We start from the raw sequence: 55070 nt of genomic DNA on the forward strand, positions 1-55070 counted from the left end.
AGGCGAGGAACAGCTGCGTGCGCCGGCGCGGCGCGGGCGCCGGCATCAGGCGGCCGCCTTCGCGGCGAGCGGGCGGCGGCGCAGCCGGCGCAGCGCAGTGGCGCGGTCCACGTCCATGGCGTCCAGCGCGCCGTCCACCAGCGGCCGGGGCAGGCGCCCCAGGGCAGCCGCGCTGCGCGTGCGCAGTTTCCGGGCGACCGCGGGTTCGAATCGCTCGATGTTCCCGAGGTGGTGGGAAATGATCGCGCAATAGGTGCGCACGGCTTTCGGCAGGAGTTCTCCCGCGTCCGGGTCGGCGGCCGTTTCCTCGATTACCCGATCGAATGCGCGAAGGAAATCGAGTTGGCGTTCGTCACCGATCTGGGTGAGCGAGGTGGCGACGCCGCGGCGGTAGAAAATCCCCAGCAGTCCGCTGACGGCGAAGGATTGCGCCTCGCGGTGCAGACGCCAGATCCACGGCCGGTCCTCGGCGGTGCGCAGCCCGGGCACGAAATGCAGCAGCCCCGCCTCCAGCAGCCGCCGGTGGTAGATGCCGGCCCAGGCGTACGGATAGTCGACGCAGGTCGAGCGGTCGGCCGGCAGGATCGCCTCCCGCGGCGCCAGCGCCACCCCGCGCGGGCCCACGGGCACCCGCTGGACGGTCCGGGCGCGGCCGGTGCACTGCACGTGGTCGGTGCGCACGAAGTCCACGCCCAGCTCCTCGATCACCGCCAGCAGCCGCCCGTAGTGGCCGGGGGCCAGCCAGTCGTCGCCGTCGAGGAAGGTGACGTACTGCCCGCGCGCCGCTTCCAGCCCGGTGTTGCGGGCCGTGGCCAGCCCCTCGTTGCGCGCGTGCCGCAGCAGCCGGGCCCCCGGCAGCCGGCGGGCGGCCCGCTCCAGCAGGGCCGCCGTGCCGTCCGTCGAACAGTCGTCGACGAGCAGGAATTCGACACCCTCGAAACTGTTCGCCTCCAGGCTCCTCAGTGTGTCGGAAGCGTATGTCTGCACGTTGAAGAACGGCACGATGACCGAGAGCTTGACCACTCACCGCACGTTAAGCGCTGCCCCGGCATTCGCTCTGACAGCGGGCGGAATCCGAAGTGAACGAAGCACGGCGGATCGATGAACCGCCTTGTCCTGCGAGCCGATTCGCCGTCCGTCGACGTGCTGTTCACCGCTTGTTGAAGTGGCGTTGGGCAGTGAAACGGAATGCATTCCTATCGTCGGCGACGTGCCATCACGTACCGAATTCCCGCGGCGCGTCGCCGTGCTCGCGGACTCCGACACCCGGTGGAAATGGGGCGCGCTGACCGCGCGCCGCCTCGCCCCCGACGGTCGGCTGCACGGCCACCTGCTGCGGGGCCGGGCCACACCGACCGTACGGCAACTGAGCGAGGTCGGCGTCCGCGCGGACAGCCTGGGCGAGGTCACCGGCGGCGCCTTCGCCGCCGCGGCCGGCCGGGACCGGTACGACGTCGTGGTGCTCGCCTGCGTCGGCGGCGCCGTCCAGGCCCTCCTGCACGGGCTGCGGCACGCCTGGCGGGACGCGCCGCACCGGCCCGTCGTCGTCACCGGCTACGTCGGCGTCGTCTACGAGAAGCTCGCCGACGGCCTGCTGCTGCGGCACGGCGCGGACGTCGTCCTCGCCAACTCCCGCCACGACGCGGAGCGCTTCCGCGCCGTGTACGAGGGGGTGGGCGCCGATGCCGGCGCGGTCACCGAGTGCGCGCTGCCGTTCCTCGGCGGCACCCCGTACGCGCCGGACGCCCGGCGCCCCTTCACCGTCGTCTTCGCCGCCCAGCCCTCCGTACCGGACAACCGCGCCGACCGCCGCCACCTCCTGGAACGCGCCGTCCGCCACGCACGCGCCCACCCCGGCCGCGAGGTGCTCATCAAACTGCGCAGCCGCCCCGGCGAACACACCACGCACATCGAAGAACTCCCGTACCAGAAGCTCGCGGCCCGTCTCCCGGGTGGGCTCCCGCCCAACTGCCGCCTCGTCTACGGACACATGAGCGACGTCCTCGACCGCACCGACCTCCTGGTCACCGTCAGCTCCACCGCCGCCCTCGAATCCCTCCACCGCGGCATCCCGACCGCCGTCCTGACCGACCTCGGCATCCGCGAAACCCTCGGCAACCACCACTTCCTCGGCTCCGGCTGCCTCGCCTCCTGGGACGACCTCGACGCCGGCCACCTGCCCAAGGCCGACACCGCCTGGGCCGACCGGCAGGGCGTGGCACCGGACGGCTCCTACGCCCGGGCCTTCGACACGGCCCGCACCCGCGTCGCCGAACTCGCCGCCCGCCCGGCCCTCCCGCCCCTGGACCCCTACTACTCCGCGCACACGGCCCCCGGCTACCTCCCCGGCATCCTCGCCCGCCACGGCTTCGACCCCCAGGGCCGCCCCCTGCGCGAACCCCCGCCGTCGCGGGGAGCCGTCCGGGAGGCCGTCCGCGGCGTCCTGCGGGAGGCGGCCCGCGGGGCGTACCGGCACGGAGTGCAGCGCGTGGCGCCGGTCGTGCGCCGGTTGGGAGAACTGTGATGGCTGTGGTCCTGGCGGTCATCCCCGCCCGCGGCGGCTCCAAGGGCGTCCCCGCCAAGAACCTCGCCCCCGTGGGGGGCGTGCCACTCGTGGCACGGGCGGTACGGGAGTGCCGGGCGGCGCAGCTCGTGACCGACGTCGTCGTCTCGACGGACGACCCCGCGATCGCTGCCGCGGCCGAAGCCGCGGGAGCGGAGATCGTCCACCGCCCGGCGGAGCTGTCGGGGGACACGGCGAGCAGTGAGGGGGCGGTGCTGCATGCGATGGAGACGTACGAGGGGGCGCACGGGTGCCGCGTGGACGTCGTCCTGCTGGTGCAGTGCACGAGCCCGTTCCTGACGGCGACCGACATCGACGGCGTCGCGGCCGCCGTCCTCGACGCCGGCGCGGACACGGCCCTGACGGTGGCCCCGTTCCACGGCTTCGTGTGGCGGACCGGCGAACCGGGGGCGGTGCGGTCCGGCGGGCTGGTTTGTGCCCACCCGTTCCTCCCCCAGCTACCGCTGGGGGGACCCCCAGCGGAACGCCTGCCCACAAACAGGCAGGTACCACCCCCAGCCCGTCCGGCGTTTGAGGACCGGGGGTCCGGGGGCGGAGCCCCCGGGAGACGGGGAGAGGGCGGGACCGGGGCACAGCCCGCCGCAGGCGCACCCGCCCCCGGCACCGGCGTAAACCACGACCCCGCCCACCGCCCCCGCCGCCAGGACCGGACCCCCGAGTTCCTGGAGACCGGCGCCGCCTACGCCATGCGCGCCCACCCCTTCCGCACCACCCGCCACCGCTTCTTCGGCCGTACCGACCTCGTCGTCACCGATCCCTCCCGCGTGCTGGAGATAGACGACCCGCACGACCTGGAGCGGGCCCGCGCCCTGGCCCCTTTGCTGGAGACGCAGGCCCGGCCCGCCCCGGGCGCCGTCGACGCGGTCGTCCTGGACTTCGACGGCACGCAGACGGACGACCGCGTCCTGATCGATGCCGACGGTCGCGAGCTCGTCGCCGTGCACCGCGGCGACGGCCTGGGCGTGGCGGCGCTGCGCCGGGCCGGGCTGGCGGTGCTGGTCCTGTCGTCGGAGACGAATCCCGTGGTGGCCGCGCGTGCCCGCAAGCTCGGGGTGCCCGTGATCCACGGCAGTGAGCGCAAGGACGTCGCGCTCAAGCAGTGGTGTGCCGAGCAGGGCGTCGATCCGGATCGCGTGCTGTATGCCGGCAACGACGTCAACGACCTGCCGTGCATGGCGCTCGCCGGCTGGCCGGTCGCGGTGGCCGACGCGCATCCGGTCGTGCGGGCCGCGGCCCGGGCCGTGACCGCGGCCCGTGGCGGGCGCGGCGCGGTGCGCGAGATCGCGGCCTGGCTCCTCGGACCTTCTCTGCAGCAGCAGTCCTCACTTCCCCAGCCCTAAGCCCTGAGCCCTAAGGAAGAACCCCCGTGATGACCTCCGCTCCGCGTACCCGGACCCGGATGCTCGGCGACCGCCCCGTGGGCCCCGGCCACCCCGTCTACGTCACCGGTGAGATCGGCATCAACCACAACGGCGATCTCACCACCGCCCTCGCGCTGATCGACGCGGCGGCCGCCGCCGGTTGCGACGCGGTGAAGTTCCAGAAGCGCACGCCCGAGGTGTGCACGCCGCGTGACCAGTGGCAGCTGGAGCGCGACACGCCGTGGGGCCGCATGACGTACATCGACTACCGGCACCGCGTCGAGTTCGGCGAGGAGGAGTACCGCGCGATCGACGAGCACTGCCGCATGCGCGGCGTGGCGTGGTTCGCCTCGCCGTGGGACGTCGAGTCGGTGGCCTTCCTGGAGAAGTTCGACGTGCCGGCGCACAAGGTGGCCTCGGCCTCGCTCACGGACGACGAGCTGCTGCGCGCCCTGCGCGCGACGGGCCGTACCGTCGTGCTGTCGACGGGCATGTCGACGCCGCAGCAGATCCGGCACGCCGTGGAGGTGCTGGGCAGCGAGAACATCGTGCTCTGCCACGCCACGTCCACGTATCCCGCGAAGGCGGCCGAGCTCAATCTGCGGGTGATCGGCACTCTGATGGCCGAGTACCCCAATGTGCCCATCGGTTACTCCGGTCACGAGACGGGCCTGCAGACCACGCTCGCCGCGGTCGCGCTCGGCGCGGTGTTCGTCGAGCGGCACATCACCCTCGACCGCGCGATGTGGGGCTCGGACCAGGCCGCCTCCGTCGAACCGGGCGGTCTGCAGCGCCTGGTGCGCGACATCCGGGTGGTCGAGGAGGCCCTGGGCGACGGGGTCAAGCGGGTGTACGACAGTGAGCTGGGCCCGATGCGCAAACTCCGCCGCGTGGCGGGGACGGTCGAACTCGCCGGCACCGCAGCGGTCTGAGCGGGCGTTCCCGGTGACCTCGGCAGACGGCACCCCGGCCGGCCCCCCGGAACCCCCTCCGGACGCGGCTGCCCCGGCGTCCACGCTGGCCTTCGTGGAGAGCCCGGTGCAGTTGCTGAACGTCCTGGAGTGGGCGTACCACACCGCCCGCCGCAGTGGCCCGCACCCGGCTCCGCCACCGGGCGCCCAGCCACCGGGCGCTCCACCACCGGGTGCTCAGCCACCGGGCGCTCAGCCACCGGGCGCTCCGCGCCCGTGGTGCGACGGCGTGCCCCGGCAGCCCGGCGCCCGGGACATCACCCCTTTGGCCGGCGACCTGCTGGTGGTCGTGCTCGCCCCGCACGACCCGATGACGCGCGGTCAGCTGCGCCGGATGGCGGAGCTGGCGCGGGATCAGGGGCACCGGCTGCGCTGGGAGGAGGCCCGGGGCGGGCCGATGGCCCCGGTGGGCACGATCGGGGGGCTCGCCGGGCCGCTGCGGGCGGCGCGGCGGGTGGTGATCGGCGACCCGTTCTCGCGGTACGTGCAGCTGCTGCTGACGATCACGCGGGCCCGGGAGCTGGTGGTGGTGGACGACGGCACGGCGACGATGGAGTTCGCCGGTCAACTCGCCCGTGGTGAGCGCCTGGTGCGCTGGCACCGCAGTGGCACGCGGGGGGCGCGCGATCTGATGTTCGCGCCGGTATCTGCTTCCATGCGCCGGAAGCTCACGCCCGACGACCGTCGTACGGTGGAGATCTTCACCGCGATGCCCCTCGACGCGCCACCGGGAGTGACCGTCACGGCCAACGACTTCGCCTGGACCCGGGCCGCGCACGGGCCGCCCTCCCTCACCCGGGGGACGGATCTGGTGGGCACCTCCCTGGTGGAGACCGGCGTCGTCGACCCCGAGCGCTACCTGGAGGCGGTGGCCGCCCTGGCCCGCGCCCACGGCGCCACCCGCTACTTCGCCCACCGCCGCGAGGCCCCGGACAAGCTGCGCCGCATTGCCGAGCGGCTGGGCGTGGAGATCGTCCGGCCGACGCTGCCCCTGGAGCTGGTGGCCCGGCGGGGCCCCATAGGCCGCACCGTCCTCAGCTTCCCCTCCACCGTCGTGCACACCCTGCCGCTGGCCCTGGCCGGCACCGGGGTGACCGTCGCCGTCTGCGACGTCGACCCCGCCTGGCTCACCGCCCATGCCTCGCCCCGTGCCGAGGGCTTCCTCGCGGGGGTCACGGGGAGCGCACGCGAAGTGCGCCGGCTTCCGTACGCGCCCGTTCCGCAGCCGCGTGTCGCCGAAGGTACGCCGTAAATACGGGTCATACCCCCCGTGCGACCCATCCATGCGGCTGAACTTTTTGTGATCAAGGGGCAGTTGCCCCATTCGGGGCTCTAATCTTCGCAGGGTGAATCACCTGATGCCCTGCGAAGCCGATCCCCAAACCACCGACAGCCGACTTCCCGGCGCGCTTCCGCCCGGGCTCCGCAGCGAACTCATCGCCTTCCGCCGTGACTTGCACATGCACCCCGAGCTGGGCAACCGCGAGTTCCGCACCACCGCCGCGGTGCGGGCCCGGCTCGAGAAGGCAGGGCTCAGACCGCGTACGCTCGCCGCCGGCACCGGCCTGATCTGCGACATCGGCCGCGACAGCGCCTCGTTCCGGGCGGCCGGCCGGCCGGTGCTCGCCCTGCGCGCCGACCTGGACGCGCTGCCCATCCCCGACACCAAGACCGTCCCGTACCGCTCGACGGTCCCCAAGATGGCCCACGCCTGCGGCCACGACGTGCACACCACCGTCGTGCTGGGCGCCGGCCTGGTCCTGGCCGACCTCGCCGAGCAGGGCCTGCTGCCCCACCCCGTGCGGCTGATCTTCCAGCCCGCCGAGGAGGTGCTGCCCGGCGGCGCCCTCGACGCGATCGAGTGCGGCGCGCTGGACGGCGTGGGCCGCATCCTGGCCGTGCACTGCGACCCCAAGGTCGAGGTCGGCCGGCTCGGCCTGCGCACCGGCGCGATCACCTCGGCCTGCGACCGGGTGGAGGTCACTCTCTCGGGCCCCGGCGGCCACACCGCCCGCCCGCACCTGACCACCGACCTGGTGACCGCCGCCGCCCGGGTGGCCACCGACGTGCCCGCCGTGCTCTCCCGGCGCGCCGACGCCCGCTCGGGGCTGTCGGTGACCTGGGGCCGGCTGGAGACGGGCCACGCCTGCAACGTCATCCCGCAGCGCGCCGAGCTCGCCGGCACCGTCCGCTGCCTGGACGTGCACACCTGGCGCCAGGCGCCGGACCTGGTGCACGCCGCGGTGGACGAGGTCGCCGCCCTGCACAACGCCAAGTCGGAGATCAGCTACCTGCGCGGGGTGCCGCCGGTGGTCAACGACGCCGAGGTCACCTCCCTGCTGCGGCGCGCCATGACCGCCCGCCGGGGCCGCTACGCCGTGGAGGACACTGAGCAGAGCCTGGGCGGGGAGGACTTCTCCTGGTACCTGGAGCACGTCCCGGGCGCCATGGCCCGGCTCGGAGTGCGGCCGGTGGGGGATACGACCCGTCGTGACCTGCACTGTGGTGATTTCGACGTGGACGAGAGCGCGATCGAGGTCGGAGTGGAGCTGTTTACGGCCGCTGCCTTGCTGGACGGCAACCGAATGTAGGCATTCGGGTCAAGAAGGGTTGACGACGAAACGATAACGGCTTCCTTGCACCCCTTTTATCTCCATCTACGCGCGTTACGATTCCCGGCGAAAGACAGCGCCAATGGAGGCGCTTCGAGTGAAGGGGCCCCTCGTGCGCCGGGTATCCACGATCACTGTCGCGGGCATTGCCACCGCGGCTCTCGCATTCACTCTCACCGCCTGCGGTGAGTCCTCGACCGAGTCCGGAGGCGGCGGCAAGGGCAAGGGCATCGGCCTTGCCTTCGACGTCGGCGGCCGTGACGACCACTCCTTCAACGAGTCCGCTGCTCGTGGCATGGACAAGGCCGACAAGGAGTTCGGCTACACCAGCAAGGCCATGACCGCCAAGAACGGCGAGACCGAGGCCGACCGCGAGCAGCGGCTGAGCTCCCTGGCCGAGGCGGGCTACAACCCGGTCATCGGCGTGGGCTTCAACTACTCCAAGTCGGTGGAGAAGGTCGCCAAGGACTTCCCGAAGACCACCTTCGCGGTCGTGGACTCGGTTGCCCCCGGCAACAACATCGACAGCATCACCTTCGGTGAGCACGAGGGCTCCTACCTCGCCGGTGTCGCCGCCGCGCTGAAGTCGAAGAACCACAAGGTCGGCTTCATCGGCGGTGTGAACAACGCGCTGATCCAGAAGTTCCAGGCGGGCTTCGAGCAGGGTGCCAAGGCCACCGACTCCGGTGTCGAGGTCACCTCGGAGTACCTGTACGCCAACAACGACAAGGGCTTCAACGACCCGGCCGCCGCCAAGGAGAAGGCCAAGGGCATGCTCGACCGCGGCATCGACGTGATCTACACGGCCGCCGGTCTGTCGGGCAACGGTTCCATCGAGGCCGTCGCCGCCCAGAAGGGCGCCTGGGCGATCGGCGTCGACTCCGACCAGTACCAGCAGCCGGGCCTGGACAAGTACAAGGGCTCCATCCTCACCTCCGTGGTGAAGAACGTGGACGTCTCCGTCTACGACCTCGCCAAGAGCGTCAAGGACGGCAAGCCGCTGACGGGTCCGCACCAGTACCTGCTGAAGGACGGCGGCGTGTCGCTGGCCACCTCCGGCGGCTTCATCGACGACATCAAGGACAAGATCGAGGCCGCGAAGAAGCAGATCGTCGAGGGCCAGGTCAAGGTCAAGACCTCCCCGTGATCCTGCCCGGTCCGGGCCGGCGGTGAGCCGGATCCGGACCGGTCTCGGAAGACCTGCGGGCCCGGCAGTGGGGGAGTACCCTCACGGCCGGGCCCGTACATACGACCCAACGCTACGCGCGTAGCACCGTATTGACGCGTGTAGCGTCGTCCCCCGCCCCGTCGTACCGCCGACCCCCGCACGGCCGGTCCGGCCCCCCGCTCCCTTCCCCTCGAGGAGAGTGCGCCATCAAAGCGTCCAGCCCCGAGTCCGGCGCAGCCACCGCTAACGCGGTGGAGCTCGCCGGCATCACCAAGCGCTTCCCCGGTGTCGTGGCCAACCACGACATCCGCCTCACGGTCCGCCGCGGCACCGTCCACGCCCTGTGCGGCGAGAACGGCGCCGGCAAGTCGACCCTGATGAAGATCCTCTACGGCATGCAGAAGCCGGACGAGGGCACCATCACCCTGGACGGCGAGCAGGTCACCCTGAACAGCCCGGCCGACGCCATCGCGCGTGGCATCGGCATGGTGCACCAGCACTTCATGCTCGCCGACAACCTCACCGTCCTGGAGAACGTCGTCCTCGGCGCCGAGAAGCTCCACGGCATCGGCAACAAGGCCCGCAAGAAGATCAAGGAGATCTCCGACGCGTACGGCCTGGGCGTGCGCCCCGACGTCCTCGTCGAGGACCTCGGCGTCGCCGACCGCCAGCGCGTGGAGATCCTCAAGGTCCTCTACCGGGGTGCGCGCACGCTCATCCTCGACGAGCCGACCGCCGTCCTGGTCCCCCAGGAGGTCGACGCGCTCTTCGACAACCTGCGCGAGCTCAAGTCCGAGGGTCTGACGGTCATCTTCATCTCGCACAAGCTGGGCGAGGTGCTCTCCGTCGCCGACGACATCACCGTCATCCGGCGCGGCACCACCGTCGGCACCGCGATCCCCAGCGAGACCACGCCCAAGCAGCTGGCCGAGCTGATGGTCGGCGAGGAGCTGCCCTCGCCGGAGACCCGTGAGTCCACGGTCACCGACGTGCCCATGCTCACCGTCGACGGCCTGCACCTGTCGGCCACCGACTCCGACGGCGTCGTGCGCGCCGTCCTCGACGGCATCACCTTCACCATCCACAAGGGCGAGGTCCTCGGCCTCGCGGGCGTGGAGGGCAACGGCCAGGCCGAGCTCGTCGAGGCCATCATGGGCATGCGCACCCCCGACGGCGGCGTCGTCACCCTCGACGGGACGGACATCACCACCGCCCCGACGCGCAAGCGCCGCGAGGGCGGCATCGGCTACATCCCCGAGGACCGCCACCGCCACGGCCTGCTGCTCGAAGCGCCGCTGTGGGAGAACCGCATCCTCGGCCACGTCACCGAGAAGCCCAACACCAGGGGCCCCCTCCTCGACAACAAGGCCGCCCGCGCCGACACCGAGCGCATCGTGCGCGAGTACGACGTGCGCACCCCCGGCATCGAGGTCACCGCGGCCTCACTGTCCGGCGGCAACCAGCAGAAGCTGATCGTCGGCCGCGAGATGAGCCACAACCCCAAGCTCCTCATCGCCGCCCACCCCACCCGCGGCGTGGACGTCGGTGCGCAGGCGCAGATCTGGGACCAGATCCGCGAGGCGCGCCGCGAGGGCCTGGCGGTCCTGCTGATCTCCGCCGACCTGGACGAGCTGATCGGCCTCTCCGACACGCTGCGGGTGATGTTCCGCGGCCGTCTCGTCGCGGACGCCGACCCCGCGACGATCACCCCGGAGGAGCTGGGCTCGGCCATGACGGGCGCGGCCTCGGGCCACCTCGAGCACGAGGAGGCGCCGGAGCCGGAGCAGGAGCAGGAGCAGGCGGAGGAGACCCCGGAGGAGACCTCCGGCGAGACCTCCACCGATGACAACGAGAGCGACGACACCCAGGAAGGCGGTGACTCGAAGTGAAGAAGTTCGACAAGAACAAGCTGATCCTGGGCCTCGCCGCCCCGGTGCTGGCGATCGTCACCGCCCTGGTGATCACCTCGGTCATCATCATGGCCACCGGCAAGGACCCGTTCCACGCCTACCAGGTCATGCTGGACTTCGGATCCAAGGCCGACAGCCAGGTCTGGATCATCAACAAGGCGACGCCGTACTACCTGTCCGCGCTGGCGGTGGCCATCGGCTTCCGGATGAACCTGTTCAACATCGGTGTGGACGGCCAGTACCGCATCGCGGCGTTCTTCGCCGCGGTCGTCGGCGGCGCGCTGACGCTGCCGGGCATCATCGAGATCCCGGTGATCATCCTGGTCGCGATGGCGGTGGGCGCCGTGTGGGCCGGCATCGCCGGTCTGCTGAAGGTGACCCGCAACGTCAACGAGGTCATCAGCACGATCATGCTGAACGCCATCGGCGCCTCGATCATCGGTTACCTCCTGCAGGACGGGCGGCTGGCGAAGAAGGAGGGCAACCTGATCCACACGCCCTACCTGCCGGACTCCGCCCACTTCTTCGAGTTCCCCACCGCCACCAAGCCGGTCCTCGGCTTCGTGGTGGTCGCGGCCCTGGCCGGTGTGGCGTACTGGTTCGTCCTCAACCGCACCCGCTTCGGCTTCGACCTGCGCACCGTCGGCCAGTCCGAGTCGGCCGCGCAGGCCAGCGGTGTGAGCGTCAAGCGCATGGTGATCACCTCCATGCTGCTCTCCGGTGCGGTCGCCGGCCTCGTCGGCATGCCGACCCTGCTCGGCGTCTCGTACAACTACGGCACCGACTTCCCCACCGGCATCGGCTTCACCGGCATTGCCATCGCCCTCCTCGGTCGCAACAACCCCGTCGGCATGGCGCTGGCCGCCCTGCTGTGGGGCTTCCTGGAGCGCACCGGCACCCAGCTGGAGTTCGAGGGCTACGCCCAGGAGATCGTCGGCGTGATCCAGGGCGTCATCGTCCTGTGCGTCGTCATCGCCTACGAGATCGTGCGCCGCTACGGCCTGAAGGTCCAGCAGCGCAAGGTCGGCGAGGAGCTCGCCGCCCAGGCCCGTAAGAGCGACAAGGCGGAGGCCGCCGCATGAGTACGACCTTCACGGCCGCTCTGACCGAGAAGCTGAGCGGCAAGAACAAGCCCGAGGGCCGCAAGCTCTCCTACCCCGTCGTCCTGCTGATGCTCGCCGGCGCCCTGGTGCTGCTGTCCGCGCTGCGGGCCGTCACCGGTGCCGAGGACCTCACCTCCTCCGGCCAGTGGTCCGGCGCGCTCGGCGCGGCCGTGCCCATCGGCCTCGCCGGCCTCGGCGGCCTGTGGGCCGAGCGCTCCGGCATCGTCAACATCGGCCTCGAAGGCATGATGATGCTCGGCACCTTCTGTGCCGGTGCCGTGGGCTGGCAGTACGGCCCCTGGGCGGCCGCCGCGGCCGGCATCGTCGGCGGTGCCCTCGGCGGTCTCATCCACGCGATCGCCACGGTCACCTTCAACGTCGACCACATCATCTCCGGCGTCGCGATCAACATCCTGTCGCTGGGCGTGACCCAGTACCTCGCCAAGCTGTGGTTCGGTGCCGCGGGCAGCGCGGCCCAGCAGGCGGGCGGCAACGACAAGCAGTCGCCGGTCATGGCCAACATGCCCAACTTCTCCGTGCCCGGCCTGTCCGACTGGCTGCACTCGATCGAGAAGCACCACTGGTTCCTGGTCTCCGACCTCGCCGGCATCCTCGACGGCCTGGTCTCCGACGTCTCCTGGCTGACGATCGTCGCCGTCCTGCTCTTCGCCGGCACGTTCTTCGTGCTGTGGCGCTCGGCCTTCGGCCTGCGCCTGCGCTCCTGCGGCGAGAGCCCGGTGGCCGCCGAGTCCCTCGGCGTGAACGTCTACACGTACAAGTACGCGGCCGTCGTCGTCTCCGGCGCACTCGCCGGCCTCGGCGGTGCCTTCCTGGCCATCGGCACGCACATGTACTCCGACGGTCAGACCGGTGGCCGCGGCTACATCGGTCTCGCCACGATGATCTTCGGCAACTGGCGGCCGGGCGGCGTGGCCATGGGCGCCGGCCTGTTCGGCTTCATGGACAGCCTCCAGCTGCGCTCCGGCGGCCCGACCGTCCACGCGCTGCTGCTGCTCGTCGCCGTTCTGCTGGTGGGCCTGGCCCTGTGGCGCCTGAAGGGCGGCAAGGCCAAGGCGGCCGTCGTCAGCGGCATCGTCGCGGTGCTGCTCTTCGTCTGGTACGCGCTGACCAAGACGGTGCCGCTGGAGTTCGTCGACGCCACCCCGTACGTCGCCACCCTGCTGGTGCTGTCGCTGTCCGCGACGCGCCTGCGGCCGCCCAAGGCGGACGGCAAGCCGTACCGGAAGGGCCAGGGCAAGTGACGTCCGCACCTTCCGTGGGCTGGGACGACCTGCGCGCGCGGGCCCGGGACGCGATGTCCCGGGCCTACGCCCCCTACTCCGGCTTCCCCGTCGGCTCGGCGGCCCTGGTCGACGACGGCCGCGTCGTCACCGGCTGCAACGTGGAGAACGCCGCCTACGGCGTCGCCCTGTGCGCCGAGTGCGGCATGGTCTCCGAGCTCGTCGCCACCGGCGGCGGCCGCCTGACCCACTTCACCTGCTGCGACCGCCACGGCAACGTCCTGATGCCGTGCGGGCGCTGCCGCCAGCTGCTGTGGGAGCACGGCGGCCCGGAGCTGGCCGTGGACACGACGACGGGCGTACGCCCGCTCGCCGAGCTCCTGCCGGACGCGTTTGGGCCTGCTGACCTGAATCGTTGAAGATGTCCCCAAGCTCCCCCAGCTAACGCTGGGAGGGGCCCCCAGGACGGGCTGATCTCTCAGCCCGTCCGGGTCACTTTCCGGCCCCGGGAAGACCTGAGGACTACGAACCTAAGGAAAATGTGCTGATGGACGCCATTTCCGTTATCCGCACCAAGCGTGACCGCGGCCGTCTGAGCGACGAGCAGATCGACTGGGTCATCGACGCCTACACGCGCGGCGTCGTCGCCGACGAGCAGATGTCCTCGCTCGCCATGGCGATCCTGCTCAACGGCATGGACCGCGCGGAGATCGCCCGCTGGACCGCGGCGATGATCAAGTCCGGCGAGCGCATGGACTTCTCCTCCCTGCCCGTCCCGACCGCCGACAAGCACTCCACCGGCGGCGTCGGCGACAAGATCACCCTGCCGCTGGCCCCGCTCGTCGCCGCCTGCGGCGCAGCCGTCCCGCAGCTCTCCGGCCGCGGCCTCGGCCACACCGGCGGCACCCTGGACAAGCTGGAGTCCATCCCCGGCTGGCGCGCCCTGCTCTCCAACGACGAGATGATGGACGTCCTGCGCAACGTCGGCTCCGTCATCTGCGCCGCCGGCGACGGCCTGGCCCCGGCCGACAAGAAGCTCTACGCGCTGCGCGACGTCACCGGCACCGTCGAGGCCATCCCGCTGATCGCCTCCTCGATCATGTCCAAGAAGATCGCCGAGGGCACGGGCTCGCTCGTGCTCGACGTCAAGGTCGGCTCCGGCGCCTTCATGAAGAACATCGACGACGCGCGCGAGCTCGCCTCCACGATGGTCGGCCTCGGCACCGACCACGGCGTCAAGACCGTCGCCCTGCTCACCGACATGTCCACCCCGCTCGGCCTCACCGCCGGCAACGCCCTCGAGGTCCGCGAGTCGGTCGAGGTCCTCGCCGGCGGCGGCCCCGCCGACGTCGTCGAGCTGACCATCGCCCTGGCCCGCGAGATGCTCGACGCGGCCGGCATCAAGGACGCCGACCCCGCCAAGGCCCTCGCCGACGGCTCCGCCATGGACGTCTGGCGCCGCATGATCATCGCCCAGGGCGGCGACCCCGACGCGACCCTCCCCGTCGCCCGCGAGCAGCACGTCGTGACGGCGTCCGCCTCCGGCGTCCTCACCAAGCTCGACGCCTACGCCGTCGGCGTCTCCGCCTGGCGCCTGGGCGCCGGCCGCGCCCGCAAGGAGGACCCGGTCCAGGCCGGCGCGGGCATCGAGATGCACGCCAAGCCGGGCGACACCGTCGTGGCCGGCCAGCCGCTGATGACGCTGCACACGGACACCCCCGAGAAGTTCGACTACGCCCTGGCCGCGCTGGACGGCGGCGTCGAGATCTCCCCGGCGGGCACGTCGTTCGTCCCGAACCCGATCGTGCTGGACCGCATTGCGTAAGCGCTGCTGCTGCGCCTGACGGCACACTCGTACGGGCGAAGGGGCCGGTGGATCTCCACCGGCCCCTTCGCCGTCGTGCGAGCCGGTGCCTGATGTCATCGCCGCGCCTGTGGAGGCGCGTGACCGCCGGCGCGGCGTCGCGTGGGCGGGATCAGCTCGGCGTCCGACGGCCCTCGACGGGGGCATCCGTGGCGGGCCCCATGCGGGACTGCGCCGGGGCCGTCGAACGGAGGAAGTCCACGAGGTCATCGAGCGAGAGGCCGCAGTACGGGGCCCGGTGCGCGGCCATCAGGAGCAGATGCGCGGTGATCCGCTGGTTCCAGTCGTCCCCGCACCACTCCTGGGGCTTCTCCACCCCGGCGTCGTTGAGCAGCACCCCGTGCTTCTGCGCCACCTCGGCCACGACACTGGCGATCGCGTGGAACCGTGTCGGCGCCTCACGACTGCCGGTGACACCCGGGTAGTGGCCCCAGGTATTGGGGGAGAACGTGAACCCGTCGGGCGGATCCGCAGCCAGCGCGGCGAAGTAGCCGGGCTGCTTCTCTGGCCAGTTGTCGTGAATCAGCGTCACGTCGAACGTCGTTGTCTCGGTCATACGGCAACGGTGGCAGCAGGGTCCGACACCCGCCTGGCGCGCAGGGGCGCGTGCGACGTGAGGTGGGGGCGTGCGCCCCCGAGGCGAGCGCGTTTCCGGGGCCGCACTGTCGGCTCGAACGGGCGAATACGCCAGGAGTGGCCCAGTCGACCCCTTCACCGTCGTGCCACACTTCGCGGTATGGCCCGCGACATCCGCCTCGCCGCAGCTGTCACGCAGGAGGACGACCGGTACGTCGCGCGCTGCCTCGACGTGGAGGTGGCGAGCCAGGGCTCGACCATCGAGGAGGCCCTGAGCAGCCTGTGCGAGGCGCTGGAGCTGTACTTCGAGGACGAGCCGGGACCCACCGTCCCCGCCTGACCGCGCGTCAAGCGCGCCGTTCCCACTCCTCCTTCGTCAGCTCGTACTCCACGTCCCCGTGCTCCGAGCCCTCGACCACGTCCGGCCAGTCGCCGAAGAACGTGCGGGTGAACGTGAGGCCCGCCTTCTCCATCACGCGGCGCGACGCCGCGTGCACCGTCATCGCGTTGGCCGTCACCCGGCGGACGCCCAGCTCCGTGAAGCCCTTGTGGATCAGGGCACGGCAGCCCTCCACCGCGTAGCCCTTGCCCCACGCCGCCCGGCGCAAGCGGTAGCCGAGTTCGACGACGTCCGGGCTGTCGTCCTGCAGGGGGCGGAACTCGAACCAGCCCAGGAACTCGCCCGTCCCCTTGGCCTCCGCGGCCCAGTAGCCGTACGTCCCCAGGCCCGGGTGGCGGTGCATGAAGCGCGGCAGACGCTCGTCGCGCATCTCCTCGCGCGGCGTCGCGCGGCCCCCGTTGATGTACCGCATCACCTCCGGGTCGCCGTCGAGCTCGACCAGCGCGTCCAGGTCCTGCTCGCTCGTCGTGAACGGCCGCAGCGTCATCCGCTCGGTCTCCAGGAAAAGGGTCATGCAGGGATCCTGCGCGCCGGTGGTCTGCGACGCCAGCGCATTTGCACCGGTGGGATTCGGATTCGGATTCGGATTCGGGAAACACTCCGCCCCCGGGTGTACGGCCCTTCCCCCGCGCGGCCGAAGCGGCTCGGCCCGCCGAGGGACGCCCGGGGCGGTGGCGGTCGGCGAGGCTCGGAGGTGCCCCGGAAGTGCCGCAAGGGATCGGAGAAGTACCGTGCGCAGATCGTTTCGTACAGCAGGAGTCGTCGCCCTCGTCGCGCTCGCTGCTCCGGCACCGGCAGCCATGACCCTTCCGGCCGCCGCCGCGGAACCGGTCGCACCGGCGGAACCGGTCGCACCGACCGTCGGCGTCCAGGGGTGGGGGCGCATGGGGTACTCCCAGCCCGGCAACGACATCCAGGTGTCCGTCGACGCCCAGGGCCTCTACGCGAAGGACCGCCAGAACCGGCCCGCCAAGTCCTGGGGCACCTTCCGCATCCAGCACCGCTGGACCGAGCCGGGCAAGGGCCCGCAGTTCAACTGGGGTGACTTCGCCGTCGATTGCGTCACCGTCGGCGGACCGGTCGCGACCGTGACCGGCACGCTCGTCGATGCCGGACCGGTATGGAAGCCCTTCCTGCACTGGGGAAAGGACCACAAGCAGCCCATTCGCATGGGCGTGAGCTTCTACGTCGCAGGAACAGGAAAGGGCAGGAACGGCGGCGGCCCCAGCCGCATCGGTCTCTCCGGCGCCACACAAGAGGACGAGCCCCTGCTGACCCCGTGCATGGCCCCGGCCCCCGATGCGGCAGTCATTGCAGGCGGCTATCGGATACACGACAACAGGGGGGTAAAGTAACGTGCGTTGGCCTTCGGAAGTCGCCCGCGTGCGGCCCCCGGAGGCTTTTTTCATGCCTTCGGAAATCCGTCATCACCGTCACAACCGTTACCGCTCCCTCCTCTCCCACCCCGAATTCGCCGGAATGTACGCCGGTTTCGTCCTCACGGCCGCCGCCGGCGGCTTGTCGGGCTACGCGCTCGGCGCGCTGGTCGACCGCCGGACCGGATCGCCGCTCCTGACGGCGATGAGCATGTACGGCGCCACGTTCGCGGCGGTGATCGGCACGCTGACGCTGATGTCCGTCGCGGACGGCGGCCGCCCGCGGCGGACCCTCGTCGCCCTGCAGGCCGTCTCCCTGGCGAGCCAGGCCGCACAGGCGATACCGGGCCTGCCGCTGGCCGCCCGGTTCGGGCTGCTGGTGGTGGGCTTCTTCCAGGCCCTGGGCACCGGTACGCGCATGGGGCTGCTCGCCGAGCTCGTACCGGACTCCGCGTACGCCCTCGCCCGCTCCCTGATGAACCTCACCGCCGGCGGCACGGCGATCATCGGCTACGCCGCTGCCGACCCCCTGCTGCGACACCTGGGCACGCGGGGCGTCTTCGTCCTCGCCGCCGCCCTGACCGCGGCCGGACTCGTCGCCGTGGCGGGCACCGTGCGCGAGCGCTCGATCCGCCTCGCGCGCCGCCCGGGTCTGCGGCAGACGTGGCAGGCGAACGTGGCGCTCTTCTCCCGGCCCGGCCGGCGCGCCCTGCTGCTGAACCTCTGGGTGCCCAACGGTCTGATCGTCGGCTGCGAGGCCCTGTTCATCCTGTACGACCCCCGGCACGCCGGCGCCCTGCTGGCCGCCGCTTCCGCGGGCATGCTGGCCGGCGATCTGGCCGTCGGCCGGCTGCTCGGTGCCGCGCAGCGCCGCCGCGGGGCGTTCGCCCTGCGGCTGCTGCTGGCCGCCCCGTACGCGCTGTTCGCCGTCCATCCGCCGCTGCCGGTGGCGCTGGTCGCGGTGTTCGCCGCCAGCGTGGGATTCGCCGCCACCTTGCCACTGCAGGAGCAGCTCCTCGCGCTGACGCCGGATTCCGTGCGCGGTCAGGTGCAGGGCGTCGAGTCCGCGGGGCGCATCACGTGGCAGGGCATCGGCGCCACGGTGGCGGGCGGCCTGGCCCTGCACCTCACCCCGGCCGCGACGATGACCGCCCTGGCCCTGGTGTCGCTGACCCTCACGATCGCCTCCCGGCCGTACGTGGTCCGGGCCGGCGGCTGACGCACGCTCACAGCGAGTGTCGCGCCTGCAGCCACCACCGCGCGACCTCCCCGGCCACGGCCGCCACGACGGCGACCAGCAGCCGGAACGCCCAGCCGAGGCCGCGCTCGACGAGCTTCTTGTTCTTCTCGGTGCGCTTGCTGTTTCGCCGGTGATATCCCATCGACGACACCTCCTCGCATCGAAAGGGTATAAACGTTCGATTTGAGGAGGTGTCGTCGACGCGCCGCCCGTCAGAGTGAATGCTCTCCCCGGCGGATGATGCAGCGCCCCGTAAGGGGCGCGGGGAACTGCGCGATCGGCCACCGACGGCCCGCAGCCGACACGCCACCTCGGCGCCCGGGCGCAGCACGGCACTCCATCCGCGGGCGCATCGTGGCTTGTCGCGCCCACGCGGCGGCAGCCGCAGATCGACACCGCCCCGCGGCCCCTGGCGCCGAGGCCCTCGGCTCAGGCCAGCCGGGCCTCGGCGTACGCCGTGATGGCGTCGCGCTGGTAGGCCGCCAGGCCGGGCGCGACGGCCTCGTACGCGGCACGCCAGGCGGCGTTGTCCACGCAGGCGCGGCCGATGGCCCGGTACTCGTCGGAGGTCACGGCCCGCAGCGCGGTCAGGGCCCGGTACTGGACGTCGATCTCGGCCTGCACGGGCGCGGCCCCGGCCGCGTGGCCGGCGGTCATGAGCTCGGCCAGCCGGATCATCTGCGCCGTGCGCTCGCGCTGCCCGGCCTCGACGTCCTGCGGGCTCATCCCGGCGACCGCGCGGGCGACCTCCTCCGCGTGCTCGGGGAAGTCGCGCAGGCTCTCCAGGTACTGGGGGGCTCCACGCCCTCGAACAGGTTCTCCGGTCGGTTGATGGCGGTCATCGCTGTGCCGTCCTTCCTGGACCGTTCCAGATCGGCGATGGTGCGGGAGACGGTGCCGGCCAGGGTGTCGAGCCGGTCGCGTTCGGCGAGCAGCCGCCGGTGGTGGCCGCCGCGCAGGGCCTCCACCTCGTCGACCTGCTCGGCCAGGACCCGGCCGATCTCGGGCAGACCCAGGCCCAGCGCCCGCAGGACCAGGATCTGCTGCAGGCGCAGCAACTGGCCCTGCTCGTAGTAGCGGTGACCGTTGGCACCGATCCGCGCGGGCGGGAGCAGGCCGATCTCGTCGTAGTGCCGCAGGGTCCGGGCGGTCACGCCGGACATCCGGGCGACTTCCGCGATCGGCCAGTCCATCACTGTCTCCCTCACATGCATCCGTCTGTCGTCCGTTTTTGTCGCCGGGCCGGTCCCTCCGGCCCTGTTCAGGACGGTAGGAGCTGCCGCAGCGACAACTTCAACCCCCGGCGCCGGACCTGTCCCCGTCGTCCGTCGTCCGTCGTTCGTTTGAGCGAGCCGGCCAACGGTGCCGTGAGATGCTGCAGTTGTGGACCCGGAAGTTGTGGCAACCCTCAGCGCAGCCGTCGCCAGCGGCGCCCTCGCCACCGGCGCGACGTCGCTCTACGACCGTCTCACCAGCAAGGGCGTCGACAGGGAGAGAAACCGGCTGCGGGCCGCCGTCCTGGGCGGCCCCGCCCCGGCGGAGGGCGGGGACGAACAGGAGGCTCCCGACGACGACACCCACCGCTTCGCCGCACTGCTCATCGAGTACTACGCCTACGGCCTCATCCAGGCCCGCCGCACCTTCGGGGTGAGCCTGGCGTGCTCGGTGCTGGGCGGGCTCGTCCTCATGGCCGGCGTGGCGTTGGCGATATTCAAGGCCGGCGGCAGTGACGGACAGCAGTACGCCTCCGTCGTGGCCAGCGTCGCGGGCGTGCTGACCACCGCCATCGGCACCCTCTTCCACCGGCGCGCCGACCGGGCCCTGAAGCACATGGAGTCCCAGACCCAGCTGTTGCGCCAGGACATGAAAGTCGAGCGCGACGCGGGGGAGGCGGTACGCCTGCTCGGCGAGGTCGACGACCCCGCGCTCAAGGCACAGCTCCAGGCGGCGCTGATCCTGAAGTTCTCCGCTGCCAAGCTGCCGCCCGTGCCGGACGCCGCCGTCCCGCCGCAGCCGCTGCCCCAGCCGCAGCCGGAGTCCCAGCCGCAGGCTCAGCCGCGCCTCAACGGGGCCGGGGCCGTTGTGTTCGACGGTCGCTCGGCAGGGTGATTTCGACTCGAATCGCTCTTCATGCCCCATGTCCCTGCCTTTAGCCTCCCGCCATGTTCCGGCCGTGTATCGCTGAGGGGCCGGTGCGACTCGGGTGCTTCGGGAGGATTCCTTGACCAACGACGGCGACGCCCCCGACCGATCGCCCGACCGATCCGCCGACCGGCAGGGGTCGTGGCTCGGGCGCCACGGACCGCAGACCTTAGTGGGCGCGCTGATCATCGCCGTCGTCGGCTCGGTGGCCGGCGCCCTGGCGACCTCGCTGACCGGCGGCGACGGCGGCGACGGGGACACCAGGGCCCGGGCGGCGGAGGTGTCCGCCGCCCCCGCCTCGGCCGCCGCCCCGTCCTGCTTCAACGCCACCTGCACGGGCGTGGACCCGAAGGACGCCGGATGCGGGGACGGGGCCGTGACGATCGCGGACGACTGGGTCTCCACGATGCACCTGGAGATCCGGTACAGCAGCCGCTGCCAGGTCGTCTGGGGCAAGCTCACCGGAGCTCAGGTCGGCGACACGATGGAGATCGCGACGTCGCCCACGCAACGGCAGCGGGCGGTCGTCGTCTCCGGACACACCAAGTACACGCCGATGCTGCCGGTCGGCCGGCAGTTCTCGACCCAGGTGTCCGCCGTATCGGTCAAGGGCGACCCGGAGCACGACATCCCGGCCGGCTACACCCTCCGCGTCGGGGCGGACCACAACGACCGCGACGGTGCGAGCGCGAAGCCCACGCACTGATCCGCCCCCGCCGAGCGGGCCGAGAAGGCTCAGGCAGGCGCCAGCCCCGTACGGCAGTCGGGGTGGCCCCAGCCGCGGGGGCCCTTGGCGATCGGGTCCTTCGCTGCGTAGGACTCGCCGCACTGGTGGCAGCGGCCCGCGAACTTCGCCTTGATCACCGCACCCGACGACGAACGCTTCGCCCCGGCGGGCCGGGACGGCTTCGACGAGGACGGGCGGACCGACGCGGCCCGCAGGTCGACGACGGGCAGGTCCACGTCGCCGTGGACCGTGCCGGCCGCCCGCTGCGCCGTCGCCGCGTCGCTGGCGGCCTGGTCGGCGAGGGCGTTGAGGGGGTCGCCGTCCACGCGGTGCGCCGCGACGTACACGAAGTCCACCTCACGGCCGGTCAGGAGGGCGTCGATGCGCACGACCAGCTCCTGGTTGGCCACGGGCTTGCCCGCCGCCGTCTTCCAGCCGTTGCGCTTCCACCCGGGCAGCCACTTGGTGACCGCGTTCATGGCGTACTGCGAGTCCATCCGCACTTCCAGCGGCACGGCGGGGTCGGTGGCCTCCAGGAGCCGTTGCAGGGCGGTCAGCTCGGCGACGTTGTTCGTGGCCCGGCCCAGCGGGCCGGCCTCCCAGCGCTGCGGGACGCCCCGGGCGTCGGCAACCACGTACGCCCAGGCAGCGGGCCCGGGATTCCCCTTGCAGGCGCCGTCACAGGCGGCGATGAAGCGATCGGACATCCCCCGATCATGCCAGCGCCGCGGCCGAGCCCGCGCCCTGTAGGGGCGCGGGGCCGTGCCGATATGCGGCTGCCGCGGGGGCCTGCGGCCGGCGTGCGGTACGTCGTCTGCGGGTGCGTCGTGGCTTGTCGCGCCCACGCGGCGGAGCCGCAGGTCGACACTGCCCCGCGCCCCTACGGGGCGCTACGTGATCCACCGTGCCCCGTAGGGGCGCGGGGAACTGCGCGATCGGCCACCGACGGCCCGCAGCCGACGTACCACCCACGGGGCCCGGGGATCCGCCGGGCACGCCCTAGTTCCTGCTGATCGTGGGGATCGGGTGCGGGGAGGCGACCGGGTCGAAGTGGAAGACCTGCCCCGCGTCGCCGGCGGCACACGGCAGCTGCAGCACCGGCGTCCACTGCTGCTTCGAGCCGCCGGGCACCGACACGCACGCCCCCGTGTGCAGCGGCATGACGCGGTACCCGCCCGCCGGCGCTCCCTCCCGCCGCAGGCGGAAGTTCTCGGCCGTGCCGCGGTGACCGCAGTAGTCGTCCATCATCTGCGCGCCCCCCTTCGCGCTGCCGTTCCCCACGCCCAGGCACCCGTACCCGAAGACGGGGTGGAGGCTGCGGATCCGGTACGCCCCGCCGTCCGCCTCCTCCAGGGCGTACGTGGGGACGCTGCTGCGGCAGTCCGCCTGGTAGACGTTCCCGGCGCCCTGACCGTCCCGCTCGGACAGGCAGAGGGACGAGACGGCGGAACGGATGCGGTACGTGCCGGGGGCGGGGGCGAGGGCGGTGGCAGCGGGCGGGGCGCTGGAGGCGACGGTGCGCTTCGGCTGGTCACGGTCGCCGCCACCCGTCCTGTCCATCGCGAGGTACGCGCCGCCGCCCACCAGTGCCAGCAGCACCACCACGACGCCCAGGACCCGGCCGTACCGGCCGATGCGCCGCCGTCCGGGCGGTGGCGGCGGTGGCGGCGGCGGGGACCCCTGCTGCCGGGAAGCGAGCCGCTCCCGCGCCGCCAGCCACTCCTGTACGTGACCCCCGTGCCCGCACGCCCGGACGAACGCCGCCAGCAGCTCGGCCCTCGGCAGCGCGTCCTGCCGCAGCACATCGGCGAGCGTGCTGCGCGGCAGCACGTCACCGCCGTCGGCGGCACGGGCCTCCAACTGCCGGTAGGTCAGTCCTGATGCGTCCTTCAACTGCCTGAGCAGCGCCATGAACTCAGCGGCATCCCGCGCATCCTGCGGGGCCCGCTCCCCCTGGCTCCCCATGCCCACATGGTTGCCGCGGGCATGCCATAGGGCAACGGTTCTGTCCGGATCGGCCCCGGACGGCAGTCCGACCAGGCCGGACAGCGGCGATCGGTCCGGGACACCGCCCGGCCGTTGCCGTTGCCCGGGGTCGTCAACAGGCTGCTGTCACGCAGCAAGACCGTCACCTATGGAGAGGAAGCAAGCGATGTCCCGTCTGGTAACCATCGGCAGGACGGCCGCGGTCGCGGCCACCATCGGCGCCCTCGCCCTGACCGCCACCGGCACTGCCCACGCGGTCGGCGTCAACGCCTCCAGCGCGGACGCCCGGTTCATCGGCTCCTACTACGTCACGAACGAGAAGGTGAAGATCTACGGCACGCTGAAGGACTCCGGCGCGCACCGGGGGCAGTCACAGGCGTTCGTGGCCATCAAGAGTACGGAGGGCCACTACAACCACAAACTCAACCCCGCCGTGGACAACCGCAGGTCGCACACCTACACCGAGGCCGTCCCCTACGGCGGCAACTTCATCTCCGGCACGCTCACCGTCTGCTCCTGGGTCAACTACCACGGCGGCTCGGTGTGGAAGTGCGGTACGCCGGTGGGAATCTACAAGTAACCGGCCGGCGGTCGGTCGAGGTCCTTCCGGGCAGGCCGTCACTACGCTGCGCCGCATGCTGACGTATGAGGAGCTGACGCCGCCCGAACGGGAGCTGTGGAACGCCTTCCCCGAAGGGCGCCCGGTGGACCTGTGGGCCGGGACGGCCGACGCCGACCGTGCCGACGACCGCGCCGACGACCGCGCCGACGGGGGAGCGCGGTGGGGGCCGGAGCGCACGGTGCGCGCGGCCGTCGTGGCCGCCCTGCTGCTGGGGGCTAACACCGAGGGCTCCGGAGGCGCCGTACCCGCAGTGCGGCTGTCCGGTGCGCGCATCACCGGACAGCTGTACCTGGCCGGCGCGCAGATCGACCACCTCCTGAGCCTCGACGGCTGCTGGCTCGAACGCGAAGTGGACCTCTTCGGAGCGTCGACAGCAGTCGTGGCCATGAGGGGGTGCCGGATCCCCGGCCTCATGGCCGGGTCCGCGCGCATCCAAGGCCGTCTCGACCTGCAGCGCTCGTTACTCGACGGCGGACCCCTCTCGCGCCTGCGCGGCCGGGTGACCTCGCTGCAGCTCAACCACGCCCACGTGCACGGTGAAGTGCTGCTCAACGGCACGCACATCGACGCGCCCGGAGGACTGGCCGTGGCGGCCGGCGGTCTCGTCGCCGAAGGCGGCGTCTTCTGCAGGAACGGATTCACGGCACACGGCGAGGTCCGCCTGCTGGGCGCCCGGCTCTCCGGTGGCCTCTTCCTGCAGGGCGCCCACCTCGCCAACGCGGGCGGCAACTCCCTCACCGCCGACATGATGACGACCACGACGCTCGACTGCTCCCAGGGCTTTACCGCTCTGGGAGCGATGAGCCTGCGCGGCGCCCGCGTCACCGACCTCGTCACCTTCGACGGCGCGACGCTCGACGCCGTCGACACCGTCGTGTGCGCCCGGATGCAGGCCGAAGACCTCACCTTCACGCCCACGACCCCGCCTGCAGGGGCCGTGGACCTGCGCGGCGCTCACGTGACCACGCTGCGGGACGGCGAACACAGCTGGCCGCGGAACGTACGACTGGACGGCCTGGTCTACGGCTCCCTCCACGCCGAATCCGGAAGGCGACCGGACGACGTCCGGCGCCGCCTCGCCTGGATCCGGCGCAACCCCGGCTACGTCCCGCAGGTGTACGAGCAACTCGCCCGCTGGTACCGGCAGATAGGGCACGACGACCACGCCCGCCGCGTCCTCGTCGCCAAGCAGCGACACCGCCGCCGCACCCTGCACCCGGGCGGAAGGGCGTGGAGCCGGCTCCTCGACGTCACCGTGGGCTACGGCTACCGCCCGTGGAAGGCCGGCCTGTGGCTCGCCGCGCTCACCCTCCTCGGCACGATCGTCTTCGGAACGCACACGCCGGCTCCCGTGAAGCCAGGGGAGGGCGGCCCGTTCCACGCCGTCGTCTACACCGTCGACCTGCTCGTCCCCATCGGCGGCCTGGGACAGCGCAATGCCTGGTACTGGACGGACGGCACCTGCCGGTGGCTGGCCAATGCGCTGGTCGCCGCGGGCTGGGTCCTGACCACGGCGGTGGTGTCGGGGGTGACCCGGACCCTCAACAGGGCCTGAGAGCTGAGAGTTGAGGGCTGAGGGATGAGACGCTACGAGGGTCCCTGGGACGCGTCCGGCGGATCGTGTAGCCCCGCCCCGTCAGGGGCGCGGGGAACTGCGCGATCAGCCATCGACGGCCCGCAGTCGACGCGCCACCGGCGGGCTCCGCCTAGGCCTGGCGGGTCGGGAGGACCATCACCTGGCGCAGGTTCACGTGTCGGGGGCGGCTCGTGACGAAGGCGATGACGTCGGCGATCTCGTCGGACGACAGCGAGCCGACCGCCTCCTGCAGGCCCCGCAGTTCCTCGGCGAGGGCCGCGTTGTCCATGTGGCCGCCCAGCTCCGTGTCGGTCATGCCCGGCTCGATGTTGGTGATGCGGACGTCGCGCGGGCCGAGCTCGGTGCGGAGCATGGCCGACAGGTGGGTGAGCGCGGCCTTCGTGGCGCTGTACACCGCGTAGTTCGGGAACGTCAGGTGCGCGGCGATCGAGGAGACGTTGACCAGGTCGGCGGTACGGCCCTCCGCGGCCGCGGCGACGAGGTCGGCGGTGAAGGCGCGGATGATGCGCAGGGCACCGGTGATGTTGGTGTCGATCATCCGCGTCCACTCGTCGACGCGGCCGTCGTCGATCGGGTTCGGCAGCATGACGCCGGCGTTGTTGACGACGAGGTCGGCGGGACCGTACGCCTCGTGGACGGCGGCGACCGCCGCGTCGACGGACGCCTGGTCGGTGACGTCCACGGGGACGACGAGGGCCTGACCGCCGTCGGCGACGATCTTCGCGGCGAGGTCGTCGAGCCGGTCGCGGCGGCGGGACAGCAGCGCCACGCGAGCACCGTTGGTGGCCAGCAGGCGGGCGGTGGCCTCGCCCATGCCGCTGGCGGCTCCGGTGACGACGGCGGTACGTCCGGCGAGGGCGGCGTAGCTGCTCATGGGGTGCTCCCTGGGGTGGAGGTGGCGGTGGGGTTTGGGTGGTCTCCACTTTGGGGGGCGGGAGCTTGGGCAACCAGGATCGTGGTGGTGCTGGTGGTGTCACCACCAGGGAGGGAGGGCTGGTGCGGGTCAGAGATTTGGCCGGCTACGAGGGGAGGGGTGGGGGCGTGCCTTTGTCGCCGGGCTGCGGGTGGGCTTGGGGCTGGTCGCCGTTCTCGTGCCGTCGCGGGGTGGGGGTGCGTGAGGAGATCGCGCCGTGGGTTTGTGGCTGAGGGGGAGCTGGCTGCTGCCGCGATGTGGCTGGGGCCGGTGGAGACGCTCCGCTCGTTTCCCGTACGTGCGGGGCCGGGCGTCCGGCTGACGGTGGTCGGGGCTTTCCGTGCGGGTGACCGGCGGGGGATCGCGGAGCCGAAGGCGCGCATGCCGGCCGCCCGGGCCGGCGAGCGGCGCCCGGCTCACGCTGTGGCGTAGTCGGCGAGCGAAGGCTCCAACAGGCCGAAGGCACGGTCCGCCTCTGCGGTGACGGTGGCGGAGATCCGGGCGTTGTCCTGGCAGGTGAGGGTGAGTTCCTGGATGCGTTGGAACAGGGTGCGGTGCACGGCGCCGAGCAGGGCGGCGGCGGTGCGGGGGGTGATGTCGCCGCGGGGTGCGCCGGTGGCGTCCGCCAAGGCGTCTGCCAGGGCGGCCTCGCGCAGGTCGTGCAGGTCGCGCAGCCGGGCGGTGAGGGTGGGGCTGTCGGCGATCATCCGGGCGAAGTCGGGGCCGGAGAACCCTGCGACCGGGTCGGCGACCGCGGCCGCGTCGGCGAAGGCGCGGCGCAGGGCCGCCAGGGCCGACTCGCCGGCCCGTCGGCCGGTCACCGTACCGGCCAGGGAGGCGATGAAGGCGTCCTGGTGGTCCAGGGCCAGGTCCTCCTTGCGCGGGAAGTAGTTGGTCACCGTCTTCTTGGCCACCCGCGCGGCGGCGGCGATCTCGGCGATGGTGGTCCGCTCGAAACCCTGGGCGAGGAACAAGCCGGTGGCGACGTCGGAGATGAGCTGCCGGGTCTCCTGCTTCTTGGATTCCCGCAGGCCGGCAGGGGGAGCGGGGGAGGTGGCGTCCGTAGTCATGGGGAAATCTTACCCTCGTGGCATTTTTATGTTGACGCTGCGGAGGGGGTCGGCCTAAAGTTACGTCCGTCGTAAAATTCCTACGGAGTTAAGAACGGATGTGTCCGTGATCGAAGCCCGCCCTGTCGCCCTTCGGGTCGCACCCGTCGCGATCGGCCCGGTCCCGATCGGGGGCGGCAACCGCGCCGCGATTCCACCCCGCGGCCATCGGCGTCCGGCTCGCGTTCTCCCCGCACCTGCCCGGCGGGCCCTCCCGCGGGTCCGCAATCTGCCGCGGCGTTCCGGCTGCTGACCTGCGCTCACCCGGCCACCCGTACCTCCGGCTCCCGGAAACCACTGAGGAGAAGCACCTTGCAGATCAGCGCGTCCACCGTCTCGCTCACCGTCGACGACGTCGCCGCGTCCCAGCGGTTCTTCACCACCCACCTCGGCTACACCGAGCAGGCCGCCGCCGAGGGATTCGCCTCCCTGTCGCGCGACGATGCCGCAATGGACATCGTCCTGCTCGCACGTGGCACCGAAGTGCTGCCGGCCGACCAGCGTGACCGGCACGCCTCCGGCGTGATCCTCGCCTTCACCACCACCGGTATCGAGCTGGAGGAAAAGCGGCTGGGCGCCGAGGGCGTCGAGATCACCATGCCGCTGCGCGAGGAGCCCTGGGGCGAACGCCTCTTCCAGGTCACCGACCCCAACGGGGTGATCGTCCAGTTCGTCGAATGGGTCACCCCGGCCGGCCCCCAGAGCGCCTGACGGCCGGAACCGGCTGCAGCCTTTGCATACCGTCAGCAGGGGTCGCCCGTACGGCGACCGGAGAGGGACTTCTGTGAAATACGCGTTCGTGATCTTCGAAACGGACGAGTCGCGTCGCCGGATCCAGGCCGACCGGGCCGCGTACCGCAAGGCGTACGAAGACTGGATCGGCGGCCTGGCCGCGGCCGGAAAACTGGTCGGCGGCGAGGCCCTGGAGACCGAGCACATCACTCCCGTCACGGTGCGCACGACCGCCGACGGGACATCAGCGGTGACCGACGGGCCTGCGCACGCCGGCGAGGAGACGCTCGGCGGCTGGTTCGTCGTCGAGGTTGCCGATCGAGAGGAAGCCCTCGAACTGGCCAAGAGCCTCCCCACCCCGGAAACCATCGAACTCCGCCCGGTCCTCGAATCCGCCTGAACAGCAGGGGGGACAGGCCCGGTGGACCAATGGGATTAATCAGGCCGTATCGCGCCGCCCCTGCTGCCGGGATCGGCGATATTCGCCGGTATGGCCGGGAACCGTCATCATCAGCGCCGCTACGAGAAGGGCACCTGGGAGCTCCGCGAAGGAGCCCGCTCACGCATCGGCGAACTGCGTGCACGCGTCCAGGTCGCGAAGGTCAGGGCACTCGATGACGCCGACCCGGGGGTGCGGGCCGCGGCCCCGGCGCTGGCGGACGAGGCGTACGCCGAACTCCAGGCGGCGGAGGACGCCCTCGGCCACGGCACCCATCCCGGTCACCGGCCGAACAAGCACCTGGCCGTCGCGAACGTCCACATCGACGCCGCGTACAGCCTGCTGCTGCGGCTGGCCCCGCTCGCCGACGTCCAGGCACTCATGCCGGGCCTTGTGGCCGTCGTACGGGAGCAGTTGCCGGTCACGGACGAGCGGCGCAAGCGGGTCGAGGAGATCGCGCGGGAAGTCCGCGACGTCCCCCTCACCCCGGCGCAGCGCGCGGCACTCGTCGGCGCCGTCGTCACCGCCCAGCAGGCCCTGCAACGGGAGAAGCTCCGCGCATTGAGCTTCGTCCGCATCGTGCTGATCGTCAGCCTGGGGCTGGCGGTGATGGCGGTCACGGTCGCGGTGCTCGGCGTCTGGGCGCCGGACGTGGTGCCGCTGTGCTTCCGGCCGGAGGGCATCGGCATCGTCTGCCCGACCGGCATGGAGCCACCCTCGGACGCGAAGGACCTTGACGTTGCCTTCGGCCGAGCCGCGTCCACGTGGGACTACCCCGTGGTCGAGATGACCGGGACGGTGGCGGCCTCGGTGGCCGCGGCGGTGTCCCTGCGCCACATCCGGGGCACCTCCGCCCCGTACAACGTGCCGGTGGCGCTGGCCCTGCTCAAACTCCCGATGGGAGCGCTCACCGCTCTGTTGGGACTGCTGTTGATGCGCGGCGACTTCGTCCCCGGCCTCAGCGCCCTGGACTCCTCCGCGCAGATCATCGCCTGGGCCCTGATCTTCGGCTACGCGCAGCAGGTGTTCACCAAGTTCGTCGACGACCAGGGCCTGGCCGTCATGAACGCCATCGGCTGCCCGCACGCGGGTACGCCGGCGGGCGCGGGGCGCGAACCGCAGGAAGCGGTGTAGGCGGGGGTCACTGTGTCCACCGGGGCAGCAGGTGCTCGTCGCGGAAGTGGCTGCGTACGGCCACGGTCGTGTCCTCGATCTCGGTGCGGTCGCCGCCCGCCACGGCCTTGCGGCGCGCCGCCTCCAGACCGGTGCAGTCCGGGCAGTCGATCGGCGAGCGGGAGGTCCTCCTGGGCGGCCCGCCGCCCAGGACGAACCACGTCGACTTGCCCCCGCCCGGGCCGTCCGGGCACACGCCCCACGCCTGCGCGCGGCGGTCGATGAGCAGCAGCCCGCGCCCCGACTCGTCGTGCGGTGCGACGGTTTGCCGCAGTGCGGGCAGGCCGGGGGCGTCGTCGTGCACCAGCACCTTGATGTGGTGCGGGGTCGCCCACTCCACGCTCAGCGTGACGGGGGCGGTGCAGTTGCCGATCCGGCACGCGTTGACGGCGTTTGTCACCGCCTCGGAGGTGAGGGCCATGGCGGTTTCCGCGAGATCGCTGCGGCGCGCGGCCATGACGAGCGTCCGCACGGCCTCGCGTGCGGTCCGCACCCATGCGGGGTGGGGCGGGAAGACGAGGGAGCAGTCCGGCATGTGCGTCTCCGAGTCCGGGGAGCGGGGGCGGTACGCGGTGTCTTTGTCCGCGCCAACGTGCCGTGGCGCAGGTGCACTTCCGCGTTGTTCCGCGGGGAATCGAGTCGGCTCGACCGTAGTGAAAGGTTTTACGGGCGTGCAATGAATCACCTCGATGTCGCCCCGTGTGGGTGATGTGCCACTCGGTGAGTGGACCCTTCCGTCGGCCCGTCGGCAGACTGCCGGAAGCTGGAAGGAGGTCACGGGTGCCACCGAGGAAGGAGCCCAGCGCGCGGCAGCGTCGCCTGGGAGCCGAGCTGCGCAAGCTGCGGGAGAGAGCCGGGATTTCGGGCGATCGAGCGGCTGCCCTGCTGGATACCGACAGGGCGCGTATCAGCAACATCGAGAGCGGCCGCCTGGACGTGACCAGGAACCGGCTCTACATGCTCCTCCGGGAGTACGGCTGTCCGCCCGGGCCGCTGTTCGACGGGCTCATGGCCATGGCCCAGGAGTCGGGCAAGGGCTGGTGGGACGACTTCAAGGACTCCCTGCAGCGCAGAGCATTCGACTTGGCGGAGCTGGAATCCCAGGCCACGACCATTCGCTCCCACGAGTCGTCGGTCGTGCCCGGGCTGCTGCAGACCGAGGACTACGCCCACGCGGTGATTTCCAGCGTCGAGAAGGACCACCGGCACTTGGACAGGTGGGTGCAGTTCCGCCTCGCGCGGCAGCGCGTCCTGCCGAGACTGCAGAAGTACCACGCCGTCATCCCGGAGTCCGGACTGCGGATGATGGTGGGAGACGCCAAGATCATGCGTCGGCAGCTGCTGCGACTGATCGAGGTGGCCCGGCTGCCACACGTGACCGTGCAGATCTTCCCTTTCGAGAAGGGTCCCTACTCCACCTTCGTCAGGTCCTTCGTCCTGTTCGGTGGGGCAACTCCCGAGCTAGACACGTTGTACCGGGAACACCCGACGAGTGCGGACTTCATCGGAGCCGAGAATGTGGTCGCGGACTACGCCGCCATGTTCGACCGGATCGCAGCCATGGCACTGCCGCCGGTGGACCCCGATGCTGCCCCCGAGCGGCAAGCGCCTCAGAGCTCACTGAGCTTGATCCAGCACATCCTGTACGAGCTGCGTTAGGTGACGATATGTGCAAGCCGGCATGGCGTAAGTCCTCCTACAGCGTGGGGGCGGAGGGCTCCTGCGTCGAGGTGTCGCTCCCACCCGGAGGGCTCATACGCCTCCGCGAAAGCGACGATCCCGCCGTCGTGCTCGCCGTGCGCCCCGCCGCCCTGGCCGCCCTCCTGCGCACCGTCAAGGCGGCGGCGCGCCCCCGCTAGCGCCCGTGCGCTCCTTCCGCGGCGCACGGATGCGCACTACCCGGGAAGCCTGGCTGGCGAGAGCGTTCACCCGCCGCCGTCAAGGAGGACCGGTATGAACCGAGTACGCCGCATCGTCGTCACCCTTTCCGTCAGCACGCTCCTGACCCTGGCGTGCACCGCCGTGGCCGCACCCGCCCAGGCGCAGGGCAATGCCATCGGGCAGGCCGCCCAGGGCGTCCGGCAGGCTGTGGGGCAGACCGTTGCCAGCGTCGGCGGCATGGTTGCTCAGGCTGCCCGCGGCATCGGCTGACCTGACTGCTCTCCCGTTCGGGTGATTTGGGCCCGAGGGCGGGTGGGTGCTGTCATGCTCGGAGCGCGGTCGTGATGAGCAACTCCACTCATCCAGAAAGGACTTCGCATGCGCTTCGGAATTGCTGCTGCGAGTCAGGCCGCCTGGAACACGACCCGGACGTTCTGAGCGTCGAGGAAGCCTGGACAATGTCCGCAGCGCGGGGATGGCGCGGGGAGGCGAGGCGCGTGGAGGGGATTCCGTACTACACGACGCACTCGTGCACGGGGTGCGGTGCCGATGTGCACGGGATCTACGGGCGGTGGGCCTGTGGGGCGTGCGGGGCGTGTTCGCCGTATTCCGAGCCGCCCGAGGGGTGGGCCACGGAGATCACGGCGGAGGAGCTGGCCGCGGGCGTCATCGGGTACGACCGGCCAGGCTCTTCGCCATGACCCGCTCCCTGCCGACGCCATCGGGCAGAGGGTCGCCGGGCTCACCCGTGTCCGTGAAACCGTGGCGCTCGTAGAGCGCGGCCGCCTTGTGGTTGTCCGGCATGACGGACAACCGCAGGGTCGTGGCGCCGTGCTCCGCCGCCCACTGCTCGACCGCCTGGATCAGGTGGTCACCCACGCCCTTGCCGCGAGCCGTGGGGTGGACCCACATGGAGATCAACTCCACGTTCTCCGCCTCCTCGCCCGGCACTCCGCTGGCCATGCCGACCGGAAGGCCGTCGAGGAGCGCGACGAGATCGTGTGCGCCGGGGATCGACAGGCGGGCGCGCCAGCGTTCCTCACGGTCGCCGGGGCCCTGCCACTGGGCCAGCGTCGATCCGAACGCGGAGGGCGCCTCGGTGAGCGCGGCCAGTCGCAACTCCCGCCAAAGGGGCCAGTCGTCCGATTCCAAGATGCGTAGTTCAAGCATGATCCAGACCCTGCTCGCCCGGCGGGGCCGGCGGCAAGTTGATTACCGCCGTGCAAACGAGGTCGTTCAGCGCAGGGCGGCCACCAGAGCGGGTCGACCTTTTACTTTTATTGAACATTCAAGGACATAGGGTGGGCAGTGCTTGAAGATTCAAGCGTTTCGGTCCTCTACAAGGAGTCGTCGTGAAGTCCACCCGCAAGGCATGGGCCATAACCGCCGCGGTCGGCGTTCTCGCCGCGAGCGGTGCCACTGTCGCCGCCGCCAGTCCGTCGCAGAGCGCGAGTGAGGACGTGCAGCTGCAGAAGCTGTACAAGGAGGCCGTGGCCGAGGGCGGCCGGCTGGTCGTCTATGCCGGCGGGGACAAGCCGGGTCAGGCCGACTACCTCAAGAACGCGTTCGTCAAGCAGTTCCCCAAGATGAAGGTCGACACCGTCGTCGACTTCAGCAAGAACCACGACGCCCGCCTCGACAACCAGATCGCCGAGCACAAGGTCGTCGCCGACGTCGTCCACCTCCAGACCCTCGACGACTTCCCGCGCTGGAAGAAGGAAGGGGCCCTGGAGAAGTACAAGCCGGTCGGCTGGGACAAGGTCTACGACAAGGTCAAGGACAAGGACGGCTACTACACCGGCCTGTTCTTCATCGGCTTCGCCAATGTCACCGCCACCACGCTCGGCGACAACGCCCCCGTCGAGGCGCAGGACTTCCTCAAGCCCGAGTACAAGAACAAGCTCGTCTTCACCTACCCCAACGACGACGACGCCGTCCTGTACTACTTCAAGCAGCTCACCGACAAGTACGGCTTCGACTACCTGAAGAAGCTGCGCGCCCAGAACCCCACGTTCGTCCGCGGCACCGCCGACGCCTCCGCCCGGGTCGGCAAGGACGGGTACGTGGCGAACTTCGGCAGCTCCGGCAGCTCCAGCGGCCTGTCGAGGACGAGCATCCCCGAGAAGTCGCCGTGGGTCGCGTGGCCGCAGACCGGCGCCATCCTCAAGGACGCCCCGCACAAGGCCGCCGCCAAGCTGTACTTGAGCTGGATCCTGTCGAAGCAGTACCAGCAGACCTCCTACGGCTGGAGCGCCCGTACCGACGTCGCCGCCCCGGCCGGCCGCAAGGGCATCTTCGACTACGACAACATGAACCCGCTCGGCCTCGGCAGGTTCATGAGCGACCGCGCCGCCCTCGACCGCTACAAGGCCCGCGTCAGCCTGTACGTGGGCGACGTCAAGGGCGCCGACCCGGCCGACCCCGGGAACAGGCTCGGCCTGTACCCCGTCGACCAGAACGGCACCCAGGGCCACTGAGTCCACCACGGTGCCCCGCGCCCCTACGGGGCCCCGGCCGCCGCGCAAGGGCTAGCCGCCGGGCTTCGTCATCTCCGTCAGCCTCAGGACCGTGTTCCAGTTGCGGCTGGTGGCCACGGCGCCCGTCCTGGCCACCGCCCGGGCCAGGGTGTCGCCCAGCGGGGAGCGGCCCAGGCCGTCGGGGGCGTACAGGTACAGCGCCCGGTCGCCGAGGGCGAAGTCCTCCGGGAGGAAGCCGGAGCGTTCCACCGCCGGCGGCGGTATCGGCTCGGCGAAGTACGTCACGTGCAGCTGCCGGCCCTCCAGCTCCGCCGCCGGGAAGGGGCATGCCGCCGCCACCGCTGCCAGGTAGGCGTGGTCGCGCACGATGACGTCCACGGGGAAGCCGAAGCGGGCCGCGAGGGCCTCGCGCAGCTGCGCCGCCAGCACGCCCTCGTCCGGCTGCGGGCTGGTGAAGACGGCATTGCCGCTCTGCAGGTACGTGCGGACGTCCCCGTGGCCGAGCTGCTCCAGCAGGGAGCGCAGCTCGGCCATCGGGACCTTCTTGCGGCCGCCCACGTTGATGCCGCGCAGGAGGGCCGCGTACGCCTTGGTCGCCATGGGCCCCACCGTACGGCGGGGCACTGACATCACCGGCGGGCCGTCACCGGGACGCGGCGTTCGGCGATCGCGCGCCGGGTCGCGTACAGGGTGATCGACGCGGCCGCGACCATCGCCGCGAGGCCGAGGACGACCGTGCCGTCCCAGCCGCCCGCGCCGAAGGCGAGGGCGCCGAGGGTGCCGCCCACGGAGCTGCCGATGTAGTAGGCCATCTGGTAGAGCGCCGAGGCCTGGGCGCGGCCCGTCCTCGCGGTGCGGGAGACGGCGGAGGAGGCGACGGCGTGGCCGGCGAAGAAGCCCGCCGTGATGAGCACGAGGCCGGCGAGCACCGCGAGGAGCGAGGTGGAGACGGTCAGCAGCAGGCCGGTGGCCGTGGTGCCGACGGCGAGGTAGAGGGCGCCGCGCCGACCGAGGCGGCCGACGAGCTTGCCGGCGGCGGCCGAGGAGACGGTGCCGACCAGGTAGACGAGGAAGACGGAGCCGACGACGCCCTGCGGGAGGGAGAAGGGCTCTCCGGCCAGGCGGTAGCCGACGACCGTGTAGACCGCGCCGAAGACGGTCATGAACAGCGCGCCGATCGCGTAGAGGCGGCACAGCAGCGGGTCGGAGAGGTGGGTGCGCAGCGTACGGCCGAGGGAGCGCGCGGAGACCGTGGCGGGCGTGAAGTGGCGCGCCTTGGGGATCAGCACCCGGAAGGCGACGGCGCAGACCACGGCGAGCGCGCCCACGGCGGCCAGGCCCGCGCGCCAGCCCCAGGCCTGGGCGACCCAGCCGGCGAGGATGCGGCCGGACATGCCGCCGATGGAGTTGCCGGCCACGAACAGGCCGATGGCGCCGACCAGCGCCTTGGGGCGGACTTCCTCCGCCAGGTATGCCATTGCCGAGGCCGGCACGCCGGCCAGTGCCGCGCCCTGCAGCGCGCGCAGTGCGGTGAGGGTGCCCAGGTCGGGGGCGAGGGGCACCAGGAGGCCGAGGGCGGCGGCGACGCACAGGGCGGCCGTCATCGTCGCGCGCCGGCCGTGGCGCTCGGAGAGGGCGCTCAGCGGGATGACGGCGAGGGCGAGGCCCGCGGTCGCTGCGGAGACGGTCCAGCTGGCCTGGTCGGCGGTGACGCCGAGGCCGGTGGAGATCGCCGGGAGCAGGGCCTGCGTGGAGTAGAGGAGGGCGAAGGTCGCGACGCCGGCGGCGAAGAGCGCGATCGTCATCCGGCGGTAGGCGGAGTCGCCGGGCACCAGCCGGGAGTCGTCATCGGAAGAAGAAGAGGAGGGCGAGACAGCGGCACCCGTACGCACAGCGGCGCCGGATGCCCTGATATCGGCAGGAGGCATGCCCCAAACGTATGTACGGAGCATCTGATGCGTCCAATGCACAGACTCGTCATAATCGTTCCTGTGGAGCATGAGCGCAGGTCACGGCCGTCTCTGTCACCGACTGGCAACAGGAGTGTTACCCAAAACTTTGATGTGACGCCAACGGCCGGGCTGGAGGAGGGCTCCTGGGCGGCGACCCTGGCCCCGCGCCTGGCGCAGTTCGCCGCGGTGGCGCGGCACGAGCACGTCACCCGGGCCGCGCGCCGGCTCGGCATGCCGCAGTCGACGCTGAGCCGGTCGATGGCCCGGCTGGAGGCCGACCTGGGCGTGGCGCTGTTCGCCCGGCACGGGCGCACGGTCTCGCTGACGGCCGCGGGCCGCGCGTTCCTCGCGACCGTCGAGCGGGCGTTGTACGAGGTGGAGCGCGCCGCCGAGACCGTACGGGCGGACGCCGACCCGGCCGCCGGCAAGGTGGCGTTCGGCTTCCTGCACACCATGGGCTCGGAGACCGTACCCGAGCTCATCCGCGCCTTCCGCGCCGACCACCCGCGCGTGCGCTTCCAGCTCGTGCAGAACTACGGCGAGGCGATGATCGAGCGGCTGCGGGCCGGCGACCTCGACCTGTGCCTGACCTCGCCCGTGCCGGACGAGCCGGATCTCGTCGCCCGCCGGCTGGACGAGCAGAAGCTGCGGCTGGTGGTGCCGGAGGACCATCCGCTGGCCGTGCGCAAGCGCATCCGGCTGGCCGAGGCGGCCGCCGAACTGTTCGTCACCCTCGAGCCCGGCTACGGGCTGCGGCGCATCACCGACGCACTGTGCGCGGAGGCCGGGTTCTCGCCGAAGGTGGCGTTCGAGGGCGAGGACCCCGAGACGCTGCGCGGCCTGGTGGCCGCCGGCCTGGGGGTCGCGCTGCTGCCGCCGCCCGCGGTGCCGCGGCCCGGGGTCGTCGAGCTGGCGGTGACCGCGCCGCGGGCGGTGCGGGAGATCGGGGTGGCCTGGCTGGACGGGCACCCCGACACGCCGCCGGTCGCGGCGTTCAAGCGGTTCCTGCTCTCGCGGAGGGGACAGCTCCTGCACCGGTGAGCGTCCTTCAATGCCGCAGGGACTCCCCGAAGCCCGCTGCCAGCGGCATCCGCAGCCCCAGCGGCGGCGGGGCCGCCAGCGCGTCCGCGAGCGGGCGGGCGTAGGGGTGGCCCAGCAGGCAGCCCCGGACGAAGTCGGCGGCCAGCGCCAGGACTTCGGTGCGGTGCTGGCGCAGGGCGTGGCCGTCGGAGTGCACCTCGAAGCGGCACACCTGCCGGTTGACCTTCTTGGCCCGCTCGGCGAGCCGGTACGACAGGTCGGGGTCGGTGCGCTCGTCGTTGGTGCCGTGCACCAGCAGCACGCGCCGGCCCGTCAACTGCCGTACGGGATCGGGGGCGAGGAGGGCGTCGGGCTCCGGCAGCCAGGGCGCGAGGGCCAGGACGGAGGTGACGGCCGCGTGCCCGCCGGCGCGCAGGGCGGCGCGGGCGCCCATGCCCGTACCGACGAGGCACACCGGTACGTCGCCGTAGCGCCGCACCACCTCGTCCGCGGCCCACTCGGCGTCCCGCACGGGGTGCGCGGCGGAGCCGTTCCAGCCGCGGTGGCGGTAGCGGACGAGATGGACGACCAGCCCCTCGGCCGCGCCGGAGCGGCTCAGCAGCCGGGCGAGGGGGCGCTGGGCGCGCAGGGCCAGGGGGGAGGGGCGGCGCTCGCCGGTGGGTCTGCCGTCGGGCAGGAGCAGGGCCACGCCCTGCACCGTGCCGTCGGCCCGGCCGGCGGCGCCCAGGGGCGGGCCGAGGCGGGCGGTTGCGGCGGTGGCCGGGGTTCCGGCGGTGATCGCCGGGACCTGTGAGGTCGGTGGGTCCTGGGGATCCCATGGGTCTCGCTGCGGCAACGCTTGCTGGACCATGGCAGACAACCATGGCAGAAGGACGGGTGGTGTCCACCCCGCCGACGGGTCACCGTTCCGTATCGTTCGCCGCCATCTACGCGCGTAGGGGCTACAGTGCGCAGATGACGACCGAGACCCCGTTCGCATCGCACTCCGCGTCCCGACCCACCCCCGACCAGATCCGGCGCGCGCCCAAGGTCCTGCTGCACGACCACCTCGACGGTGGCCTGCGCCCGGGCACGGTCATCGAACTGGCCGACGCCGTCGGCTACGACAAGCTCCCCGAGACCGACGCCGACCGGCTCGGCGTCTGGTTCCGCGAGGCCGCCGACTCCGGCTCGCTGGAGCGCTACCTGGAGACCTTCGCGCACACCTGCGCCGTGATGCAGACCCGCGAGGCGCTCTTCCGCGTGGCCGCCGAGTGCGCCGAGGACCTCGCCGAGGACGGCGTCGTCTACGCCGAGGTGCGCTACGCCCCCGAGCAGCACCTGGAGGCCGGCCTGAGCCTCGACGAGGTCGTCGAGGCCGTGAACGAGGGCTTCCGCGAGGGCGAGCGACGCGCGCGTGCGAACGGTCACCGCATCCGCGTCGGCGCCCTGCTCACCGCCATGCGGCACGCGGCACGCGCCCTGGAGATCGCGGAACTGGCCAACAAGCACCGCGACGCGGGTGTCGTCGGCTTCGACATCGCGGGCGCCGAGGCCGGCTTCCCTCCCACCCGCCATCTGGACGCCTTCGAGTACCTCAAGCGGGAGAACAACCACTTCACCATCCACGCCGGCGAGGCCTTCGGCCTGCCGTCGATCTGGCAGGCCCTGCAGTGGTGCGGCGCCGACCGGCTCGGCCACGGCGTGCGCATCATCGACGACATCGAGGTCAAGGAGGACGGCTCGGTCGAGCTGGGCCGCCTCGCCGCGTACGTGCGCGACAAGCGCATTCCGCTGGAGATGTGCCCCACCTCCAATCTCCAGACGGCCGCCGCCGCTTCGTACGAAGAGCACCCCATCGGATTGCTGCGGAAACTGCATTTCCGGCTCACCGTGAACACCGATAATCGTCTGATGAGCGGCACCAGCATGAGCCTGGAGTTCGAGCACCTGGTCAAGGCGTTCGGCTACACGCTGGACGACATGCAGTGGTTCACCGTCAACGCGATGAAGTCGGCGTTCATCCCATTCGACGAACGTCTCGCCATGATCAACGAGGTCATCAAGCCCGGCTACGCCGAGCTGAAGTCGGAGTGGCTGTTCCGCACGCCGATCGTCGAAAGCGCCTGACCAGCAATTCCCCGGAATACCCGGCCGGTCGGCCGGGCGGGAAATGGCGGAGAGGCGGCCGGGAATTCTTCTCCCGGCCGCCCGTCCGGCCGTGTCGTCGTTTGCGGGGGTGCGGGAAAGGTGGCTAGCTTTCCCGCACCCCCGTCATTCCGACACGAGGACGGATTCCGATGAAGCAGGTATCTCTCAGGGCACTCGGCGTCGCAGTCGCCGGTGCCGCCATCGCCGTCGGCGCGGCGGGTACCGCCTCCGCCGGCACGCTCGAGTCCCTCACCACCACGGCCACCGGCGCGTACAAGGGCCTCCCCATGGAGACCGCGACCACCCTCCTGCCCGCGGGCGGCCCGGTCGCCTCGGCCACCGACCGCGCGGTGAAGTCCGGGCTGCTGGAGCAGAGCGCCCGGGCCGCGGACACGGCCCTGAACCCGCACCTGCACACCGACAAGCTGGCCGGCCCGGCCGAGAAGCTCGCCGGCACCACCCACCAGAAGGCCTCGGCCACGGCCAACGCGCCCGCCACGGCCCCCGCCGACAACAAGGGCAACGCCGGCCTGCTGGGCGCCCTGCCCACCAAGAGCATCGCCCCCAACGGCCTGTCCCTGCCGGGCCTGGGCACCCCCAACACCCCCGTGCACTGACGGACCGGATCGGGAACGGGCACCTCGACGCGATCCGTCGGAGCGACACCTGCACACGGACGGCTTGGCCGGCGCGTACGGCACGCAGCGGGCCGCGCACCCCTTGACGGGATGCGCGGCCCGCTGCGCTGTCCGGCGGCACGGCGCCGGCGGGTCACCAGTCGGTCGCCTTCGCGGCGGCCCGCGGGCTGCCCTCGGCCGGGATCAGCACCCACAGCGCGAGGTAGAGCACGAACTGCGGGCCGGGCAGCAGGCACGACAGCAGGAAGATCAGCCGCATCGTCGTGCGGGAGGTGCCGAAGCGCTCGGCCAGGCCGGCGCAGACACCGGCGATCATCCTGTGGTGGCGGGGACGGACCAGCGGGCGGGACATGGCGTGACTCCTCGGGCTCGGCGCAGTGGGCAGGCGGTGCGGGAACGGTTCGCCGTCTCCGGCCTTCCCGACACTTCAACGCTAAGGCCGCACCCCCCTGCACAACGTCCCTCTATGGGGCGATCCCGACCCTGGGGATCGTCGGGGTCAGCCCCCGGTCCGCCTCCTCCCGGCGGGGGGCACGCGCCGGGCGCGCCTCGGCCCTGCGACGGAGCCGCGCCCGCAGCGCCGGCACCACCGCCAGGTGGGCCACCGTCACCCCCGTCACGTTCAGCAACAACGCGTCGACGTCCAGGACCTGCCCCATCACCCCGCTGCGCACCACCTGCAGCATCAGCGAGAGCATCACGGCCGTGAAGACCGTGCGCGCCAGCGACCCCACGGCGGACGCCGAGATCCGGCCCCCCGCCCACGGCAGCAGCACCCCCAGCGGGGCGAACGGCAGCACCCCGGCCGCGATCGACCGCGTCGCCTCCCACGGCCCCAGCGCCAGGTCGGCGCGGATCGTGGCCAGCGGCTCCAGGTGCGCCGCACTCACCCACGGCGCGGTCAGCGGACGCAGCGCGAGCCAGCCGAGGACCAGGAGATGAACGGCCAGGAGGACACCGCCCGCCACGCGGTAGCGGTATCGGAGGGCGGGCGTACCGCCGTAGCCATGACGCTGCACGCCCCCCATGACGCCGCACGCGGGGCGCGCGGTTCCGCGTGCGGGTACGGAGAGTCAGCGCCCGTTGCCGACGGGGGGCGTCAAGAGGCGCCCGGGAGTACCGGGCGCGCCGTCAGGGAAGGGTCGTGCCGCTGCCGCGCGCCGACTCCGGGCGCGTGCGCGTCTCGTCCGTGCAGGCGTAGCCGCGCGGCCGCTCCTCGCCCGGACCGCCCAGCGCCACCGTGCTGCGCCCGTCGGCCGCGGGCGTGCCCGCGAACGTGCACACCAGCTGCGCCAGGGCCACCGCCGGCAGGTCGTCCGGTTCGCTGCTCAGCCGCAGCGTGCCGGCCGGGTCGCCCCGGCGCGGCGCGTTCACGGCCAGCGCCTGGGGCACCTCGGTGGAGAAGCCGGCCTCCTCCTCCGCGGGCGTGGGCTGCCGCTTCAGCTCGGCGAGCAGCGTCCGGGCCAGGGCGAGCGGGTCGCCGCCCTCGGGCACGGTCACCTGCCGAGTCACCGGCAGCAGCTGCGAGGTGCACACCAGCTGCACCGTGGTGGTGGCGCTGCTGGACGGCGCGGACGGCTGCGGCTGCGCGTCGTGCGGCTGGACGACGCAGGTGGCCCGGGAGGGTGCGCTGCCCGCGTCCACGGGCACGGTCGTGCCGCGGATGCCGCAGCCGGCGAGCACGGCGAGCCCGCCGAGCGCGGCCCCGGCCGCCACCAGCGCCCGGCCGGGTCTGCTCCTGCCGTCACGTGCTGCCGTTCTCACTGTGCGTCCCCTTCCGCGCGGTCGCCGCCGCCCGCCCCGTCACCGGAGCCCGGCTCGATGCCGGAGGCGTCGCGCGGCAGCGTCAGGGTGAAGACGGCGCCGCCGTCGGGGGAGTTGGCGGCGGTGATCTCACCGCCGTGGATGTGGGCGTTCTCCAGCGCGATCGACAGGCCCAGGCCGCTGCCCTCCGAGCGCGGCCGGGAGGCGCTGGCCTTGTAGAAGCGGTCGAAGACGTGCGGCAGGACGTCCTCGGGGATGCCGGGGCCGTGGTCGCGCACGGCGATGACGACCTGCTGGTCGTCGGCGCGCACCGACACCCGCACCGGCGAGCCGCCGTGCTTGAGGGCGTTGCCGATGAGGTTGGCGAGGATCACGTCCAGGCGGCGCGGGTCGAGGCGGGCCATGGTGCCGCGCTCGGCGTCCAGCTCCACCGCGTCCAGCCAGGCGCGGGCGTCGATGCAGGCGGTGATCTGGTCGGCGACGTCCACGTCGTCCAGCACCAGGCGGGCCGTGCCCGCGTCGAAGCGGGTGACCTCCATCAGGTTCTCCACCAGGTCGTTCAGGCGGCGGGTCTCGCTGACCACGAGCTGCACGGCGGGGGCGATCATCGGGTCGAGCGAGTCGGCCTCGTCCTCCAGCACCTCCGTCACCGCGGTGATGGCCGTGAGCGGGGTGCGCAGCTCGTGCGACATGTCGGCGACGAAGCGCCGGCTCGCGGCCTCCCGGGAGCTGAGGTCCTCCACGCGCTTCTGCAGCGACTCGGCCGTCCTGTTGAACGTCCGCGACAGGTCGGCCAGCTCGTCGGTGCCCGACACCCGCAGCCGGGTGTCCAGCTTGCCCTCGCCGAGCCGGCGCGCGGCGTCGCCCAGCCGCTGCACGGGCCGCAGCACCGTGGAGGCCGCGGCCTGCGCCAGCAGGGCCGAGCCGATCAGGGCCAGGCCCGTGGCGATGCCCAGCGACCAGGCCAGCGAATTGAGGTCGGCCCGCTCGTTCTCCAGCGACTTCAGCAGGTAGCCGGTCGGCCCGCCGCCGATGACCTTGGCGCCGCCGACGAGGTACGGCTTGCCGTTCAGCGTGATCCGCTGCCAGTACAGGTGGTACGGGTACGGGTTGGACTCGGTGACCTTCCGCTCCCGGTTGACCGCCGTCACCAGCGTCTTCGGCACCGTCGCGAGCGTGAACAGGTCGCGGTCGGACGGCGCCGCGCAGCTCCCGCCGCCCTTGACCTTGCCGATCAGCAGCACCTCGTACTTCTGCGAGGTCGCCGCCATCCGGTCGGCCGCCTCCTGCAGCTCCGGGCACGTCGGCGACAGCGGCAGCGAACCGGTGTTGTCCTGCAGCGACTTGCGGAAGTCCTCCAGGGCAGCGTCCTGGGTGCGCGTCAGCACGGCGTCACGGTTGAGCCAGTACGCGATCCCCGACGCCGACACCGCCGCGGCGAGCGCCACCAGCGCGAAGACGAGCATCAGGCGCAGCCGCAGGCTGATCCACCGCAGGCTCGGCCTCGGCATCCTCCTGGCCGCCGCCCAGCCCCCCACCCGACCGGGCTCCTTTGTCACTGTCTGCTCTCAGTCCTCGTGTTCGTTCGACGTCGTGCGTACGGCGCGGATGCGCCGGATCACTGCTGCCGGATCATTGCTGCGGGATCACTGCTGCGGGGCGTCCAGCCGGTAGCCCACGCCACGGACCGTACGGATCAGCGTGGGCGAGGACGGCACGTCCTCCACCTTCGCGCGCAGCCGCTGCACACAGGCGTCCACCAGCCGGGAGTCGCCCAGGTAGTCGTGCTCCCACACCAGCCGCAGCAACTGCTGGCGCGACAGCGCCTGCCCCGGCCGGCGGCTGAGCTCCAGCAGCAGCCGCAGCTCGGTCGGGGTCAGCTGCAGATCCTGGCCGTTCTTCGTCACCGTCATCGCCGACCGGTCGATGACCAGCGAACCGAACGCCGCCGAATCGCTCGACTCCCGCTCCCCCCGGCGCAGCACCGCCCGGATCCGGGCGTCCAGCACCCGGCCCTGCACGGGCTTGACGACGTAGTCGTCCGCACCGGACTCCAGACCCACCACCACATCGATGTCATCGCTGCGCGCGGTCAGCAGGATGATCGGCAACTGGTCGGTCCGGCGGATGCGCCGGCACACCTCGAAACCGTCGATGCCCGGCAGCATCACATCCAGCACGACGAGGTCGGGCCGCTGCTCGCGCAGCATCTTCAGGCCGTCCTCGCCCGACGCCGCGGTCACCACACGGTGACCCTGGCGGGACAGGGAGAACTCAAGAGCCGTGCGGATGGCGTCGTCGTCCTCGATCAGCAACAGGAAAGGCACAGTGGTCATTCTGGCCCAAGAGTGGCCGGTAGTTCGACCGAGGACACCGCGGCGGCCTCCGGGGACCTGCGCAACGCCACGCGCCGAGGCTGTTGCAGGGCTGTGACAGTCGGCGGACAGCGCCATGAAACTGGCCCGGCAGGCTGATGTTCACCGGGCACCACCGACGTCCGGTCACTGCCGGACCGAGTTGGCTCCACCGACGGGGGGCGCGAGATGAACACACTGCACAGCACCGCGACCAGCGCAGTTCGCACGCGCCTGCACGACGCCGGACGGAGCACCGAGATGTCCGGTGCCGTGGGCGGGCGGGGGTGCGCTCGCGGCACCGGACGCATCCGTCCGCCGTACATGATCGCGGTCGACGCGATCACGTACGGCGAGGCCGCGCCGGGCGCGGGGGGCGCCCCCGCGGCCGCGACGACGGAGCGCACCGGCGTGTCGCACCAGAGCAGCGAGTCCGCCGAGGCCGCCTTCACCGCCTACGTCCAGGAACGCCGCGCCGCGCTGTACGCCACCGCGTACCACCTGACCGGCGACCGGCACGAGGCCGAGGACCTGCTGCAGAGCGCGCTGTTCTCCACCTACCGCGCCTGGGACCGCATCTCCGACAAGGCGGCCATCGGCGGCTACCTGCGCCGCACGATGACCAACCTGCACATCAGCGCCTGGCGCCGGCGCAAGCTCAACGAGTACCCGACCGAGGAACTGCCCGAGACGGCCGGCGAGAGCGACGCCATGCGCGGCACGGAACTGCGCGCCGTCCTGTGGCAGGCCCTGGCCCGCCTGCCCGAACTCCAGCGCACCATGCTCGTCCTGCGCTACTACGAGGGCCGCACGGACCCGGAGATCGCGGAGATCCTCGACATCAGTGTCGGCACCGTCAAGAGCAGCATCTGGCGCTCGCTGCGTCGCCTGCGCGACGACGAGGCCATCGGCAAGGGCCGGGGGGTACGCGAGTCCTTCGGGGAACTCGTGGCCTGAGCCGAGGGGGGAAACACGGGGGAAAACGGGGGAAACACGGGGGAAGCGGAAGCGGGCCGGCAGCCGGGGGGATTGCCGGACCCGCTTCCGTCGTTTTTGCGCCCACGCGCACCCGCCCACCGGCGGACAGCGCCCCGCCAGGGGCGCGGGGAACTGCGCGATCGGCCGCCGACGGCCCGCAGCCGAAGCGCCGCCGCCAGCGCCCGGGCGCAGCACGGCACTCCGCCTGCGGGCGCATCGTGGCTTGTCGCGCAGTTCCCCGCGCCCCTGACGGGGCGCAGCCCCGGGGACCTCGTCTGCGGGAGCGTCGTGGTTGCTCGCGCAGTTCCCCGCGCCCCTTCGGGGCGCTACGCCGCCGACGGCTGGGCGCGGACGTCCTCGCGGCGGCCGGCCGCCGCGGCGGCGATGCGCCCCATCGCCGTGTCGCGGTCGCAGGCGAAGGCGCCCAGCGCCGTCTGGCGGGCCACGATGCCGCGTTCGGCCCGCATCAGGCGCAGGCCGCGCCGGATGAGCACCGGCACCGGCTTGCGGGCCTCGGTCAGGTCGCGCATCAGGCGGCGGCGGAACGTCGTCGAGGGCCGTCCCCGCAGGCACAGCGCGTCGGCGAGGTGGCCCAGCTCGCGGCAGCGCTCGATGATGTCGGCGGCGAAGATGCCCTCGGCTATGAACACCGGCGTACGGCCGATGTCCAGCACGCCCTCGGCCACGCGCGAGCTCGTCGAGATGTCGTACACCGGCACCGTCGTGCGGGAGGTGCGGCACAGGGCGTCGATGGCCGCGACGGCGGCGTCCGCGTCCCACGACAGCGGCGAGTCCCAGTCCGTGCCGCTGCCGTCGGCGAGCAGGGGCAGGGTGGGGTCGTGCCCCTCCTTGTAGAAGTCGTCGAGGTTGAGCACGGGCAGCCCGGTGCGGGCGGCGAGGGACGACTTGCCGGAGCCCGAGGGCCCGGTGAGCAGGATGACGCGCGCGGAGGACAGGAGGGAGGTCACGGGATACCAGTGTGAGGCATTCGGCCGCATGGGGGATCCCCTCGGGTCGGGCGTGCGCACTCAGTAACGCATCCACTACGTTGCGTTGTCGATCCGATCCTTCTCACGGCAGGTGACCATGGCCTCCCACGCACGTCACGCACGCACCGCTGTTCCCCCACCCCCGCGCCGCCGCGCGCTGATGCGCGTCGGGCTGACCGTCTCCGCGGGCGCGGCGCTCGCGGCGGGCGGTGCGGCGCAGGCGAGCGCCCACACCCAGCCGCCGACCGCGACCCTGGGGCGCACGGACGTCGGGGCGGCCTTCGTGGGCACCGGCATCGCGCTGCAGAAGTCGGTGGAGGGGTTGTCGCCGGTGCTCAAGACCTTCAAGTACCACCCGCTCGCCGCCACGCCCGTGGACCCGCTCAACAACGGCGCCCGCACCAAGGTCGCCGACTTCAAGCCGGTCGGCACCGACATGGTGACGTCCCCCGTCACCAAGCGCGGCCAGCTCGGTGACCTGCCCGTGGTCGGCCAGGTGCTGGGCGCACTGCCCGGCGCGAACGCCCCCCTCGCCCCGGCCGGCGCGGACGGTACGGGTGCGGTCGGCCCGCTCGGCAACAACAGCGTCGGCCCCCTGAGCACCGGTGACGCGTCGCAGGGCCAGGGCCAGGGTCAGAGTCAGGGCCAGGCTCTCTTCGGCCCGCCCGGCAAGGGCCTCATCGGCTGAGAGGGGCACAGCGGACAGAGACGACGACGGCGGTGGCGGCTTCCGGGGAAGCCGCCACCGCCGTCGTACGAGGGGCGAGGGGCGTCAGTAGGACGAACCGCCCGCGCCCAGCGAACCCGTGGGGTGCCAGACGGTCTTCGTCTCCAGGAAGGCCAGCAGGCGCTTCGTGCCCGGGTCGGCGGACCAGTCCACAGCCTGTGGACGGACGACGCGCTTGAGGTTGTCCGCGGCGGCGACCTCCAGCTCCTTCGCCAGGGCGGCGTCGGCACCGGCCAGGTCGATCGCGTTGACGTCCTGGTGCGCGGCGAGCGACGGGAAGATCTCCGCGGCCTTGCCGGACAGGATGTTCACGACGCCACCGGGCACGTCGGAGGTGGCCAGCACCTCGCCCAGCGACAGCGCCGGCAGCGGCGCCTTCTCGGAGGCGACCACGACGACCGTGTTGCCACCGGCGATCACCGGGGCGATCACGGAGACCAGGCCCAGGAACGAGGAGTCCTGCGGCGCCACGACGGCCACCACACCGGTCGGCTCCGGGGCGGAGACGTTGAAGAACGGCCCGGCGACGGGGTTGGCGCCCCCGGCGATCTGGGCGATCTTGTCGGTCCACCCGGCGTACCAGACCCAGCGGTCGATCGCGGCGTCCACCTGGGCCGCGGCCTTGGCCTTCGACAGGCCCTCGGCGTCGGCGACCTCGGCGACGAACTGGTCGCGGCGGCCCTCCAGCATCTCGGCGACGCGGTAGAGGACCTGACCGCGGTTGTACGCGGTCGCGCCCGACCAGGCGCCGACGGCCTTGCGGGCCGCGACGACGGCGTCCCGGGCGTCCTTGCGCGAGGACAGCGGGGCGTTGGCGAGCCAGTTGCCCTTGGAGTCGGTCACCTCGTACACCCGCCCGCTCTCGGACCGGGGGAACTTGCCCCCGACGAACAGCTTGTAGGTCTTGAAAACGCTAAGGCGATCAGACATCGAGGTAAGCCTCCAGACCGTGACGGCCACCCTCGCGCCCGAAACCGGACTCCTTGTACCCACCGAAGGGCGACGTGGGATCGAACTTGTTGAACGTGTTGGCCCAGACGACGCCCGCGCGCAGCTTGTCGGCGACCGCCAGCATGCGCGAGCCCTTCTCCGTCCAGATGCCCGCCGACAGCCCGTACTGGCTGTTGTTGGCCTTCGCGACGGCCTCGGCCGGCGTACGGAAGGACAGCACGGACAGCACCGGGCCGAAGATCTCCTCGCGGGCGATGCGGTGCGCCTGGGTGACGTTCGTGAAGAGCGTCGGGGCGAACCAGTAGCCGTTGCCCGGCAGCTCGCACGCCGGGGCCCAGCGCTCGGCGCCCTCGGCGACGCCGCTGTCGGCCAGCTCGGTGATCCGGGCCAGCTGCTCGGCGGAGTTGATCGCACCGACGTCGGTGTTCTTGTCGAGCGGGTCGCCCACGCGCAGGGTGGACATGCGGCGCTTGAGGGCGTCCAGCAGCTCGTCCTGGATCGACTCCTGGACCAGCAGGCGGGAGCCCGCGCAGCAGACCTGGCCCTGGTTGAAGAAGATGCCGCCCACGATGCCCTCGACCGCCTGGTCGATCGGCGCGTCGTCGAAGACGATGTTGGCGCCCTTGCCGCCCAGCTCCAGGGTCAGCTTCTTGTCCGTACCCGCGACGGTACGGGCGATCTGCTTGCCGACCGCGGTCGAGCCGGTGAAGGCCACCTTGTCGACGCCCTCGTGCCCGACGAGCGCGGCACCGGTCGAGCCGTCGCCGGTGAGGATGTTGACGACACCCTTCGGCAGGCCCGCCTGACGGCAGATGTCCGCGAAGAACAGCGCCGACAGCGGCGTGGTCTCGGCGGGCTTGAGCACGACCGTGTTGCCCGCGGCCAGCGCCGGGGCGATCTTCCACGCCAGCATCAGCAGCGGGAAGTTCCACGGGATGACCTGGCCGGCGACGCCCAGCGGCTTCGGGTTCGGCCCGAAACCGGCGTGCTCCAGCTTGTCGGCCCAGCCCGCGTAGTAGAAGAAGTGCGCGGCGACCAGCGGGAGGTCCGCGTCGCGGGTCTCCTTGATCGGCTTGCCGTTGTCGAGCGTCTCCAGGACGGCCAGCTCGCGGGAGCGCTCCTGGATGATCCGGGCGATCCGGAACAGGTACTTGGCGCGCTCGGAGCCCGGCAGCGCCGACCACTTCTCGAACGCCTTGCGGGCGGCCTTGACCGCCGCGTCGACGTCCTCGGCGGACGCCTGGGCGACCTCGGAGAGGACCTCCTCGGTCGACGGCGAGACGGTCTTGAAGACCTTGCCGTCGGACGCCTCGCGGAACTCGCCGTCGATGAACAGCCCGTAGGACGGGGCGATGTCGACGACCGCGCGCGACTCGGGCGCCGGTGCGTATTCAAAAGCCATGGTCAGTCCACCGTCACGTAGTCGGGACCGGAGTAGCGCCCGGTGCTGAGCTTCTGGCGCTGCATCAGCAGGTCGTTGAGCAGGCTGGAGGCCCCGAAACGGAACCACTCGTTGGTCAGCCACTCCTCGCCGACGGTCTCGTTCACCAGCACCAGGAACTTGAGCGCGTCCTTGGTGGTGCGGATGCCGCCGGCCGGCTTCACGCCGACCTGGACGCCGGTGGCGTCGCGGAAGTCGCGCACGGCCTCCAGCATCAGCAGCGTGTTCGCCGGGGTGGCGTTGACGGCCACCTTGCCGGTCGAGGTCTTGATGAAGTCGGCACCGGCCAGCATGCCCAGCCAGGAGGCGCGGCGGATGTTGTCGTACGTCGACAGCTCGCCGGTCTCGAAGATGACCTTCAGGCGGGCGGCGGAGCCGTCCTCGCGCCGGCAGGCGTCCTTGACGGCCTTGATCTCCTCGAAGACCTTCAGGTAGTGGCCGGAGAGGAACGCACCGCGGTCGATCACCATGTCGATCTCGTGCGCCCCGGCGGCGACCGCGTCCCTGGTGTCGGCCAGCTTCACCGGCAGGGCCGCACGGCCCGCGGGGAAGGCGGTGGCGACGGAGGCCACCTTCACGTCCGAACCGCGCACGGCCTCGGCCGCGGTGGCCACCATGTCGGGGTAGACGCAGACGGCGGCCGTACGGGGGGTGCCGCGGTCGGTCGGGTCGGGGTTGAGAGCCTTGGCGGCCAGCGCCCGGACCTTGCCCGGGGTGTCCGCGCCCTCCAGGGTCGTCAGGTCGATCATGGAGATCGCCAGGTCGATGGCGTACGCCTTCGCCGTCGTCTTGATCGAGCGCGTGCCCAGCGCCGAGGCGCGGGCCTCCAGCCCGACCGGGTCGACGCCCGGCAGGCCGTGCAGGAAGCGGCGCAGCGCGGCGTCGGAGGCGGTGACGTCCGCCATCGATGCCAGTCGCTCAGCGGCTTCGTTGCCGGATGAGGGGACTGTTGTTTGAGCCTGCGTGGTCACCAGATGAGCATATCTACGCGCGTAGCGCATGTCATCCCCCTGCCCTTGATCAACTCCGGTACGGACACTTCCGCTTCCTGTCGATGTTCGGTGACAAAAGACAGAAAGTCCGATCACATCCGATCCATAACGTAGTTCTCAGCAGATCCGCCCGACCTCTCCGGCCCCACCCGAAGCGAGGGAAGCGGCATGCGAATCCCTATCGACCAGGCCCGACCAGCCAGGAGTCCAGCATGTCAGCTTTTGTTCCCCAGCGCCGCCGCCGTACCGCCGCCGCGGTCCGCGTAGCCCTCACCTCCGCCGCGCTCGCCTCCGCCGTCCTGGCACCGGCGACCGCCGCGTTCGCCATGGACCCGGCGGCGCCGTCGCCGGTCCCCAGCGCCCCGGCGACGAAGCCGGCGGAGCCGAAGCTCCCGGCACCGACCAAGCCGGCGGACCCGACGGTTCCGACGGCCCCGACGGCCCCCACGTCGAGCGCGCCGACCGGCGGTGCGCAGCCGTCGGCCCAGCCGAGCGCTCCGGCGAAGGGCGGCAAGGAGACGGGCGCCGAGAAGAAGGATGGCGGTTCCGGCAACGGCGCCGAGGCCAGCAGGCTGGTCGGCGAGTACGACCTGCGCCAGGGCGGCATCATCCGCGTCTACAAGCTCGGCCCGAACCATTACGAAGGCCGGATCGCCAACAGGCGGGCGAGTGGTGTGCTGGCGGCGCGCGTCGAAGCCGACGGCAAGGACGCTTCGATCACGTACAACAACCAGTTCATCACGTTGCACGCCGCCGACGGCAGCGTCGAGATCCTCAGCAACAAGGCCAACCCCGGCCAGGGTCCCGTGACCAAGGCCGGCGAGGAGGCCGCCCGGTGCCGGGTGACCACGGAGGTTGTCGTCGGCCGCTACGTCACCGCCATCCTCATGAACGATCAAGAGGGTCCGAAGGCCGGCTTCATGGACCGCGACGGCGAGCAGTTCGGCGGCTGGCTCGACCGCAAGCACCCGCAGCAGCAGAACGGCCACTTCAAGATCATCGACGCCTCCACCTCGCACCCGAAGCTGTGGGTGAAGCTGCAGGGCGGCGACTACCCGGTCTCGACCTACGACTTCCCGGCCCTGCCGGCCGGCTGTGACACCGGCACCGCGGGCACCGCCACCGGCACCAAGGCCAACGGTGGCAGCACCGGGACCGTGTCGGCCGCCGGTGCGCAGACCAAGGTCACCCCGCAGGGCGGCGTCGCCGCCGGTGCGGAGGTTGCGGGCCGGGGCGACGACACCGTCCTCCTCGCGGGCGGCGGCGCGCTGGCCGCGGCCGGTGCGGCCGGCCTGGGCTTCGCGGTGCTGTACCGCCGCCGGGCCGCCGTGGGCGCCCACTCCTGAACACCCTGAACCACCCGTGAGCGGGCCGCTGTCCTCGGACAGCGGCCCGTTTCGCGTTGTCCGGACCCGACTCGGTCGGTTTCGGTCGATCGCTGTTGATGTTCCGTGACAAAAACCCGAAAGACCGGTCACAGGTGATCGTTAGTGTTTTCTTCAGCAGCCCCGCCCGACCTCTCCGGCCTCATCCGAATCAAGAGGGAAGCGGCATGCGAACTTCCAACCGACCAGGCCCGACCAGCCAGGAGTCCAGCATGTCCAAGTTCCCGCGCCGTCGTAACGCCCTGCGTGCAGCCGTCGCCTCCGCCGCACTCGCCTCCGCCGTCCTCGCGCCCGCCACCGCCGCGTTCGCCATGGACCCGGGCGCCTCCACGCCGACCGTCCCCGCGACGAAGCCGGCCGAGCCGACGGCTCCGACGGCTCCGACGGCGTCGACCGCGCCGACCACCGGCACCCAGCCCTCCGCGAAGGCGAGCGCTCCCGCGCAGAACGGCAAGGAGACGGGCAAGGCGAGCCCGAGCACCGCGCCGAAGGAGAGCAAGCCGGCGGACGACAAGAACGGTGACACGCAGGCCAACGAGCTCGGCACCTGGCGGTTCGTGGTGCAGATGCGCGACGGCAGCAGCGGGAACGTCTACCAGCTGTCCCGTGGTGCCTACAACCTGCTGATCACCGGCAAGGGCCACCACGTCGTCATCAAGGCCGGCGGTCCCAGCGTCGTCACCCGGCAGGTCGGCACCATGCTGGTCACCTTCGACACCACCACGGGCGAGGTCTCCCAGAGCCTGACGACCTCCTCCCAGGGCCAGGGCGCCGGCACCCCCGCGCACCAGGACACCAAGGGCGGAGCCGCCCGGTTCGAGGGCACGGTGGTCTCCATCGGCAAGGGCCTGGTCGCGGTCCTGCGCTACGACCCCGCCAACGGCAGCGCCGAGGCGTGGATCCGCAACGTCGGCCCGGACTGGAAGCCGGGTGACCCGTACATCCAGCACGTGGCGGCGCTGCTCAACCGGGACAACGTCAGCGCGACGGTCGAGGGCCTGAACCTGAGCCTGGAGGGCGTCGACGGCCCCCACCCGGTCCTGCTCGTGAACGGCAAGTCCTACGACTTCCCGGCCAAGGCCAAGGCCAAGACCGCCGCCGGCGCGACCGGCGTCAAGGCCAACGGCGGCACCACCGGCGTGGTGTCGGCCGCCGCCCAGACCAAGGTCATGCCGCAGGGCGGCGTCGCCGCCGGTGCCGAGGGCGTGCGCGAGGGCAACGACACCGCGCTGCTCGCCGCCGGTGGCGCCCTCGCCTCGGTCAGCGCCGCCGGTGTGGCGTTCGCCGTACTGCGCCGCCGCGCGGACCGCACCGCCGCCTGATCCGCGCCACCAGGACCCCGGGCGGGCCGCCGCGTCAGCGGGCGGCCCGCCCTTCGCGCCCGACAGGAGCCCCGCATGACCACGCTCTCCCGCTCCCGTGCCCGGCGGGTCGCCACGGCCGGGCTGCTCGTCGCCGCTCTCGGCGGCGGGCTCGCCGCCTGCGGCGGCTCCGACGTGCCCAAGGCCGGCGCCCACGTCGCGGCGACCGCCGCGGCCCGGCCCGCCTCGGGCGTCGCCGCCCTCGCCGCCTCCAAACCCGTACGCGTCCGGGTGCCCGCGGCCGGCGTCGACGCGAGCCCGATCCTCGACCTCGGACTCACCGACGACGGCACCGTCGAGGTGCCCTCCGTCGCCCAGGCCGACCGCATCGGCTGGTACGACAAGGGCGTCACGCCCGGGGAGACCGGGCCGGCCGTGCTCATCGGCCACTACGACACCGCCGAGGGCCCAGCCGTCCTCAAGGACGTCGCCCGCATCAAGACCGGCGACCCCGTCGTCGTCACCCGCGCCGACGGCTCCACGGCCACCTTCACCGTCCGCGAACTGCAACAGGTCGACAAGAAGAACTTCCCCACGCAGAAGGTGTACGGCAACACCACCCGCCCCGAACTGCGCATCATCACCTGCGGCGGCGACCTGCGCGACGGGCACCGGCCCGACAACATCGTCATCTACGCCGACCTGACGGCGACCACGAAGGCCACGTCCTGAGCCGCGCTCCGCCGGGGCCCCGGGGCGGCGCGTTCGACTGCGGGCGCGTCGTGGCTGATCGCGCCCACGCGGCGGCAGCCGCAGATCGACACCGCCCCGCGCCCCTGACGGGGCACTGCACCAGCCCACCGTGCCCCGTAGGGGCGCGGGGAACTGCGCGACAAGCCACGACGCGCCCGCGGACGGGGTGCCGTGTCGCGCCCACGCGGCGGCGGCCGCAGATCGGCACGGCCCCGCGCCCCTGCGGGGCGCCCGGCCGTTGCCGTACCGCAACGTCCGTCCCGCCTGCCGTCGGGCAGAATCGGCCCCATGACCAGCTCGAGCTCCCCCCAGCCCCCGGACGTCGCCGAGCGCTCCTACCGCTCGCCCGCGGGCATCGCCGGCGGCGTCCTGCTGCTCGGCCTGGCCGCCTGGCTGGGCGGCGACGCGATGCTGCGCGGCACGGGCAACACGCCGTGGCTCGCACTCGCGGCCCTCATCTTCGTGGTGCCGCTGATCATCGCGTTCACGCTGCGGCCCGCCGTATGGGCCGGTACGGAGCGCCTGCTCATCCGCAACCCCTTCCGCACGATCACCCTGCCGTGGGGCTGCGTCGAAGGCGTGCGCGCCGGCTACTCCAGCGAAGTGTTCGCCGGCGGCACGAAGTACCAGCTGTGGGCCATCCCCGTCTCCCTGCGCCAGCGCAAGCGCGCCGCGCGCACGGCGGCGCGGGACGCGGCCACGGACGTGACGGGGCGGGCGTCGGTGACGGCCGCGCCGCTGCGGGCGCCCTCGGACCAGGCGATCGACGACCTCCGCGAGCTCGCGGAGCGGGGCGCGTCGCGGGAAGGCACGCCGACGGTCCGCTGGGCGTACGAGGTCATCGCGCCCGCTGCGGTGGGGCTGGCGCTGCTCTGCGCGCTCGCCGCGGTGGGCTGAGCGCCCCGTTGGGGCGCTGCGGCTACCGCCGCGTGGGCGCGACAAGCCACCGACGGCCTGCAGCCGCGCACAGCACCCGGGCCCCGGGGCGGCGCGTTCGGCTGCAGGCCGTCGGTGGCTGATCGCGCAGTTCCCCGCGCCCCTACGGGGCGCAGCCCCGCTCCGAGACGGGGAGAGGGCGGGGCCGCGCGCCGTCGCGTCAGATGCCCGCGGCCCGCGCCATGTCCGTCTTCAGCCCCGCCAGCACCTCGTCGGCCCGCCGCCGCGCGTCACCGAGGTCCGCCGCCGAGGCGACCGGCACCACGACCTCCAGGTAGCACTTCAGCTTCGGCTCCGTGCCGCTCGGCCGCACGATCACCCGGGCCCCCGCCACGTTGCCCGCCTCGTCGCCCGCCAGGGCGTACCGCAGGCCGTCGGTCGGCGGCAGGGACTCGGTGCCCTTCGTGAGGTCCTCCGCCGAGACCACGTGCAGCCCGGCCAGCACCGCCGGCGGCTGCTCGCGCAGCGTCCGCATCGCGGAGGCGATCAGGGACAGGTCCTCGACGCGCACCGACAGCTGGTCGGTGGCGTGCA

The 55070-nt window shown here is 72.1% G+C and carries 58 protein-coding genes and 1 pseudogene (2 of these 59 only partly in view); 34 read left to right on the forward strand and 25 right to left on the reverse strand.

The genetic code is table 11. From position 1 onward, the window contains the following. On the reverse strand, positions 1–46 hold the start of the coding sequence (locus ABD361_RS01810; protein WP_344432792.1) for a polysialyltransferase family glycosyltransferase. The gene continues 1325 nt to the left of window position 1, outside the view; the window shows 46 of its 1371 coding nt (coding positions 1–46); it begins with the start codon at positions 44–46; the stop codon falls past the left edge of the window. Next, positions 46–1023 (reverse strand): glycosyltransferase family 2 protein, encoded by a 978-nt coding sequence (locus ABD361_RS01815; protein ID WP_344432793.1) that lies wholly within the window; start codon positions 1021–1023, stop codon positions 46–48. Before ABD361_RS01815 ends, ABD361_RS01810 begins: the two co-directional genes overlap by 1 nt. Before the next feature lie 187 nt (positions 1024–1210). Here ABD361_RS01815 and ABD361_RS01820 point away from each other — a divergent pair, with 187 nt between their 5' ends. The 11 genes from ABD361_RS01820 (at position 1211) to ABD361_RS01870 (ending at position 14775) form a co-directional block, all read left to right on the forward strand. Then, positions 1211–2524: a DUF6716 putative glycosyltransferase gene (locus ABD361_RS01820; RefSeq protein WP_344432794.1), complete on the forward strand. Its 1314-nt coding sequence runs from the start codon at positions 1211–1213 to the stop codon at positions 2522–2524. Then, a complete protein-coding gene (locus ABD361_RS01825) occupies positions 2524–3924 on the forward strand; it encodes a cytidylyltransferase domain-containing protein (RefSeq protein ID WP_344432795.1) in 1401 nt (466 codons plus the stop codon). The genes ABD361_RS01820 and ABD361_RS01825 overlap by 1 nt, the downstream gene beginning before the upstream one ends. 29 nt (positions 3925–3953) lie before the next feature. Next, on the forward strand, positions 3954–4877 hold the full coding sequence (locus ABD361_RS01830) for an N-acetylneuraminate synthase family protein (RefSeq protein ID WP_344432796.1): 924 nt from the start codon (positions 3954–3956) through the stop codon (positions 4875–4877). An 85-nt stretch (positions 4878–4962) separates the two neighbouring features. Then, positions 4963–6168, forward strand: a complete 1206-nt coding sequence (locus ABD361_RS01835) for a hypothetical protein (protein ID WP_344432886.1) — start codon at positions 4963–4965, stop codon at positions 6166–6168. Between the two features lie 106 nt (positions 6169–6274). Next, positions 6275–7507: an amidohydrolase gene (locus ABD361_RS01840; RefSeq protein ID WP_344432887.1), complete on the forward strand. Its 1233-nt coding sequence runs from the start codon at positions 6275–6277 to the stop codon at positions 7505–7507. Between the two features lie 133 nt (positions 7508–7640). Then, positions 7641–8675, forward strand: coding sequence for a BMP family lipoprotein (locus ABD361_RS01845; protein WP_344432797.1), 1035 nt, complete (start codon positions 7641–7643; stop codon positions 8673–8675). Positions 8676–8947: 272 nt separating this feature from the next. After that, positions 8948–10585, forward strand: coding sequence for an ABC transporter ATP-binding protein (locus ABD361_RS01850; protein WP_344432798.1), 1638 nt, complete (start codon positions 8948–8950; stop codon positions 10583–10585). Further along, on the forward strand, positions 10582–11688 hold the full coding sequence (locus ABD361_RS01855) for an ABC transporter permease (RefSeq protein WP_344432799.1): 1107 nt from the start codon (positions 10582–10584) through the stop codon (positions 11686–11688). The genes ABD361_RS01850 and ABD361_RS01855 overlap by 4 nt, the downstream gene beginning before the upstream one ends. Then, a complete protein-coding gene (locus ABD361_RS01860) occupies positions 11685–12971 on the forward strand; it encodes an ABC transporter permease (protein ID WP_344432800.1) in 1287 nt (428 codons plus the stop codon). The genes ABD361_RS01855 and ABD361_RS01860 overlap by 4 nt, the downstream gene beginning before the upstream one ends. Beyond that, the gene (locus ABD361_RS01865; protein ID WP_344432801.1) at positions 12968–13369 is read left to right on the forward strand and encodes a cytidine deaminase; all 402 of its coding nucleotides are present in this window, start codon (positions 12968–12970) and stop codon (positions 13367–13369) included. The genes ABD361_RS01860 and ABD361_RS01865 overlap by 4 nt, the downstream gene beginning before the upstream one ends. Before the next feature lie 122 nt (positions 13370–13491). Then, positions 13492–14775, forward strand: a complete 1284-nt coding sequence (locus ABD361_RS01870; RefSeq protein WP_344432802.1) for a thymidine phosphorylase — start codon at positions 13492–13494, stop codon at positions 14773–14775. A 151-nt stretch (positions 14776–14926) separates the two neighbouring features. Here the strand turns inward: ABD361_RS01870 and ABD361_RS01875 are convergent, their stop codons facing one another. Beyond that, on the reverse strand, positions 14927–15370 hold the full coding sequence (locus ABD361_RS01875; protein WP_344432803.1) for an amidase: 444 nt from the start codon (positions 15368–15370) through the stop codon (positions 14927–14929). Between the two features lie 180 nt (positions 15371–15550). On the opposite strand from ABD361_RS01875, the gene ABD361_RS01880 reads away from it, so the two are divergent. Beyond that, positions 15551–15730, forward strand: coding sequence for a type II toxin-antitoxin system HicB family antitoxin (locus ABD361_RS01880; protein ID WP_344432804.1), 180 nt, complete (start codon positions 15551–15553; stop codon positions 15728–15730). A gap of 7 nt (positions 15731–15737) precedes the next feature. On the opposite strand, the gene ABD361_RS01885 is transcribed toward ABD361_RS01880, so the two are convergent. Further along, positions 15738–16304 (reverse strand): GNAT family N-acetyltransferase, encoded by a 567-nt coding sequence (locus ABD361_RS01885; protein ID WP_344432805.1) that lies wholly within the window; start codon positions 16302–16304, stop codon positions 15738–15740. A gap of 370 nt (positions 16305–16674) precedes the next feature. Here ABD361_RS01885 and ABD361_RS01890 point away from each other — a divergent pair, with 370 nt between their 5' ends. Together ABD361_RS01890 and ABD361_RS01895 are read left to right on the forward strand one after the other, a co-directional pair. Then, on the forward strand, positions 16675–17145 hold the full coding sequence (locus ABD361_RS01890; protein ID WP_344432806.1) for a hypothetical protein: 471 nt from the start codon (positions 16675–16677) through the stop codon (positions 17143–17145). Positions 17146–17197: 52 nt separating this feature from the next. Beyond that, positions 17198–18385: an MFS transporter gene (locus ABD361_RS01895; protein ID WP_344432807.1), complete on the forward strand. Its 1188-nt coding sequence runs from the start codon at positions 17198–17200 to the stop codon at positions 18383–18385. Between the two features lie 7 nt (positions 18386–18392). Here ABD361_RS01895 and ABD361_RS01900 read toward each other — a convergent pair whose 3' ends face one another. Then, positions 18393–18548, reverse strand: coding sequence for a hypothetical protein (locus tag ABD361_RS01900; protein ID WP_344432808.1), 156 nt, complete (start codon positions 18546–18548; stop codon positions 18393–18395). 287 nt (positions 18549–18835) lie between these two features. Further along, positions 18836–19599, reverse strand: a pseudogene (locus ABD361_RS01905) (MerR family transcriptional regulator). 205 nt (positions 19600–19804) lie between these two features. Here ABD361_RS01905 and ABD361_RS01910 point away from each other — a divergent pair. Continuing rightward, a complete protein-coding gene (locus ABD361_RS01910) occupies positions 19805–20515 on the forward strand; it encodes a TRADD-N-associated membrane domain-containing protein (RefSeq protein WP_344432809.1) in 711 nt (236 codons plus the stop codon). A gap of 112 nt (positions 20516–20627) precedes the next feature. Beyond that, on the forward strand, positions 20628–21254 hold the full coding sequence (locus tag ABD361_RS01915; RefSeq protein WP_344432810.1) for a DUF2690 domain-containing protein: 627 nt from the start codon (positions 20628–20630) through the stop codon (positions 21252–21254). Between the two features lie 29 nt (positions 21255–21283). On the opposite strand, the gene ABD361_RS01920 is transcribed toward ABD361_RS01915, so the two are convergent. Both ABD361_RS01920 and ABD361_RS01925 read right to left on the reverse strand, forming a co-directional pair. Beyond that, positions 21284–21982 (reverse strand): ribonuclease H family protein, encoded by a 699-nt coding sequence (locus ABD361_RS01920; RefSeq protein WP_344432811.1) that lies wholly within the window; start codon positions 21980–21982, stop codon positions 21284–21286. A 292-nt stretch (positions 21983–22274) separates the two neighbouring features. Then, entirely contained in the window at positions 22275–23240 is a 966-nt protein-coding gene (locus ABD361_RS01925; RefSeq protein ID WP_344432812.1) for a helix-turn-helix domain-containing protein, read from the reverse strand. A 187-nt stretch (positions 23241–23427) separates the two neighbouring features. Here ABD361_RS01925 and ABD361_RS01930 point away from each other — a divergent pair, with 187 nt between their 5' ends. Next, positions 23428–23841: a hypothetical protein gene (locus tag ABD361_RS01930; protein ID WP_344432813.1), complete on the forward strand. Its 414-nt coding sequence runs from the start codon at positions 23428–23430 to the stop codon at positions 23839–23841. Positions 23842–23896: 55 nt separating this feature from the next. Further along, on the forward strand, positions 23897–25438 hold the full coding sequence (locus ABD361_RS01935; protein WP_344432814.1) for an oxidoreductase: 1542 nt from the start codon (positions 23897–23899) through the stop codon (positions 25436–25438). 151 nt (positions 25439–25589) lie between these two features. Here ABD361_RS01935 and ABD361_RS01940 read toward each other — a convergent pair whose 3' ends face one another. Both ABD361_RS01940 and ABD361_RS01945 read right to left on the reverse strand, forming a co-directional pair. Next, positions 25590–26354: an SDR family oxidoreductase gene (locus tag ABD361_RS01940; protein WP_344432815.1), complete on the reverse strand. Its 765-nt coding sequence runs from the start codon at positions 26352–26354 to the stop codon at positions 25590–25592. Between the two features lie 455 nt (positions 26355–26809). Continuing rightward, positions 26810–27463 carry a TetR/AcrR family transcriptional regulator gene (locus tag ABD361_RS01945; RefSeq protein WP_344432816.1) on the reverse strand — a complete coding sequence of 218 codons (654 nt, stop codon included), beginning with the start codon at positions 27461–27463 and terminating at the stop codon, positions 26810–26812. A 351-nt stretch (positions 27464–27814) separates the two neighbouring features. Between ABD361_RS01945 and ABD361_RS01950 the strand changes: the two genes are divergently transcribed. The 3 genes from ABD361_RS01950 to ABD361_RS01960 all read left to right on the forward strand — a co-directional run bounded on the left by ABD361_RS01950 (position 27815) and on the right by ABD361_RS01960 (position 29807). Then, positions 27815–28213, forward strand: coding sequence for a VOC family protein (locus ABD361_RS01950; protein ID WP_344432817.1), 399 nt, complete (start codon positions 27815–27817; stop codon positions 28211–28213). 88 nt (positions 28214–28301) lie between these two features. Then, positions 28302–28634 carry a YciI family protein gene (locus ABD361_RS01955; protein WP_344432818.1) on the forward strand — a complete coding sequence of 111 codons (333 nt, stop codon included), beginning with the start codon at positions 28302–28304 and terminating at the stop codon, positions 28632–28634. A gap of 90 nt (positions 28635–28724) precedes the next feature. After that, the gene (locus tag ABD361_RS01960) at positions 28725–29807 is read left to right on the forward strand and encodes a hypothetical protein (RefSeq protein WP_344432819.1); all 1083 of its coding nucleotides are present in this window, start codon (positions 28725–28727) and stop codon (positions 29805–29807) included. A gap of 7 nt (positions 29808–29814) precedes the next feature. Here ABD361_RS01960 and ABD361_RS01965 read toward each other — a convergent pair whose 3' ends face one another. Beyond that, positions 29815–30381 (reverse strand): ATP-binding protein, encoded by a 567-nt coding sequence (locus tag ABD361_RS01965; RefSeq protein ID WP_344432820.1) that lies wholly within the window; start codon positions 30379–30381, stop codon positions 29815–29817. A gap of 245 nt (positions 30382–30626) precedes the next feature. Between ABD361_RS01965 and ABD361_RS01970 the strand changes: the two genes are divergently transcribed. The 3 genes from ABD361_RS01970 (at position 30627) to ABD361_RS01980 (ending at position 31997) form a co-directional block, all read left to right on the forward strand. Next, positions 30627–31505 (forward strand): helix-turn-helix domain-containing protein, encoded by an 879-nt coding sequence (locus ABD361_RS01970; protein ID WP_344432821.1) that lies wholly within the window; start codon positions 30627–30629, stop codon positions 31503–31505. Between the two features lie 8 nt (positions 31506–31513). After that, a complete protein-coding gene (locus ABD361_RS01975) occupies positions 31514–31705 on the forward strand; it encodes a DUF397 domain-containing protein (protein ID WP_344432822.1) in 192 nt (63 codons plus the stop codon). A gap of 94 nt (positions 31706–31799) precedes the next feature. After that, on the forward strand, positions 31800–31997 hold the full coding sequence (locus ABD361_RS01980; RefSeq protein WP_344432823.1) for a hypothetical protein: 198 nt from the start codon (positions 31800–31802) through the stop codon (positions 31995–31997). Positions 31998–32393: 396 nt separating this feature from the next. Here ABD361_RS01980 and ABD361_RS01985 read toward each other — a convergent pair whose 3' ends face one another. Then, on the reverse strand, positions 32394–32897 hold the full coding sequence (locus ABD361_RS01985) for a GNAT family N-acetyltransferase (protein ID WP_344432824.1): 504 nt from the start codon (positions 32895–32897) through the stop codon (positions 32394–32396). Positions 32898–33079: 182 nt separating this feature from the next. Here ABD361_RS01985 and ABD361_RS01990 point away from each other — a divergent pair, with 182 nt between their 5' ends. Beyond that, positions 33080–34204: an ABC transporter substrate-binding protein gene (locus tag ABD361_RS01990; protein ID WP_344432825.1), complete on the forward strand. Its 1125-nt coding sequence runs from the start codon at positions 33080–33082 to the stop codon at positions 34202–34204. Between the two features lie 51 nt (positions 34205–34255). Here the strand turns inward: ABD361_RS01990 and ABD361_RS01995 are convergent, their stop codons facing one another. Together ABD361_RS01995 and ABD361_RS02000 are read right to left on the reverse strand one after the other, a co-directional pair. Continuing rightward, positions 34256–34804: a DUF1697 domain-containing protein gene (locus ABD361_RS01995; RefSeq protein WP_344432826.1), complete on the reverse strand. Its 549-nt coding sequence runs from the start codon at positions 34802–34804 to the stop codon at positions 34256–34258. Between the two features lie 29 nt (positions 34805–34833). Further along, a complete protein-coding gene (locus ABD361_RS02000; protein WP_344432827.1) occupies positions 34834–36132 on the reverse strand; it encodes an MFS transporter in 1299 nt (432 codons plus the stop codon). A 135-nt stretch (positions 36133–36267) separates the two neighbouring features. On the opposite strand from ABD361_RS02000, the gene ABD361_RS02005 reads away from it, so the two are divergent. After that, on the forward strand, positions 36268–37197 hold the full coding sequence (locus tag ABD361_RS02005) for a LysR family transcriptional regulator (RefSeq protein ID WP_425583111.1): 930 nt from the start codon (positions 36268–36270) through the stop codon (positions 37195–37197). A gap of 7 nt (positions 37198–37204) precedes the next feature. Here the strand turns inward: ABD361_RS02005 and ABD361_RS02010 are convergent, their stop codons facing one another. Continuing rightward, complete coding sequence (locus ABD361_RS02010) at positions 37205–37885, reverse strand: alpha/beta hydrolase (protein ID WP_344432889.1); 681 nt, start codon at positions 37883–37885, stop codon at positions 37205–37207. Between the two features lie 266 nt (positions 37886–38151). Between ABD361_RS02010 and ABD361_RS02015 the strand changes: the two genes are divergently transcribed. Together ABD361_RS02015 and ABD361_RS02020 are read left to right on the forward strand one after the other, a co-directional pair. Further along, the gene (locus tag ABD361_RS02015; protein WP_344432829.1) at positions 38152–39306 is read left to right on the forward strand and encodes an adenosine deaminase; all 1155 of its coding nucleotides are present in this window, start codon (positions 38152–38154) and stop codon (positions 39304–39306) included. A 170-nt stretch (positions 39307–39476) separates the two neighbouring features. Further along, positions 39477–39944: a hypothetical protein gene (locus tag ABD361_RS02020; RefSeq protein ID WP_344432830.1), complete on the forward strand. Its 468-nt coding sequence runs from the start codon at positions 39477–39479 to the stop codon at positions 39942–39944. A 154-nt stretch (positions 39945–40098) separates the two neighbouring features. Here ABD361_RS02020 and ABD361_RS02025 read toward each other — a convergent pair whose 3' ends face one another. The 5 genes from ABD361_RS02025 to afsQ1 all read right to left on the reverse strand — a co-directional run bounded on the left by ABD361_RS02025 (position 40099) and on the right by afsQ1 (position 44056). Next, entirely contained in the window at positions 40099–40317 is a 219-nt protein-coding gene (locus ABD361_RS02025) for a PspC domain-containing protein (protein ID WP_344432831.1), read from the reverse strand. Positions 40318–40429: 112 nt separating this feature from the next. Beyond that, on the reverse strand, positions 40430–40984 hold the full coding sequence (locus ABD361_RS02030; RefSeq protein WP_344432832.1) for a VanZ family protein: 555 nt from the start codon (positions 40982–40984) through the stop codon (positions 40430–40432). A gap of 112 nt (positions 40985–41096) precedes the next feature. Beyond that, positions 41097–41729, reverse strand: coding sequence for a hypothetical protein (locus ABD361_RS02035; RefSeq protein ID WP_344432833.1), 633 nt, complete (start codon positions 41727–41729; stop codon positions 41097–41099). Further along, entirely contained in the window at positions 41726–43240 is a 1515-nt protein-coding gene (locus tag ABD361_RS02040; protein ID WP_344432835.1) for an ATP-binding protein, read from the reverse strand. Before ABD361_RS02040 ends, ABD361_RS02035 begins: the two co-directional genes overlap by 4 nt. 135 nt (positions 43241–43375) lie before the next feature. After that, the gene (gene afsQ1 / locus ABD361_RS02045; RefSeq protein WP_344432836.1) at positions 43376–44056 is read right to left on the reverse strand and encodes a two-component system response regulator AfsQ1; all 681 of its coding nucleotides are present in this window, start codon (positions 44054–44056) and stop codon (positions 43376–43378) included. A gap of 216 nt (positions 44057–44272) precedes the next feature. Between afsQ1 and ABD361_RS02050 the strand changes: the two genes are divergently transcribed. Next, the gene (locus ABD361_RS02050) at positions 44273–45040 is read left to right on the forward strand and encodes a SigE family RNA polymerase sigma factor (RefSeq protein ID WP_344432837.1); all 768 of its coding nucleotides are present in this window, start codon (positions 44273–44275) and stop codon (positions 45038–45040) included. Between the two features lie 347 nt (positions 45041–45387). Here the strand turns inward: ABD361_RS02050 and ABD361_RS02055 are convergent, their stop codons facing one another. After that, positions 45388–46059, reverse strand: coding sequence for an ATP-binding protein (locus ABD361_RS02055; protein WP_344432838.1), 672 nt, complete (start codon positions 46057–46059; stop codon positions 45388–45390). Positions 46060–46147: 88 nt separating this feature from the next. On the opposite strand from ABD361_RS02055, the gene ABD361_RS02060 reads away from it, so the two are divergent. Further along, complete coding sequence (locus ABD361_RS02060; RefSeq protein ID WP_344432839.1) at positions 46148–46738, forward strand: hypothetical protein; 591 nt, start codon at positions 46148–46150, stop codon at positions 46736–46738. 84 nt (positions 46739–46822) lie between these two features. On the opposite strand, the gene ABD361_RS02065 is transcribed toward ABD361_RS02060, so the two are convergent. Genes ABD361_RS02065 through deoC form a run of 3 tightly spaced genes read right to left on the reverse strand, consistent with a single transcriptional unit; the run spans position 46823 to position 50074 of the window. After that, complete coding sequence (locus tag ABD361_RS02065) at positions 46823–47707, reverse strand: aldehyde dehydrogenase family protein (protein WP_344432840.1); 885 nt, start codon at positions 47705–47707, stop codon at positions 46823–46825. After that, on the reverse strand, positions 47700–49130 hold the full coding sequence (locus tag ABD361_RS02070) for an aldehyde dehydrogenase family protein (RefSeq protein ID WP_344432841.1): 1431 nt from the start codon (positions 49128–49130) through the stop codon (positions 47700–47702). The genes ABD361_RS02065 and ABD361_RS02070 overlap by 8 nt, the downstream gene beginning before the upstream one ends. A gap of 2 nt (positions 49131–49132) precedes the next feature. After that, on the reverse strand, positions 49133–50074 hold the full coding sequence (gene deoC / locus ABD361_RS02075; protein WP_344432842.1) for a deoxyribose-phosphate aldolase: 942 nt from the start codon (positions 50072–50074) through the stop codon (positions 49133–49135). A gap of 299 nt (positions 50075–50373) precedes the next feature. On the opposite strand from deoC, the gene ABD361_RS02080 reads away from it, so the two are divergent. From ABD361_RS02080 to ABD361_RS02095, 4 genes are all read left to right on the forward strand, one after another. Next, positions 50374–51507, forward strand: coding sequence for a hypothetical protein (locus ABD361_RS02080; RefSeq protein WP_344432843.1), 1134 nt, complete (start codon positions 50374–50376; stop codon positions 51505–51507). 251 nt (positions 51508–51758) lie between these two features. Beyond that, the gene (locus ABD361_RS02085) at positions 51759–52868 is read left to right on the forward strand and encodes an RAD23 family protein (protein WP_344432844.1); all 1110 of its coding nucleotides are present in this window, start codon (positions 51759–51761) and stop codon (positions 52866–52868) included. A 75-nt stretch (positions 52869–52943) separates the two neighbouring features. Further along, positions 52944–53579: a class F sortase gene (locus ABD361_RS02090; RefSeq protein WP_344432845.1), complete on the forward strand. Its 636-nt coding sequence runs from the start codon at positions 52944–52946 to the stop codon at positions 53577–53579. Positions 53580–53888: 309 nt separating this feature from the next. Beyond that, entirely contained in the window at positions 53889–54497 is a 609-nt protein-coding gene (locus ABD361_RS02095; RefSeq protein ID WP_344432846.1) for a PH domain-containing protein, read from the forward strand. Between the two features lie 199 nt (positions 54498–54696). On the opposite strand, the gene ABD361_RS02100 is transcribed toward ABD361_RS02095, so the two are convergent. Continuing rightward, a protein-coding gene (locus tag ABD361_RS02100; protein ID WP_344432847.1) for a phospho-sugar mutase crosses the window boundary here: on the reverse strand, positions 54697–55070 show its 3' end. 1315 nt of this gene lie beyond the right edge of the window; 374 of the gene's 1689 nt are visible here — the last part of the coding sequence; the start codon falls outside the window, past its right edge; it ends in the stop codon at positions 54697–54699.

It is taken from the genome of Streptomyces luteosporeus, assembly GCF_039532865.1.
In the GTDB taxonomy this organism is placed as follows: Bacteria; Actinomycetota; Actinomycetes; order Streptomycetales; family Streptomycetaceae; genus Streptomyces; species Streptomyces luteosporeus.

Coding starts and splice junctions, on each gene's coding strand:
- ABD361_RS01825 (WP_344432795.1), top strand. CDS start 2,524: ATGGCTGTGGTCCTGGCGGTCATCCCCGCCCGCGGCGGCTCCAAGGGC.
- ABD361_RS01830 (WP_344432796.1), top strand. CDS start 3,954: ATGACCTCCGCTCCGCGTACCCGGACCCGGATGCTCGGCGACCGCCCC.
- ABD361_RS01840 (WP_344432887.1), top strand. CDS start 6,275: ATGCCCTGCGAAGCCGATCCCCAAACCACCGACAGCCGACTTCCCGGC.
- ABD361_RS01860 (WP_344432800.1), top strand. CDS start 11,685: ATGAGTACGACCTTCACGGCCGCTCTGACCGAGAAGCTGAGCGGCAAG.
- ABD361_RS01875 (WP_344432803.1), bottom strand. CDS start 15,370: ATGACCGAGACAACGACGTTCGACGTGACGCTGATTCACGACAACTGG.
- ABD361_RS01880 (WP_344432804.1), top strand. CDS start 15,551: ATGGCCCGCGACATCCGCCTCGCCGCAGCTGTCACGCAGGAGGACGAC.
- ABD361_RS01885 (WP_344432805.1), bottom strand. CDS start 16,304: ATGACCCTTTTCCTGGAGACCGAGCGGATGACGCTGCGGCCGTTCACG.
- ABD361_RS01890 (WP_344432806.1), top strand. CDS start 16,675: ATGGGGTACTCCCAGCCCGGCAACGACATCCAGGTGTCCGTCGACGCC.
- ABD361_RS01895 (WP_344432807.1), top strand. CDS start 17,198: ATGCCTTCGGAAATCCGTCATCACCGTCACAACCGTTACCGCTCCCTC.
- ABD361_RS01900 (WP_344432808.1), bottom strand. CDS start 18,548: ATGGGATATCACCGGCGAAACAGCAAGCGCACCGAGAAGAACAAGAAG.
- ABD361_RS01920 (WP_344432811.1), bottom strand. CDS start 21,982: ATGTCCGATCGCTTCATCGCCGCCTGTGACGGCGCCTGCAAGGGGAAT.
- ABD361_RS01925 (WP_344432812.1), bottom strand. CDS start 23,240: ATGGGGAGCCAGGGGGAGCGGGCCCCGCAGGATGCGCGGGATGCCGCT.
- ABD361_RS01930 (WP_344432813.1), top strand. CDS start 23,428: ATGTCCCGTCTGGTAACCATCGGCAGGACGGCCGCGGTCGCGGCCACC.
- ABD361_RS01935 (WP_344432814.1), top strand. CDS start 23,897: ATGCTGACGTATGAGGAGCTGACGCCGCCCGAACGGGAGCTGTGGAAC.
- ABD361_RS01940 (WP_344432815.1), bottom strand. CDS start 26,354: ATGAGCAGCTACGCCGCCCTCGCCGGACGTACCGCCGTCGTCACCGGA.
- ABD361_RS01945 (WP_344432816.1), bottom strand. CDS start 27,463: ATGACTACGGACGCCACCTCCCCCGCTCCCCCTGCCGGCCTGCGGGAA.
- ABD361_RS01960 (WP_344432819.1), top strand. CDS start 28,725: ATGGCCGGGAACCGTCATCATCAGCGCCGCTACGAGAAGGGCACCTGG.
- ABD361_RS01965 (WP_344432820.1), bottom strand. CDS start 30,381: ATGCCGGACTGCTCCCTCGTCTTCCCGCCCCACCCCGCATGGGTGCGG.
- ABD361_RS01975 (WP_344432822.1), top strand. CDS start 31,514: ATGTGCAAGCCGGCATGGCGTAAGTCCTCCTACAGCGTGGGGGCGGAG.
- ABD361_RS01980 (WP_344432823.1), top strand. CDS start 31,800: ATGAACCGAGTACGCCGCATCGTCGTCACCCTTTCCGTCAGCACGCTC.
- ABD361_RS01985 (WP_344432824.1), bottom strand. CDS start 32,897: ATGCTTGAACTACGCATCTTGGAATCGGACGACTGGCCCCTTTGGCGG.
- ABD361_RS01995 (WP_344432826.1), bottom strand. CDS start 34,804: ATGGCGACCAAGGCGTACGCGGCCCTCCTGCGCGGCATCAACGTGGGC.
- ABD361_RS02000 (WP_344432827.1), bottom strand. CDS start 36,132: ATGCCTCCTGCCGATATCAGGGCATCCGGCGCCGCTGTGCGTACGGGT.
- ABD361_RS02015 (WP_344432829.1), top strand. CDS start 38,152: ATGACGACCGAGACCCCGTTCGCATCGCACTCCGCGTCCCGACCCACC.
- ABD361_RS02020 (WP_344432830.1), top strand. CDS start 39,477: ATGAAGCAGGTATCTCTCAGGGCACTCGGCGTCGCAGTCGCCGGTGCC.
- ABD361_RS02025 (WP_344432831.1), bottom strand. CDS start 40,317: ATGTCCCGCCCGCTGGTCCGTCCCCGCCACCACAGGATGATCGCCGGT.
- ABD361_RS02040 (WP_344432835.1), bottom strand. CDS start 43,240: ATGCCGAGGCCGAGCCTGCGGTGGATCAGCCTGCGGCTGCGCCTGATG.
- ABD361_RS02050 (WP_344432837.1), top strand. CDS start 44,273: ATGAACACACTGCACAGCACCGCGACCAGCGCAGTTCGCACGCGCCTG.
- ABD361_RS02055 (WP_344432838.1), bottom strand. CDS start 46,059: ATGCGGCCGAATGCCTCACACTGGTATCCCGTGACCTCCCTCCTGTCC.
- ABD361_RS02060 (WP_344432839.1), top strand. CDS start 46,148: ATGGCCTCCCACGCACGTCACGCACGCACCGCTGTTCCCCCACCCCCG.
- ABD361_RS02065 (WP_344432840.1), bottom strand. CDS start 47,707: ATGTCTGATCGCCTTAGCGTTTTCAAGACCTACAAGCTGTTCGTCGGG.
- ABD361_RS02070 (WP_344432841.1), bottom strand. CDS start 49,130: ATGGCTTTTGAATACGCACCGGCGCCCGAGTCGCGCGCGGTCGTCGAC.
- deoC (WP_344432842.1), bottom strand. CDS start 50,074: ATGGCGGACGTCACCGCCTCCGACGCCGCGCTGCGCCGCTTCCTGCAC.
- ABD361_RS02080 (WP_344432843.1), top strand. CDS start 50,374: ATGTCAGCTTTTGTTCCCCAGCGCCGCCGCCGTACCGCCGCCGCGGTC.
- ABD361_RS02085 (WP_344432844.1), top strand. CDS start 51,759: ATGTCCAAGTTCCCGCGCCGTCGTAACGCCCTGCGTGCAGCCGTCGCC.
- ABD361_RS02090 (WP_344432845.1), top strand. CDS start 52,944: ATGACCACGCTCTCCCGCTCCCGTGCCCGGCGGGTCGCCACGGCCGGG.
- ABD361_RS02095 (WP_344432846.1), top strand. CDS start 53,889: ATGACCAGCTCGAGCTCCCCCCAGCCCCCGGACGTCGCCGAGCGCTCC.